Annotated in this window: 47 protein-coding genes and 1 riboswitch; of the genes, 23 read left to right on the top strand and 24 right to left on the bottom strand. The window is 58.2% G+C overall.

Translation table 11 applies throughout. From position 1 onward, the window contains the following. Positions 1 to 60 precede the first annotated feature (60 nt). Entirely contained in the window at positions 61 to 2,682 is a 2,622-nt protein-coding gene (gene alaS / locus AC1DWG_RS10645; RefSeq protein WP_477787765.1) for an alanine--tRNA ligase, read from the bottom strand. 146 nt (positions 2,683 to 2,828) lie between these two features. Next, complete coding sequence (gene ltaE, locus AC1DWG_RS10640) at positions 2,829 to 3,833, bottom strand: low-specificity L-threonine aldolase (RefSeq protein ID WP_477787764.1); 1,005 nt, start codon at positions 3,831 to 3,833, stop codon at positions 2,829 to 2,831. Positions 3,834 to 4,029: 196 nt separating this feature from the next. Next, a riboswitch (FMN riboswitch) is annotated at positions 4,030 to 4,200 on the top strand. Between the two features lie 103 nt (positions 4,201 to 4,303). Between ltaE and AC1DWG_RS10635 the strand changes: the two genes are divergently transcribed. Further along, positions 4,304 to 4,813: a 6,7-dimethyl-8-ribityllumazine synthase gene (locus AC1DWG_RS10635; RefSeq protein ID WP_477764837.1), complete on the top strand. Its 510-nt coding sequence runs from the start codon at positions 4,304 to 4,306 to the stop codon at positions 4,811 to 4,813. Between the two features lie 125 nt (positions 4,814 to 4,938). Here the strand turns inward: AC1DWG_RS10635 and astE are convergent, their stop codons facing one another. From astE to acs, 13 genes are all read right to left on the bottom strand, one after another. Then, a complete protein-coding gene (gene astE, locus AC1DWG_RS10630) occupies positions 4,939 to 5,949 on the bottom strand; it encodes a succinylglutamate desuccinylase (RefSeq protein ID WP_477787763.1) in 1,011 nt (336 codons plus the stop codon). 12 nt (positions 5,950 to 5,961) lie between these two features. Next, positions 5,962 to 6,249, bottom strand: a complete 288-nt coding sequence (locus AC1DWG_RS10625; protein ID WP_108215213.1) for a topoisomerase II — start codon at positions 6,247 to 6,249, stop codon at positions 5,962 to 5,964. 61 nt (positions 6,250 to 6,310) lie between these two features. Then, complete coding sequence (gene astB / locus AC1DWG_RS10620; RefSeq protein WP_477752853.1) at positions 6,311 to 7,657, bottom strand: N-succinylarginine dihydrolase; 1,347 nt, start codon at positions 7,655 to 7,657, stop codon at positions 6,311 to 6,313. Positions 7,658 to 7,821: 164 nt separating this feature from the next. Continuing rightward, the gene (gene astD / locus AC1DWG_RS10615; protein WP_477787805.1) at positions 7,822 to 9,291 is read right to left on the bottom strand and encodes a succinylglutamate-semialdehyde dehydrogenase; all 1,470 of its coding nucleotides are present in this window, start codon (positions 9,289 to 9,291) and stop codon (positions 7,822 to 7,824) included. After that, the gene (gene astA, locus AC1DWG_RS10610; protein ID WP_477752854.1) at positions 9,288 to 10,313 is read right to left on the bottom strand and encodes an arginine N-succinyltransferase; all 1,026 of its coding nucleotides are present in this window, start codon (positions 10,311 to 10,313) and stop codon (positions 9,288 to 9,290) included. Before astA ends, astD begins: the two co-directional genes overlap by 4 nt. 70 nt (positions 10,314 to 10,383) lie before the next feature. Beyond that, positions 10,384 to 11,403 carry an arginine/ornithine succinyltransferase subunit alpha gene (gene aruF, locus AC1DWG_RS10605; protein ID WP_110658821.1) on the bottom strand — a complete coding sequence of 340 codons (1,020 nt, stop codon included), beginning with the start codon at positions 11,401 to 11,403 and terminating at the stop codon, positions 10,384 to 10,386. Positions 11,404 to 11,612: 209 nt separating this feature from the next. Further along, the gene (locus tag AC1DWG_RS10600; RefSeq protein ID WP_477787762.1) at positions 11,613 to 12,833 is read right to left on the bottom strand and encodes an aspartate aminotransferase family protein; all 1,221 of its coding nucleotides are present in this window, start codon (positions 12,831 to 12,833) and stop codon (positions 11,613 to 11,615) included. A gap of 281 nt (positions 12,834 to 13,114) precedes the next feature. Next, positions 13,115 to 14,095 (bottom strand): transcriptional regulator ArgR, encoded by a 981-nt coding sequence (argR, locus tag AC1DWG_RS10595; protein ID WP_477787761.1) that lies wholly within the window; start codon positions 14,093 to 14,095, stop codon positions 13,115 to 13,117. 312 nt (positions 14,096 to 14,407) lie between these two features. Further along, a complete protein-coding gene (locus AC1DWG_RS10590) occupies positions 14,408 to 15,172 on the bottom strand; it encodes an ABC transporter ATP-binding protein (RefSeq protein ID WP_046042317.1) in 765 nt (254 codons plus the stop codon). Between the two features lie 37 nt (positions 15,173 to 15,209). Further along, positions 15,210 to 15,908: an ABC transporter permease gene (locus AC1DWG_RS10585; RefSeq protein ID WP_223446648.1), complete on the bottom strand. Its 699-nt coding sequence runs from the start codon at positions 15,906 to 15,908 to the stop codon at positions 15,210 to 15,212. Next, positions 15,905 to 16,594, bottom strand: coding sequence for an ABC transporter permease (locus AC1DWG_RS10580; RefSeq protein WP_015096506.1), 690 nt, complete (start codon positions 16,592 to 16,594; stop codon positions 15,905 to 15,907). The genes AC1DWG_RS10585 and AC1DWG_RS10580 overlap by 4 nt, the downstream gene beginning before the upstream one ends. 91 nt (positions 16,595 to 16,685) lie before the next feature. Then, entirely contained in the window at positions 16,686 to 17,462 is a 777-nt protein-coding gene (locus AC1DWG_RS10575; RefSeq protein ID WP_477755901.1) for an ABC transporter substrate-binding protein, read from the bottom strand. A 556-nt stretch (positions 17,463 to 18,018) separates the two neighbouring features. Continuing rightward, on the bottom strand, positions 18,019 to 19,974 hold the full coding sequence (acs, locus tag AC1DWG_RS10570; protein WP_477787760.1) for an acetate--CoA ligase: 1,956 nt from the start codon (positions 19,972 to 19,974) through the stop codon (positions 18,019 to 18,021). 405 nt (positions 19,975 to 20,379) lie between these two features. Here acs and AC1DWG_RS10565 point away from each other — a divergent pair, with 405 nt between their 5' ends. The 9 genes from AC1DWG_RS10565 to AC1DWG_RS10525 all read left to right on the top strand — a co-directional run bounded on the left by AC1DWG_RS10565 (position 20,380) and on the right by AC1DWG_RS10525 (position 32,210). Then, positions 20,380 to 20,643, top strand: a complete 264-nt coding sequence (locus AC1DWG_RS10565) for a DUF2790 domain-containing protein (protein WP_477765440.1) — start codon at positions 20,380 to 20,382, stop codon at positions 20,641 to 20,643. A 190-nt stretch (positions 20,644 to 20,833) separates the two neighbouring features. Then, on the top strand, positions 20,834 to 21,109 hold the full coding sequence (locus AC1DWG_RS10560; RefSeq protein ID WP_477787759.1) for a hypothetical protein: 276 nt from the start codon (positions 20,834 to 20,836) through the stop codon (positions 21,107 to 21,109). A 527-nt stretch (positions 21,110 to 21,636) separates the two neighbouring features. Beyond that, positions 21,637 to 22,884: a ribonucleotide-diphosphate reductase subunit beta gene (locus AC1DWG_RS10555; protein ID WP_108215199.1), complete on the top strand. Its 1,248-nt coding sequence runs from the start codon at positions 21,637 to 21,639 to the stop codon at positions 22,882 to 22,884. Between the two features lie 710 nt (positions 22,885 to 23,594). Continuing rightward, positions 23,595 to 24,560, top strand: a complete 966-nt coding sequence (locus tag AC1DWG_RS10550; RefSeq protein WP_477787758.1) for a hypothetical protein — start codon at positions 23,595 to 23,597, stop codon at positions 24,558 to 24,560. A 46-nt stretch (positions 24,561 to 24,606) separates the two neighbouring features. Further along, positions 24,607 to 27,567 carry a Z1 domain-containing protein gene (locus tag AC1DWG_RS10545; RefSeq protein WP_477787757.1) on the top strand — a complete coding sequence of 987 codons (2,961 nt, stop codon included), beginning with the start codon at positions 24,607 to 24,609 and terminating at the stop codon, positions 27,565 to 27,567. A gap of 21 nt (positions 27,568 to 27,588) precedes the next feature. Continuing rightward, positions 27,589 to 29,637, top strand: coding sequence for a hypothetical protein (locus AC1DWG_RS10540; RefSeq protein ID WP_477787756.1), 2,049 nt, complete (start codon positions 27,589 to 27,591; stop codon positions 29,635 to 29,637). Further along, positions 29,634 to 30,599, top strand: coding sequence for a hypothetical protein (locus AC1DWG_RS10535; RefSeq protein ID WP_477787755.1), 966 nt, complete (start codon positions 29,634 to 29,636; stop codon positions 30,597 to 30,599). Before AC1DWG_RS10540 ends, AC1DWG_RS10535 begins: the two co-directional genes overlap by 4 nt. Next, complete coding sequence (locus AC1DWG_RS10530; protein ID WP_477787754.1) at positions 30,596 to 31,312, top strand: DUF6339 family protein; 717 nt, start codon at positions 30,596 to 30,598, stop codon at positions 31,310 to 31,312. Before AC1DWG_RS10535 ends, AC1DWG_RS10530 begins: the two co-directional genes overlap by 4 nt. Then, on the top strand, positions 31,299 to 32,210 hold the full coding sequence (locus AC1DWG_RS10525) for a PD-(D/E)XK motif protein (protein ID WP_477787753.1): 912 nt from the start codon (positions 31,299 to 31,301) through the stop codon (positions 32,208 to 32,210). The genes AC1DWG_RS10530 and AC1DWG_RS10525 overlap by 14 nt, the downstream gene beginning before the upstream one ends. 282 nt (positions 32,211 to 32,492) lie before the next feature. Here the strand turns inward: AC1DWG_RS10525 and AC1DWG_RS10520 are convergent, their stop codons facing one another. The 3 genes from AC1DWG_RS10520 to dcm all read right to left on the bottom strand — a co-directional run bounded on the left by AC1DWG_RS10520 (position 32,493) and on the right by dcm (position 35,786). Further along, on the bottom strand, positions 32,493 to 33,743 hold the full coding sequence (locus AC1DWG_RS10520; protein ID WP_477787752.1) for a type II restriction endonuclease: 1,251 nt from the start codon (positions 33,741 to 33,743) through the stop codon (positions 32,493 to 32,495). Continuing rightward, positions 33,704 to 34,177 carry a very short patch repair endonuclease gene (locus AC1DWG_RS10515; protein ID WP_477787804.1) on the bottom strand — a complete coding sequence of 158 codons (474 nt, stop codon included), beginning with the start codon at positions 34,175 to 34,177 and terminating at the stop codon, positions 33,704 to 33,706. Before AC1DWG_RS10515 ends, AC1DWG_RS10520 begins: the two co-directional genes overlap by 40 nt. A 172-nt stretch (positions 34,178 to 34,349) precedes the next feature. After that, positions 34,350 to 35,786 carry a DNA (cytosine-5-)-methyltransferase gene (dcm, locus tag AC1DWG_RS10510; RefSeq protein WP_477787751.1) on the bottom strand — a complete coding sequence of 479 codons (1,437 nt, stop codon included), beginning with the start codon at positions 35,784 to 35,786 and terminating at the stop codon, positions 34,350 to 34,352. A 574-nt stretch (positions 35,787 to 36,360) separates the two neighbouring features. On the opposite strand from dcm, the gene AC1DWG_RS10505 reads away from it, so the two are divergent. Continuing rightward, entirely contained in the window at positions 36,361 to 36,870 is a 510-nt protein-coding gene (locus AC1DWG_RS10505) for a BRO-N domain-containing protein (protein ID WP_477787750.1), read from the top strand. 241 nt (positions 36,871 to 37,111) lie between these two features. On the opposite strand, the gene AC1DWG_RS10500 is transcribed toward AC1DWG_RS10505, so the two are convergent. Both AC1DWG_RS10500 and AC1DWG_RS10495 read right to left on the bottom strand, forming a co-directional pair. Then, positions 37,112 to 40,615 (bottom strand): alkaline phosphatase family protein, encoded by a 3,504-nt coding sequence (locus tag AC1DWG_RS10500; protein WP_477787749.1) that lies wholly within the window; start codon positions 40,613 to 40,615, stop codon positions 37,112 to 37,114. Positions 40,616 to 40,788: 173 nt separating this feature from the next. Then, positions 40,789 to 42,555, bottom strand: a complete 1,767-nt coding sequence (locus tag AC1DWG_RS10495; RefSeq protein ID WP_477787748.1) for a SulP family inorganic anion transporter — start codon at positions 42,553 to 42,555, stop codon at positions 40,789 to 40,791. A 119-nt stretch (positions 42,556 to 42,674) separates the two neighbouring features. On the opposite strand from AC1DWG_RS10495, the gene AC1DWG_RS10490 reads away from it, so the two are divergent. Together AC1DWG_RS10490 and AC1DWG_RS10485 are read left to right on the top strand one after the other, a co-directional pair. Next, positions 42,675 to 43,640, top strand: a complete 966-nt coding sequence (locus tag AC1DWG_RS10490) for a hypothetical protein (protein ID WP_477787747.1) — start codon at positions 42,675 to 42,677, stop codon at positions 43,638 to 43,640. A gap of 119 nt (positions 43,641 to 43,759) precedes the next feature. Then, positions 43,760 to 44,077: a helix-turn-helix domain-containing protein gene (locus AC1DWG_RS10485; RefSeq protein WP_477754433.1), complete on the top strand. Its 318-nt coding sequence runs from the start codon at positions 43,760 to 43,762 to the stop codon at positions 44,075 to 44,077. Between the two features lie 144 nt (positions 44,078 to 44,221). Here the strand turns inward: AC1DWG_RS10485 and AC1DWG_RS10480 are convergent, their stop codons facing one another. Continuing rightward, the gene (locus tag AC1DWG_RS10480) at positions 44,222 to 45,280 is read right to left on the bottom strand and encodes an MBL fold metallo-hydrolase (RefSeq protein WP_477787746.1); all 1,059 of its coding nucleotides are present in this window, start codon (positions 45,278 to 45,280) and stop codon (positions 44,222 to 44,224) included. Between the two features lie 215 nt (positions 45,281 to 45,495). Between AC1DWG_RS10480 and AC1DWG_RS10475 the strand changes: the two genes are divergently transcribed. Continuing rightward, a complete protein-coding gene (locus AC1DWG_RS10475; RefSeq protein ID WP_477787745.1) occupies positions 45,496 to 46,107 on the top strand; it encodes a TetR/AcrR family transcriptional regulator in 612 nt (203 codons plus the stop codon). Positions 46,108 to 46,232: 125 nt separating this feature from the next. Beyond that, positions 46,233 to 46,763 (top strand): DUF1003 domain-containing protein, encoded by a 531-nt coding sequence (locus AC1DWG_RS10470; RefSeq protein ID WP_477787744.1) that lies wholly within the window; start codon positions 46,233 to 46,235, stop codon positions 46,761 to 46,763. Positions 46,764 to 46,770: 7 nt separating this feature from the next. Here AC1DWG_RS10470 and AC1DWG_RS10465 read toward each other — a convergent pair whose 3' ends face one another. Beyond that, positions 46,771 to 47,712 (bottom strand): LysR family transcriptional regulator, encoded by a 942-nt coding sequence (locus tag AC1DWG_RS10465; protein WP_477787743.1) that lies wholly within the window; start codon positions 47,710 to 47,712, stop codon positions 46,771 to 46,773. 15 nt (positions 47,713 to 47,727) lie between these two features. Between AC1DWG_RS10465 and AC1DWG_RS10460 the strand changes: the two genes are divergently transcribed. Together AC1DWG_RS10460 and AC1DWG_RS10455 are read left to right on the top strand one after the other, a co-directional pair. Next, entirely contained in the window at positions 47,728 to 48,435 is a 708-nt protein-coding gene (locus AC1DWG_RS10460; RefSeq protein ID WP_477787742.1) for a CTP synthase C-terminal region-related (seleno)protein, read from the top strand. Further along, complete coding sequence (locus tag AC1DWG_RS10455) at positions 48,432 to 48,755, top strand: antibiotic biosynthesis monooxygenase family protein (protein WP_477787741.1); 324 nt, start codon at positions 48,432 to 48,434, stop codon at positions 48,753 to 48,755. The genes AC1DWG_RS10460 and AC1DWG_RS10455 overlap by 4 nt, the downstream gene beginning before the upstream one ends. Before the next feature lie 142 nt (positions 48,756 to 48,897). Here AC1DWG_RS10455 and AC1DWG_RS10450 read toward each other — a convergent pair whose 3' ends face one another. Beyond that, entirely contained in the window at positions 48,898 to 49,224 is a 327-nt protein-coding gene (locus AC1DWG_RS10450; protein ID WP_477765452.1) for a DUF2025 family protein, read from the bottom strand. A gap of 211 nt (positions 49,225 to 49,435) precedes the next feature. Between AC1DWG_RS10450 and AC1DWG_RS10445 the strand changes: the two genes are divergently transcribed. Together AC1DWG_RS10445 and AC1DWG_RS10440 are read left to right on the top strand one after the other, a co-directional pair. After that, the gene (locus AC1DWG_RS10445) at positions 49,436 to 50,560 is read left to right on the top strand and encodes a glycerophosphodiester phosphodiesterase (protein WP_477787740.1); all 1,125 of its coding nucleotides are present in this window, start codon (positions 49,436 to 49,438) and stop codon (positions 50,558 to 50,560) included. A 152-nt stretch (positions 50,561 to 50,712) separates the two neighbouring features. Beyond that, on the top strand, positions 50,713 to 51,018 hold the full coding sequence (locus tag AC1DWG_RS10440) for a PepSY domain-containing protein (protein WP_108215173.1): 306 nt from the start codon (positions 50,713 to 50,715) through the stop codon (positions 51,016 to 51,018). Positions 51,019 to 51,078: 60 nt separating this feature from the next. Here the strand turns inward: AC1DWG_RS10440 and AC1DWG_RS10435 are convergent, their stop codons facing one another. Beyond that, positions 51,079 to 52,704: a methyl-accepting chemotaxis protein gene (locus AC1DWG_RS10435; RefSeq protein WP_477787739.1), complete on the bottom strand. Its 1,626-nt coding sequence runs from the start codon at positions 52,702 to 52,704 to the stop codon at positions 51,079 to 51,081. Positions 52,705 to 52,977: 273 nt separating this feature from the next. Between AC1DWG_RS10435 and AC1DWG_RS10430 the strand changes: the two genes are divergently transcribed. The 4 genes from AC1DWG_RS10430 to AC1DWG_RS10415 all read left to right on the top strand — a co-directional run bounded on the left by AC1DWG_RS10430 (position 52,978) and on the right by AC1DWG_RS10415 (position 57,568). After that, a complete protein-coding gene (locus AC1DWG_RS10430; protein ID WP_477756221.1) occupies positions 52,978 to 54,000 on the top strand; it encodes a transporter in 1,023 nt (340 codons plus the stop codon). A 182-nt stretch (positions 54,001 to 54,182) separates the two neighbouring features. Further along, positions 54,183 to 55,796, top strand: a complete 1,614-nt coding sequence (locus AC1DWG_RS10425; RefSeq protein ID WP_477787738.1) for an inorganic phosphate transporter — start codon at positions 54,183 to 54,185, stop codon at positions 55,794 to 55,796. A gap of 186 nt (positions 55,797 to 55,982) precedes the next feature. After that, the gene (locus tag AC1DWG_RS10420; protein WP_477765457.1) at positions 55,983 to 56,849 is read left to right on the top strand and encodes a hypothetical protein; all 867 of its coding nucleotides are present in this window, start codon (positions 55,983 to 55,985) and stop codon (positions 56,847 to 56,849) included. Further along, complete coding sequence (locus AC1DWG_RS10415; RefSeq protein ID WP_056725897.1) at positions 56,846 to 57,568, top strand: TylF/MycF/NovP-related O-methyltransferase; 723 nt, start codon at positions 56,846 to 56,848, stop codon at positions 57,566 to 57,568. Before AC1DWG_RS10420 ends, AC1DWG_RS10415 begins: the two co-directional genes overlap by 4 nt. Positions 57,569 to 57,671 lie beyond the last annotated feature (103 nt).

The following is a 57,671-nucleotide window of genomic DNA, read 5'->3' as shown; positions in this document are numbered from 1 at the left end:
CAAATAATCACTCGAACAGTATTGCGGCCCACCACTAGACTGCGGGCCGCAAGTACTGCCTTATAGACCCTGCTCTACAAACGGAACGGTCAGGGCCAGTGCCGCATCCAGTGCGCCAGCGTCGGTACCGCCGCCTTGCGCCATGTCTGGACGACCACCACCCTTCCCGCCCACTGCCGCAGCGGCTTGCTTCATCAAATCACCGGCTTTGAGTTGGCCAGTCAGGTCTTTGGTTACGCCTGCAACCAGAACGACCTTTTCCTCATGGACACTGCCGAGCAGGATCACTGCGCGGCCGAGTTTGTTTTTCAGTTGATCGACCAGCGCCAGCAGCGCCTTGCCATCCTGACCGTCCAGACGCACGGCCAGCACTTTCACGTCCTTGACGTCCAGCGCCTGGGCCGATAGATCGTCGCCCGCGGCACTGGCAGCCTTGGCCTGCAACTGCTCGAGTTGCTTCTCCAGCAGACGGTTGCGCTCCAGCACAGCCGACAGCTTGTCGATCAGGTTGTCGCGGCTGCCCTTGACCAGGCTGGCCGCTTCCTTGAGTTGTTCTTCCGCCGCGTTCAAGTAAGCCAGCGCTTGCGCACCGGTAACGGCTTCGATACGACGCACACCCGATGCCACACCGCCTTCGCTGATGATTTTCAGCAGGCCGATGTCGCCGGTACGGTTGGCGTGGATACCGCCGCACAGCTCGACGGAGAAATCGCCCATGCTCAGTACACGCACGTTGTCGCCGTATTTCTCGCCGAACAGCGCCATGGCGCCTTTCTGCTTGGCGGTTTCGATATCGGTTTCTTCGGTTTCAACTTCGGAGTTCTTGCGAATCTCGGCGTTGACGATGTCTTCCAGCGCTTTCAGTTGTTCAGGCTTGATGGCTTCGAAGTGACTGAAGTCAAAACGCAGGCGCTGACTGTCGACCAACGAGCCTTTCTGTTGAACGTGATCGCCCAGCACCTGGCGCAATGCAGCGTGCAGCAAGTGAGTCGCGGAGTGGTTCAACGACGTGGCGTGACGCACCTCGGCATCAACGTGGGTCTCGACCGGCGTACCGACGATCAGGCTACCCGAATCCAGGATACCGTGGTGCAGGAATGCACCGCCGGTCTTGGTGGTGTCACGCACGTCAAAACGCGCGCTGCCCGCCTGCAGGTAACCGCAATCACCGACCTGGCCACCGGACTCGGCGTAGAACGGCGTCTTGTCGAGAACGATCACGCCCTCATCGCCTTCGCTCAATACGTCGACCGACTGGCCATCTTTATACAGCGCAACGATTTTGGCGGAACCGCTGTGAGCGATGTAACCGGTGAACTCGGTGGCCACGTCAACCTTGACCAGGCTGTTGTAGTCCATGCCGAAGGAGCTGGCGGAACGGGCACGAACGCGCTGGGCTTCCATTTCACGCTCGAAACCTTCTTCGTCGATGGTCAGGCTGCGCTCGCGAGCGATGTCGCCGGTCAGGTCCATCGGGAAACCGTAGGTGTCGTAGAGTTTGAACACCACGTCGCCCGGCACCACGTCGCCTTTGAGGTCAGCCAGATCCTGCTCGAGGATCTTCAGGCCCTGCTCCAGGGTCTTGGCGAATTGCTCTTCTTCAGCCTTCAGCACGCGTTCGATGTGCGCCTGCTGGGATTTCAGTTCCGGGAAAGCTTCGCCCATCTCGGCAACCAGGGCTGCGACGATCTGGTAGAAGAAGCTGCCCTTGGCGCCCAGTTTGTTACCGTGACGGCAGGCGCGACGGATGATCCGGCGCAGCACGTAACCGCGGCCTTCGTTGGACGGCAGCACGCCGTCGGCGATCAGGAAACCGCAGGAACGGATGTGGTCAGCCACCACTTTCAGCGAAGCCTGGGCGTCATTGGTGCAACCAATGGCCTTGGCCGAAGCGGTCAGCAAGCTCTGGAACAGGTCGATTTCATAGTTCGAGTGAACGTGCTGCAGCACGGCACTGATCCGCTCCAGGCCCATGCCGGTGTCGACCGACGGCGCTGGCAGCGGGTGCAACACGCCATCGGCGGTGCGGTTGAACTGCATGAACACGTTGTTCCAGATTTCGATGTAGCGGTCGCCGTCTTCTTCCGGCGAGCCCGGTGGGCCGCCCCAGATGTCGGCGCCGTGATCGTAGAAAATCTCGGTGCAAGGACCGCACGGGCCGGTATCGCCCATGGTCCAGAAGTTGTCGGAGGCGTACGGCGCGCCCTTGTTGTCGCCGATGCGCACCATACGCTCGGCCGGAACGCCGATGTCCTTGGTCCAGATGTCGTACGCCTCGTCATCGCTGGCGTAGACGGTGACCCAGAGCTTTTCCTTCGGCAGGTTCAGCCACTTGTCGGACGTCAGGAAGTTCCAGGCGTAGGTGATGGCATCACGCTTGAAGTAATCGCCGAAGCTGAAGTTACCCAGCATTTCGAAGAAGGTGTGGTGACGGGCGGTATAACCGACGTTTTCCAGGTCGTTGTGCTTACCGCCGGCGCGCACGCATTTCTGGCTGCTGACCGCGCGGGTGTACGCGCGTTTTTCCTGGCCCAGGAAGCAGTCCTTGAACTGGTTCATCCCCGCGTTAGTGAACAGCAGGGTTGGGTCGTTGCCCGGAATCAAAGAGCTGGAGGCTACACGGGTGTGGCCTTGCTCTTCGAAGAAGCGAAGGAAGGCTTCACGGATTTCTGCGCTTTTCATTAGGTTCTTCCACGGAGGCTGCGGCCAAAGGCCTGTTCGAAACGTCAACAGACGAAGCGACGGCAAAGGGCCGCATTATATCGGCCCAGCGCGCGGGGTACAGCGTGTTTATACGATAGAAACGCTCAATTGGAGCGCTAACGCTATCACTTGCGCGAAAAGCCGACGAATGTCGCGACGACTTGCTCGATTTGCGCACGGCTGACGTCCATGTGCGTGACCATGCGCAGACGCGCGGCGGCACTGAGCTTGATCCCGCGCTCGGCGGCAAAGGCCTTGATGGCCTCGGCCTGGTCGCCCATCTGCACGTAAACCATGTTGGTCTGCACCGGCTCGACCTCGTAGCCTGCCGCGCGCAGGCCTTCGGCCAGCAGCTGTGCGTTGGCGTGGTCGTCGGCCAGGCGCTGTACGTTGTGATCCAGTGCATACAGGCCTGCCGCCGCCAGAATGCCGGCCTGACGCATGCCGCCGCCAACCATCTTGCGCAGGCGCCGGGCCTTGCCGATCAGCTCGGCCGAGCCGCACAGCACCGAACCGACCGGGGCGCCCAGCCCTTTGGACAGGCACACCGAGACGGAATCGAAATGCTGGGTGATTTCCCGGGCATCGACACCCAGCTTGACCGCAGCGTTGTACAGGCGAGCCCCATCCAGATGCAGCTGCAAACCGTTTTCGCGGGTAAAACTGCGCGCCCGCGCCAGGTACTCCAGCGGCAGGACCTTGCCTTGCATGGTGTTTTCCAGCGCCAGCAAGCGGGTACGCGCAAAGTGGAAGTCGTCCGGCTTGATCGCCGCCGCGACCTGTGCCAGGTCCAGCGAGCCATCGGCCTGCACTTCCAGCGGTTGCGGCTGGATCGAACCGAGCACCGCCGCGCCGCCACCTTCGTACTTATAGGTGTGAGCCTGCTGGCCGACGATGTACTCGTCACCGCGTTCGCAGTGGGCCATCAAACCCAGCAGATTGCTCATGGTCCCGGTGGGCACAAACAGCGCCGCGGCAAAACCCAGCCGTTTTGCCAATTCAGCTTCCAGACGATTGACCGTCGGATCTTCGCCATACACGTCGTCACCGGTGGCCGCAGTGGTCATCGCGTCGAGCATGCCGGCGCAAGGTTGGGTGACGGTGTCGCTGCGAAGATCGATAACGCTCATGAATCCGGCCTCGGTAAGCAGGGGAAATCCCTTTCAGGAAAGAATTACTGCGGGCATGGCGACGATTAATCAACCCTTGCGCAGGAAAAGGCCGATTAATCCAACGGAAAAGTCGATGACAATCATCCAAAAGGGGCCATGCGCATACCGCAAATATGTGATAAAAACGCTGCGCCGCCAAACATTTGGGCGGCAAAAACGTTCTCAGGGCGGGGTGCAACTCCCCACCGGCGGTAATTGCGCACAATGCGCATAGCCCGCGAGCGCTTGGTGACAGCACGGCTTCGGCGGTGCCTGGCAGCAAGGTCAGCAGACCCGGTGTGATCCCGGGGCCGACGGTCATAGTCCGGATGAAGAGAGAACGGGATTGACAACAAAGGGCCGTCCGCCGGCATTCGTGCGAGCGTGCGTACCCTCAAATCCCCTTCGATTCATAACGCCCTGTTTTTCACACAAACAGGAGTCAGAACATGCAACCCACCGCAATTGACAGCAAAGCCAAAAACCATCACGGCGAGCGCGTTGCGTTCATCCAGGCCTGCTGGCACAAGGATATTGTCGATCAGAGCCGTAAAGGCTTCGTCGCCGAAATGATTGCCCAGGGTTATCAGGAATCCGACATCGACTTCTTCGAAGTCGGCGGCGCCTTTGAAATGCCCCTGCACGCCAAGTTGCTGGCCAAGACCGGTCGTTATGCCGGCATCGTCGCGGCAGCCCTGGTGGTGGACGGCGGGATCTACCGTCACGAGTTCGTCGCCCAGTCGGTGGTCAGCGGCCTGATGCAGGTGCAACTGGAAACCGAAGTGCCGGTGTTCTCGGTGTCCCTGACCCCGCACCACTTCCATGCCGGCGAAGAGCACCAGAAGTTCTTCTTCGAGCATTTCCTGCATAAAGGCCAGGAAGCGGCGAAGACCTGTGCGGATACGCTGATGAAGATCCGTTCGCTGCGTCGCACCGAGCCGCGCGCGGTAGCTGTTTAACGCAAGACCTGTAGGAGCTGGCTTGCCAGCGAAGACGGCGGCACATCCAACATTGATGTGACTATGACACCGCTTTCGCGGGCAAGCCCGCTCCTACAGGGGTTTATGTCGCGCCCGGGACCGGGTCAAGCCAGGTTTTCGTCGGTGGTCGGCACGACCAGGATGCCGGCACGCAAACCGTTCTTCACCTTGGGGTTCGGGAAGATGATCCGGGCGCCCTCCTCCTCGATGATCCAGCGGGTGTTGGCGATGTCTTCCGCCAGCAGATAACCCACTTCCAGCTCCGAAAAGTTCTCGATGTCCGCCGGCAGGTTCAGGCGGAAGCTGTCGCTGTGCTTGATGATTTCCCGTGCCACGCTGTACAGCTGCAAACCGTCCAGCGCTTCGTCAGTCAATTGCGGCTCGGTGCCTTCGATGATCTGCTTGAGGCGCGCCTCCAGCAGCGAGACATTGACCCCGGCGTTCTGCCCGAATGGCCGCGCCTTGCCGAGCTCCAGGGTGAAAGCCTCGGCACCGAGCTTGTCGTAGGTGTAGGCGCTGAACACGATGGACGGCTTGTTCTGCAGCAACACCGCTTCCATGCCGGCGGCGCGCAGGCGTGCCAGTTCCTGACGCGAATGCTGACGGTCTTCTTTCCATGGGTACAAGGCGAACTGCTCGATTTTCGAGCCACGAATGGCCGTGTGCAGGTCGTAATGCAGGCGCTGACGATCAGGCAGACTGAAGAAACTCGCCGCCAACCGCTCCAGCTCACAAGCACGCAAGGCTTCAGAGCCACTGCTTTGTTCATGACGGCCATTGAACAGCCGATTGACGTCCTGCTCGACGAAACGCTCGCCCTTGCGAATCGCCTCTGGGTTGCCGAACAGGAACAGAATACGTGCGCGCGGCTTCAAGTCGCCGCGGGCAATGTCGTGCAACAGGCGATCGAGCAACTCGATCGGCGCTGTTTCATTGCCGTGGATCCCCGCCGACAGCAGCAGGTCCAGGCCATTGTCACGCGCTTCAGGTGGCCGGACTTCCAGCGCACCTTCGCTCAACCAGCGCATGCGCACGCCTTCGACAGTCAGTTGAGTCTTCTCCGCCGGTTCACGGCCGGCGAGGGTCAGTTCAAGCAGTTTGCCGAGGGCGAGCATAGAGCGGTTTCCTTAGTGATCGTGGTTGCAATCCGGGCCGTGTACATGTTCCTCGTCGGTGAGGTCGGCAGGTTCCATCTCCAGTTGCAGACTTACCAGATTAGTCGCCAAAGGGCGCAGCAGCAGGTTGGCGTACTCGGCATCGCCTTCTTCGACGTCCACACCGATCAGCAACTGGCCGCGGCCGTCCTGCTGGATCCACAGCTCTTTGCCTTGCCACATGACCGCGACGCGGGTGCAGGAAGTCTCCAGTTGCGTGCCGTCGGTGTCTTCAAGGATCAGCTGCAGGGTATCGCTCATATCTTTACGCTCTCGTTTGAGATGAAGCAGCGCGCTGCCGTAGAAGGCGGCGCGCCGTCGATCAATTGATCTGGAATGGATAAACCGCGCCCAGTTTAAGGATTTGCGTCAGTTCATCCAGTGCCGTCCGGCACTCGAGCAACAATTGCGGGTCCGCCAGATCGTTTTCGGTCATGCGGTCGCGGTAGTGCTTCTCGACCCATTCGGTCAGTGTGCCGTACAGCGGCGCCGTCATGATAACCCCTTGATTGACGGCCGCCAGCTCGGTTTCGTTGAGTGCGACGCGCAACCGCAGGCAAGCCGGGCCACCGCCGTTCTGCATGCTCTGCTTGAGATCGAAGACTTTCACTTCGCGGATCAGGCCGCCGGAGCTGGTCAAACCCTGCAAGTATTGCCAGACACGCTCGTTGCCACGGCATTCTTCCGGCACGATCAATAGCATGGAGCCGTCAGGACGCGACAGCAGTTGGCTATTGAACAGGTAGGAACGAACCGCGTCTTCCACGCTGACCGCGGAACGCGGAACACAGACAGACTGAAATTTCCCACCGACTTTGGCGAGTTTGCTCTGCAACTCCGCAAGCATCTGCTCGGTCTCGAGGAACGCGTCCTCATGGTAGAACAGCACTTCGCCGTTACCGACCGCAATCACGTCGTTGTGGAACACACCCTGATCGATCACCGACGGGTTCTGCTGGGCATAGACCACGCCGTCATCGCTCAAGCCGTGCAAACGGGCAACGGCCTGGGATGCTTCGAGGGTCTGGCGCGCCGGGTACTTCTGCGGTGCCGGGTAGCGGGTGTCGAACGCGCTGCGGCCGAACACGAAGAACTCGACACCGGCTTCGCCGTATTCACGGCAGAAACGCGTGTGGTTGGCCGCGCCTTCGTCACCGAACTGCGCCACGGCCGGCAAGGCAGCGTGGTGGGCAAAGTGTTTCTGGTCAGCGAACATCGCCCCCAGCACGCGGCTGGTGGTCGGGTGTTCGATGCTGCGGTGATATTTGCAGTTGAGGTTGGCGGCGGTGAAATGCACGCGGCCATCAGCAGTGTCGGCGCTCGGACTGACCGTGGCGGCGTTGGCCACCCACATGCTCGAGGCCGAGCAACTGGCCACCAGCAGCGGCATCGCGTCTTTGGCAGCGCGCTCGATCACTTCAGCATCGGTGCCGCCAAAACCCAGGCGACGCAGTGCGGCCACATCCGGGCGCTCTTGCGGTGCCAGTACGCCCTGCTGGAAACCCATTTCCATCAGCGCTTTCATTTTTGCCAGGCCTTGCAGCGCCGCTTCCTTGGGGTTGGAAGACTGCTGGCTGTTGCTCTGGGACGCGACGTTGCCGTAGGACAGGCCGCCGTAGTTATGGGTCGGCCCCACTAGACCGTCAAAATTGACTTCATAGGATTTCATCAGCGAGGCTCCACGAGAATCTGTTGTTATAGGCTTCTAGTAACAATTGAGTAAGACCGAGTCGCAGCCTTCGCGGGCAAGCCCGCTCCTACAGGGTTTGTGTCGTACACCAAATGTGTATCCACCACCGAACCTGTAGGAGCGGGCTTGCCTGCGAATGGGCATCACGCCATTTTCACGCCAGGCGTGAGAGCGGCAGGCATCACCAGGCTCGGCGTTTCCAGCGAGGCCACCGGGTACGCGCAGTAATCCGCCGCGTAATAGGCACTGGCGCGATGGTTGCCCGAGGCGCCGACGCCGCCGAACGGTGCACTGCTCGCGGCACCGGTCAGTTGTTTGTTCCAGTTGACGATACCGGCACGGCTTTCCAGCCAGAATTGCTGGTAACGCGCTTCGGAGTCCGACAGCAGACCAGCGGCCAGACCGTAGGCGGTGTCGTTGGCTTCAACGATCGCCGCTTCAAAATCAGCGTAGCGGATCACTTGCAGCAACGGGCCGAACAGCTCTTCGTCAGGTCGATCGGCGACAGCGGTCACATCCAGAATGCCCGGGGTCAGCAAGGCCGACCGGGCCTGAGGCTGCGTCATTTCCAGCAGCGCCACGGCGCCGTTGGCCAGCAGATGTTCTTGCGCATCCATCAACACTTTCGCAGCGCCGAGGGAAACCACCGAGCCCATGAACGGCGCCGGTTGCTGATCGAAGGCACCGACTGCGAGGGTCGCGCTGACCGCCACCAGGCGCGCCAGCAGCGAGTCGCCCCAGGCACCTTGTGGCACCAGCAAGCGCCGGGCGCAGGTGCAGCGCTGGCCGGCGGAGATGAACGCCGACTGAATAATGGTGTACACCGCGGCATCAAGGTCCGCGACCTGATCGACCACCAGCGGGTTGTTACCGCCCATTTCCAGCGCCAGGATCTTGTCCGGACGACCGGCGAATTGCTGGTGCAGGTGATTGCCGGTGCGGCTGGAGCCGGTGAAGAACAGGCCGTCGATGCCCGGGTTCGCCGCCAGGGCGATACCGGTTTCGCGAGCGCCTTGCAGCAAATTCAATACGCCGGCCGGCAGACCGGCCTCGATCCAGCACTTGACCGTCAACTCGGCGACTTTCGGTGTCAGTTCGCTTGGCTTGAACAGCACGCTGTTACCGGCCAGCAGTGCCGGCACGATGTGGCCGTTCGGCAGGTGACCCGGGAAGTTGTAAGGACCGAACACTGCCACCACACCGTGTGGTTTGTGACGCAGCACAGCGGTGGCGTCGCCCAGCGGGCCGCTCTTCTCGCCGGTACGTTCGCGGTAGCTCTGCACCGAGATGGCGATCTTGTTGACCATGCTGGTGACTTCAGTCGCCGCTTCCCACAGGGGTTTGCCGGTTTCTTCACCGATGGTATGAGCCAGTTCGTCCGCGTGAGTCTTCAGGGCAGCAGCAAAGGCTTCCAGTACCGAAATACGTTCTTCCAGGGTACGCCGCGCCCAGCCCGGGAACGCCTGACGCGCCGCTTGCACAGCCGACTCGACCTGAGCGGCGGTGGCACCGGTGCCGGACCACAGCACCTGCTGGGTCACCGGGTTCAGCGACTCGAAGGCTTCGCCCCCACCTGCCAGCCATTCACCTGCGATGTAAAGCGAATTCATTATTTCGACTCCCGAGCTGCGGACAACGCCACGGCGCGCACTTGATCGCCAGCGTTGAGTTGAAGACGTTTGGCGGTCTGCGGATCGACCACCAGGGTGCCGGCGGCCAGACGTGCTGGCGCAGCAGTGATCCGGCAGTCCTCGCGCTTGCGGTTGTGAATGATGAATGGCGTGGCGTCGTCACCCGGCGTGCCAACGGCCAGCACCAGCGCCTGGCTGTCACGCACGGCGCGGATCTTGGCGGTTTCGCACTCGATGGCCGGGCCGGCGTCGAAAATGTCGACGTAGCCCTGGTAGCTGAAACCTTCGCTCTTGAGCATGGCCAGCGCCGGCTCGGTGTCCGGGTGCACCTGACCGATGACGTTGCGCGCATCCGGCGACAGGAAGCAGGTGTACAGCGGGAATTTCGGCATCAGTTCGGCGATGAACGCCTTGTTGCCCACGCCGGTCAGGTAGTCAGCCTGGCTGAACTCCATCTTGAAGAAGTGCCGGCCCAGGCTTTCCCAGAACGGCGAACGCCCGGCTTCGTCGGAAACACCGCGCATTTCGGCGATGATCTTGTTGCCGAACAGTTGCGGGAACTCGGCGATGAACAGCATCCGCGCCTTGGACAGCATGCGACCGTTGAGGCCACTGCGGTAATCGGCGTGCAGGAACAGCGAGCACAGCTCGGAGTTGCCGGTCAGGTCGTTGGCCAGGAACAGCGTCGGGATTTCACGATAGATGTTCAGCTCTTGCGAAGCGCTGACCGTCAGACCGACCCGGAAGTTGTACCAAGGCTCACGCAAGCCAACGGCGCCGGCAATGGCGGAAATGCCCACCACGCGAGCGTCGTCGTCTTCGAGCACGAACAGGTAGTCCGCGTCGCCCCGCCCGGCTTCGCCGCGAAAGGTCTTCTCGGCCCAGCCGACCCGATGGGCCAGCCGCTCTTCGTTGGCCGGCAAGGTGGTCAGGCCGGTGCCGGTGCTGCGGGCCAGGTCGATCAGAGCGGGTAAATCGCTGCTGCGTACGGGACGAACGATCATGCTATCTCCTCAAACGGGCCGCTTGCGCCACCCGTGAAACTTCGCTGCTTTCTAGGCATCAATTGCGACGTTAAACCGCCACCAGGCGCACGCTGGCACCCTCGCCGACGCCCAGGGCTTCGGCTGCTTCCAGGTCCAGGGTCACCGGTTTACCCGGTGCGTAGTCAAGCTCGAGCATGACCGCGCGGTAGTCCTGCAACTGGGCATTGGCAACCAGATACTGGCGACCGACGCCTTTGACCGGCTCGCCGATCTTCACTGGCACCACACGGCTCTGGGCGATCGAACGGATCCCCGAGACACGGGCATGCAGCGTCGGGCCGCCGTCGAAGATATCGATGTAGTGATCGGTTTCGAAGCCTTCGCGCATCAGGATGTCGAAGGTGATCTGCGCCCGCGGGTGTACCTGGCCCATGGCTTCTTGAGCGGAGTCCGGCAGCAGGGGCACGTAGATCGGGTAATGCGGCATCAGTTCGGCGAGGAACGTCCGGCTCTTCAGGCCGCACAGACGCTCGGCTTCAGCGTAGTTGAGGTCGAAAAAGTTGCGCCCGATGGCATCCCAGAATGGCGAGTCGCCGTTTTCATCGCTGTAACCGACGATCTCGGTCACCACGGAATCGGCAAAACGCTCCGGATGGCTGGCCACGAACAGCAAACGGCCACGGGAGTTGAGCTCCGACCACGGCGAACCCACCAGATCGCGCTGCACGTAGAAGCTGGTCAGCAAACTGTTGCCGGTCAGGTCGTGGCACTGCGAGAGCACGTGGATCTTGTTGTGAATCTTCAGCTCGCGCGAAGCGTGCACGAAGGTTTCGTTGCGGAAGCTGTAGAACGGCTCGGAATAACCGGCGGAAGCAACGATTGCCGAACAGCCGACCAGCTTGCCGGTAGTGGAGTCCTCAAGGACGAAGAAATAGCTTTCCTCACCATTGAAGCTCACTTCGGCGGCGAACGAGGCTTCGCTTGCCGCGATCTTGTCGCTCAGGCGTTCAACGTCATCCGGCAAGGAAGTGACACCAATCGGGCTGTCCGCAGCCAGACGCTGTACCTCGCCCAGATCAGCCATTTGCGCGGGGCGCATCACCAGCATGGTGTCACTCCTTTTTCTAAAACTCTTTGAGGAAAATAAGCCAGCCCGGCCTTTGAGGACCTTGTAGGAGCGAGCTTGCTCGCGATGGTGTGTCAGTCGACATCAATGTTGCTGATCCACCATCGCGAGCAAGCTCGCTCCTACAGTAAAGCGGGCCCGGCATATAAAATTGGGTTCGACGCCTGAAAGGTCAGGCGTCGAAGGGTCTATCAGGCTTGCGTCAGTTTTGCTGCGGCACGCTCGAAGCGGTCCAGACCGGCATCGATATCGGCGTCTTCCACCACCAGGCTTGGGGCGAAACGCACCACGTCCGGGCCGGCTTGCAGAACCATCAGGCCTTCTTGCTCAGCGGCGTTGAAGATGTCCTTGGCCTTGCCTTTCCRGGCATCGCTCAGCACGCAACCGATCAACAGGCCCATGCCGCGGACCTTGGTGAACAGCCCGTATTTCTCGCCGATCTGCTCAAGGCGCGCCTTGAACTTGTCGTGTTTGGCGTTGACGCCGGCCAGTACTTCAGGGGTGTTGATCACGTCGATCACGGCTTCAGCGACCGCACACGCCAGCGGGTTGCCGCCGTAAGTGGTGCCGTGGGTGCCGACGACCAGGTGCTTGGCCAGGTCGTCGGTGGTCAGCATCGCCGCGATCGGGAAACCACCGCCCAGGCTCTTGGCGCTGGTCAGGATGTCCGGGATCACGCCGTAATGCTGGTAGGCGAACAGATGGCCGGTACGGCCCATGCCGGTTTGCACTTCGTCGAAAATCAGCAGCGCGTTGTGCGCGGTGCAGAGTTCGCGGGCACCTTGCAGGTATTCCAGTTCAGCCGGGATCACACCGCTTTCGCCCTGAATCGGCTCCAGCACCACGGCGCAAGTCTTGTCGGAAATGGCAGCTTTCAACGCAGCCAGATCGTTGTACGGCACGTGGGTGATACCGGTGATTTTCGGACCAAAACCGTCGGAGTACTTCGACTGGCCACCGACGTTCACGGTGAACAGGGTGCGGCCGTGGAAACTGTTGAGCGCGGCGATGATTTCGTACTTCTCGCTGCCAAAGCGGTCGAAGCCGACGCGACGGGCCAGCTTGAAAGCGGCCTCGTTGGCTTCGGCGCCGGAGTTGCAGAAGAAGGCGCGGTCGGCAAAGGTGGCATCGACCAGCTTATGGGCCAGGCGCAGGGCCGGCTCATTGGTGAACACGTTGGACACGTGCCACAGCTTGTTCGCCTGCTCGGTCAAGGCACCGACCAGCGCCGGATGCGCGTGGCCCAATACGTTAACGGCAATCCCGCCGGCGAAGTCGATCAGCTCGCGACCGGACTGGTCCCAAACGCGGGAACCGGCGCCACGCACAGGAATGAATGCGGCAGGCGCGTAGTTGGGAACCATAACCTGATCGAAATCGGCGCGTTGTACCGCAGCGTGCTCAACGGACATCGGAGTCTCCTGAAGAGAAAACACTCGCCTGAAACTGGCGAGCGATGGGGGGATTGTAAGGACAGTTTTCAGCCCGGCCTTGCCGCCAAGCGACAACTTCTTATAGCGCAAACCCCGGATTTTCCCGGGTTTACGGCAATGCGACATATAGGGTCGCAAAGGCGCAGTTTAAACTGTCGCGAGCGCTTATAGGCAGTTCTGCGGGAAACCGGCTGCTCCCACAGGGGATTGCGCCTGATCAGTTGGCACTGGTTTGAAAAGGCTGCTCCTGCTGGAGCCAACTAGCTACGTTCGGCCGGCACTGACGACAATTCGAACGGGCTGCTGCTGCGCCGCTGGTTGCGATCTTCCCGCGGCGTGGCGCCGAAGAAGTTGCGATAGGCGCTGGAGAAATGCGGCCCCGAGGAGAAGCCACAGGACAGGCCGATCTGGATGATCGACTTGCTGGTTTGCATCAACATCTGCCGGGCCTTGTTCAGGCGCAGTTCCAGGTAGTACTGGCTCGGCACACGGTTGAGGTATTGCTTGAAGATGCGCTCCAGTTGCCTGCGGGACACGCACACGTRCTGGGCGATTTCGTCGGTGGTCAGCGGCTCTTCGATGTTGGCTTCCATGAGCAACACGGCTTGTGTGAGCTTCGGATGGCTGGAACCGAGGCGGTTTTGCAGCGGAATGCGCTGGCGTTCACCACCTTCGCGAATACGCTCGACTACCAGTTCCTCGGAGACCGCACCGGCCAGTTCCGCACCATGGTCGCGGGCCAACACGGCCAGCAACAAGTCGAGCACCGACAGGCCGCCGCACGCCGTCAGGCGATCCCGATCCCAGTCGAACAGGTGACTGGTGGCGATGACCTTCGGAAAGCGCTCGGCAAAATCGTCCTGCCAGCGCCAATGCACGGCCGCGCGATAACCGTCGAGCAAGCCTAATTGCGCCAGCGGATAAACACCGGCCGACAGACCGCCGATCACGCAGCCGGCACGCACCAGTTGTTTAAGCGCACTGCTGAGCGCCGGCGCCAGTGCGGTCGGTGGCTCGTCGGCGAGCAGGAACAGCTTCTGGAAATTTTCGAGCTTGCCGGTCCACGCTTCACCCGGCAACTGCCATTCGCCTTCGGTCCGCGGTTCGGCCTGCAGGAATGACAGTTCGTAAACCACGTCCGGATGCACACGCTGGGCAACACGCAAGGCCTCCTCAGCCAGCGCAAGCGTCAGTGCTTTAGTGCTGGGCCAAATCAGGAAACCAATTCGATGGGCAGTCATGGGCGAGCGATCCGAAGCGAAGAACAGTGATGAAGGCATGGGCCAATGCTAGCCCGTAAACGAACGCAAATCTCAGAACCAGCACAGATCTAAATGTGGGATCTGGCTTGTCGCCCCCCCCTGTAGGAGCTGCCGAAGGCTCGGGCCGCGATCGGACGATCTTTTGATCTTGATTTTTCAAATCAAAAGATCGCAGCCTCGTTTCACTCGACAGCTCCTACAGGGGGGCGACAAGCCAGCCCCCACAAGGGAGCGGGGCCAGCCACCAAATTGCGAAGCATGCACTATCCCTGTGCACAACGGCAGTCCTGATTATTTCAAGCTGCCGGACAGGAATTGCTGCAAACGCTCGGACTGCGGGTTCACCAGCACTTCGCGCGGGTTGCCGCTTTCTTCGACCACACCTTTGTGCAGGAACACCAACTGGTTCGACACTTCACGGGCGAAGCCCATTTCGTGGGTCACCACGACCATGGTCCGGCCTTCCTGGGCCAGGGCCTGCATGACTTTCAACACGTCGCCAACCAGCTCCGGGTCGAGGGCCGAGGTCGGTTCGTCGAACAGCATCACTTCCGGCTCCATCGCCAGCGCACGGGCAATCGCCACGCGCTGCTGCTCGCCGCCGGACATGTGGCCAGGATAAGCATCCTTGCGATGAGCAACGCCTACCTTGTTCAGGTAGTGCTCGGCTTTCTCGCGTGCCTCAGCCTTGGACATGCCCAGCACATGCACCGGCGCTTCCATGATGTTTTCCAGCGCGGTCATGTGCGACCACAGGTTGAAATGCTGGAACACCATCGACAGGCGCGAACGCATGCGTTGCAGCTGTTTCGGATCGGCCGCCTTCAGCGCGCCGTCCTTGTTCGCCACCAGCTTCAGCTCTTCGTTGTTGAGCAGGATCTTGCCCGCGTGCGGCTGCTCCAGCAGGTTGATGCAGCGCAGGAAAGTACTTTTGCCGGAGCCACTGGAGCCGATGATGCTGATCACATCGCCGGCTGCCGCCTTCAGGGACACGCCCTTGAGCACTTCGTGACTGCCATAGCGTTTATGCAGGTCTTGGACTTCAAGTTTGTACATGCTGTCGGTTCTCACAAAAACAGTCAGTCAGTGGTATTCAGTGCTTGCGCGGGGCCAGGTAGCCCAGCCAGCGGCGCTCGGCCATCTTGAACAGCTTCACCAGGATGAAGGTCAGGCACAGGTAGAACACGCCGGCGGTGATGTACGCCTCGAACGGCAGGTAGAACTGGGCGTTGACCGTGCGCGCGGCACCAGTGATGTCGATCAGAGTCACGATCGACGCCAGACTGGTGGTCTGCAGCATCATGATCACTTCGTTGCTGTACTGCGGCAGCGCGCGGCGCAGGGCCGACGGCAGCAGGATGCGCTTGTACATCTTGACCCGCGACATGCCCATGGCCTTGGCCGCTTCGATCTCGCCGTTCGGCGTGGCGCGCAGGCTGCCGGCGATGATTTCGGCGGTGTAGGCGCTGGTGTTGATCGCGAAGGCCAGGCACGCACAGAACGTTGCGCTGGACAGCCACGGCCAGAGGAAGCTTTCACGTACGGCTTCGAACTGCGCCAGACCGTAGTAGATCAAGAACAGCTGCACCAGCATCGGCGTGCCGCGGATCACGTAGGTGAAGAGCCAGGCCGACATGTTGACGACCGCGTTTTTCGAGACGCGCATCAGGCCCAGCGGCAAGGCGCACAGCAGGCCGAAGAACAGCGACAGCGCGAGCAATTTGAGGGTGGTCACCAGGCCGCCGAGGTACAGCGGCAAGGCCTCCCAAATGACGTTGTAGTCGAAGATCATAGATCAGCCGCCCTTACGCCTACCGAGTAGCGCTTCTCAAGGTGACGCAATGCCAGCAACGACACACTGGTGATCACCAGGTACATCGCCGCCACTGCGAGGAAGAAGGTGAAAGGCTCGCGGGTGGCATCGGCCGCCTGCTTGGCCTTGAACATCATGTCTTGCAGACCCACCACCGAAATCAGCGCGGTTGCCTTGGTCAATACCAGCCAGTTGTTGGTGAAACCGGGAATCGCCAGGCGAATCATCTGCGGCACCAACACCCGGAAGAACACCTGGAAACTGCTCATGCCGTAGGCCATGCCGGCTTCGGCCTGACCTTTGGGGATCGCCATGAAGGCCCCACGGAAGGTTTCCGACAGGTACGCACCGAAAATGAAGCCCAAGGTGCCGATACCGGCGGCTAACGGGTTCAGGTCGATGTACTCGTCAAAGCCGAGTAGCGGTGCGACACGGTTGAGCAGGTCCTGGCCGCCGTAAAAAATCAGCAGGATCAGCACCAGGTCGGGAATACCGCGGATCACCGTGGAATACAGGTCGCCCAGCCAGGCCAGCCAGCGCACCGGCGACAGACGCAGTGCCACGCCGATCAGGCCCAGAACGATGGCCATGGCCATGGACGACAAGGCGAGCTGAAGCGTCAGCCAAGCGCCATCGAGGATGACAGCCCCGTAGCCTTTCAACATGATTCAGGTCCTCGAAAGTTGGGATGAAAAAATGGCGCAAACCTCAGAGATCCTGTTGCTTGCGCCATTTCGGACTTGTCGCAGAGACGTGTTACTTGCCGTAGATATCGAAGGCGAAGTATTTGTCCTGGATTTGCTTGTACTTGCCGTTCTCGCGAATGGCCGCGATGGCTGCGTTGAGCTTGTCCAGCTCAGCCTTGTCGCCCTTGCGCACAGCGATACCTACACCGTCGCCGAAGTATTTGACGTCGGTGAACGCAGGGCCGACGAAGGCGAAACCTTTACCGGCGTCGGTTTTCAGGAAACCGTCATCCAGCAGCGTAGCGTCTGCCACGGTGCCGTCGAGGCGGCCGGCGGCCACGTCGAGGTAAATTTCGTTCTGCGAACCGTAAGGCTTGATCTCGGCACCCAGCGGGGCCAGGACTTCGCGGGCGAAACGCTCGTGGATCGAACCACGCTGCACGCCGATGTTCTTGCCCTTGAGCTCGGTCAGGCCTTCGCTGACCTGAGTGCCGGCCTTCATGACCAGGCGAGCCGGGGTGTTGTAGTACTTGTTGGTGAAGTCCACAGACTTCTTGCGATCTTCAGTGATCGACATGGACGACAGGATGGCGTCGATCTTGCGCACCTTGAGCGCAGGGATCAGACCGTCGAACTCTTGCTCGACCCAAACGCACTTGGTCTTCATCTCTTCGCACAAAGCGTTGCCGATGTCGTAGTCGAAACCAACGATGCTGCCGTCCGGCGCTTTCGACGCGAACGGAGGGTAAGCCGCCTCGATACCGATTTTCAGAGGTTTTTCATCGGCGAAGGTTGGCAGAGACAGCACGGACAGTGCCAGGGCGCCAAGCAGCACGAGTTTCTTCATCTTGGGACTCCATCGGTAAAGGGCTAAAACGGCAGAGTGAGCAACAGCCCAATATGCGAGTGAGTGGAACCAGAAAGCAGTGCTGCGTCCTGGGAAGCCAGTGTTTAAATTCAACACGGGCAACGACGAGCGAGTGATCGGCATTCTAACGACAGGCCCGAGGCCGATATTTCTTCAATGCGACAACTAATTACAGAAGCACCGAGAAAGCCGTTTTAGCGCGTTGACAGCCCTGCAAAATCATGCAGGAGCAAAAGACATTGAACCGATCTGTATTGCAAATTGCGGGCCTATTATTGGCAAACCCTTCTAATCCGGCAAGCGCAGTGTAATGGCTTATTTTTTGAGGGGCATTTCAGGCCCGGATTTGAGCCCCGGCGTTTCCCAATGCCCCGTATTGAAGCGATGCGGTTACACATTGAGTAACCTGAAAGAATGCAGGTAACAGTAGGAAAATGCCGACAGAGGAAGCCGATAATTATTGGTTGAAGATCAAAAACAAAAACCCCGCCAGGCTCAACACCTGACGGGGCTTTTGATGACTCAGATCCGCCGCTTACGCGACATTCATGGTCTTGTGCGTATCAATCAAATGCTGCACCACACTCGGATCAGCCAGGGTGGAGATATCACCCAACCCATCATATTCAGCCGTCGCAATCTTGCGCAGAATCCGCCGCATGATCTTGCCCGAGCGAGTCTTCGGCAGCCCCGGCGCCCACTGGATGACATCCGGCGAAGCAATCGGGCCGATCTCCTTGCGCACCCAGTTTTTCAGCTCCAGGCGCAGCTGCTCGTTCGGCTCTTCACCGTTTTTAAGGGTGACATACACATAAATGCCCTGCCCCTTGATGTCGTGCGGCACACCGACCACCGCGGCTTCGGCGACTTTCGGGTGAGCGACCATTGCGCTTTCGATCTCGGCGGTACCCATGCGGTGGCCGGACACGTTGAGCACGTCGTCCACGCGACCGGTGATCCAGTAGTAGCCATCGGCATCGCGACGGGCGCCGTCACCGGTGAAGTACATGCCACGGAAGGTCTTGAAGTAAGTGTCGACGAAGCGGTCATGGTCGCCAAACAGCGTACGCGCCTGGCCTGGCCACGAATCGAGAATCACCAGGTTGCCCTCGGCCTCGCCTTCGAYGATGTTGCCCAGGTTGTCCACCAGTGCCGGCACCACGCCGAAGAACGGACGCGCCGCAGAGCCTGGCTTGAGCGCRTGAGCSCCCGGYAGCGGGCTCATCATGTTGCCGCCGGTYTCGGTCTGCCACCAGGTGTCGACGATCGGGCARCGGGACTTGCCGACATTCTTGTAGTACCAGTCCCAGGCTTCCGGGTTGATCGGCTCGCCCACCGACCCCAACAGACGCAGGCTGCTGCCATCGGCGCCTTCAACGGCGGCCGTGCCCGAGGCCATCATGGCGCGGATCGCCGTCGGYGCGGTGTAGAGGATGTTGACCTTGTGCTTGTCGACGATCTTCGMCACCCGGGTGATGTCCGGGTAGTTCGGCACGCCTTCGAACAGCAGCGTGGTCGCACCGTTGGCCAGCGGGCCGTAGACGATATAACTGTGGCCGGTGACCCAGCCGACGTCGGCGGTGCACCAGTAGATTTCACCCGGGCGGTAGTCGAACACGCGCTCGTGGGTCATGGCCGCGTACAACAGGTAACCGCCGGTGGTGTGCTGCACACCCTTCGGCTTGCCGGTGGAGCCGGAGGTGTAAAGGATGAACAGCGCYTCTTCGGCRCCCATCTCTTTCGGCGCGCACACGGTGCCGGCCACTTTCATCAGGTCYTCGWACCAGATGTCGCGATGCGGGTTCCACTTGATRTCGCCACCGGTGCGCTGGCACACGATGACTTTCTGGATGCTGCTGGTTTCCGGGTTGGTCAGCGCGTCGTCGACGTTGGCCTTGAGCGGGATCTTCTTGCCGGCACGAATGCCTTCGTCGGCGGTGATCACCACTTTGGATTTGCAGTCGATGATGCGACCGGCCAGGGCTTCCGGCGAGAAACCGCCGAACACCACCGAGTGAATCGCGCCGATCCGGGTACAGGCCAGCATGGCGACCACGGCTTCGGGGATCATCGGCATATAGATRGTCACCACGTCGCCGCGGTGCACGTCCTGGCCACGCAGGGCGTTAGCGAACTTGCAGACTTGCTCGTGCAGTTCGCGGTAAGTGATGTGGCGGCTTTCGGCAGGGTCATCGCCTTCCCAGATGATCGCGACCTGATCGCCGCGCTCGGCCAGATGCCGGTCGAGGCAGTTGTAGGACACGTTCAGGGTGCCGTCGGCRAACCAYTTGATGTCGACATGGTGATCGTCGAAGGAAGTCTGCTTCACCGTGGTGAAAGGCTTGATCCAGTCGAGGCGCTTGGCTTGCTCGCGCCAGAAGCCGTCCGGGTTGACGACCGACTGCTGGTACATGGCCTTGTAGGTCGCCTCGTCGGTCAGCGTGTTAGCCAGAACCTCGGGACGAACGGGATACAGGGAAGCCGCACTCATCTTTCTTACCTCGGTGGAATAGTTGTTTTTGTATGACCACGTTTTAGCCGGGCCGGGCCTATAGAACCATTCGACGATGGTAGTAACAAGCCCCTACAAAATGCGCTGAAATAGCCATCTACCCTGTCACACCGGGGATAAACCGTCGTACTCCAAACGAGGTAGGAGCTGCACATCACCTGAATTTCGGGGATTGTTACGAAATCTGTCAAAGGTGTTTATCAAAACCACGGCTATATGGACGAAGCGCCCACGCCTAAAATCCGCCACGCCAACAAGGCAACCTGATTAACCCAGTTACAGCCCCCACGAAGGCAGTTAATCAAACACCCTGGTACTGAAGTTCCACACGCAATCCCAAAAAGATTGCGTGCCCCCTTTCGATCTCTAAAAGGTAAAAATTAAATGAAAGCTTTATTGGTTCTGGCCCTCAGCAGCGTGTGCCTGACCGCCATGGCCGGCGAGGTCCCGACTGATGTCGCCCAGCAACAACCGCCCGTTGAGGAATACACTTACTCGATGAATCTGGACATCGCCAAAGTGATCTCGATGAGCGAAGCACCGAACGTGTGTGAAGTTGTCCCCATGAAAATGGAATACGAAGATTCCCACGGTCAACGGCATATCCTGCGCTACAGCGCGATGGGCAATGGCTGCTCTAACGGCTGATCCCCTGCTTCACCCCTCCCCCAATAAGGTTCGACCCACCCGCCTCGATCAGGCAGATGAAGCGCCGAACCTTAATGATCAATTAAATCGATTGTTTTTAGCACTTATTTGCGCTTTTTAATCGAAATAGTCGGCGTAGTATCAACTGCAACCCAAGACAAACAACGCCTGCGAAACTGGAGCAACGACCATGAAAACCCAACTGATCCTCGCCCTGACCCTCTCCGTCCTGGCTGCCAACACCTTCGCCGCCGATGGTTACGACCGCACCGGCTCGGCTGCTTACACCAGCGAAGCGGCTGTCGCTTCCGACGGTTACGACCACACCGGTTCCGCGTCCTTCGCCGCCGATGGCGCAGATCACATTGGCGCTGGCAAACTGGCATCCGACGGCGCTGACCACACTGGCGCCGCCCGCCTCGCCGCCGATGGTGCCGACCACATCGGTGCCGCTCGCCTGAGCTGATCCGCCAGCGTGACTTCACAGCCCGACTTCGGTCGGGCTTAGTTGTGTCTGGAGCCTGAGAAAACCCCACCGAAACACAAGATGTAGTGAAAAATACCTTTTTTGGTTATTTCTTGAACAAAAATAATCCAGGGCAAAAAATCAGGAAAAAAAATCTTCCCCCGCCAACATCGTTCAAAGCCCTGTAAACCCTCGCTCCGAACGAAAAACCGCCCCCGTCGACCGATCCGTGAGCCATTTCGCCGCCCCACAGCATGCAAAACTTCCCTATAATGCGGCCTTAAACGGGCCTGCAATATTCCCTTACAGGGATGAAAAGCCAGTCTGAAGCCCCGCACAAGCGATCAAAGCTTGCTGCGCCCATCAGTGGCTCTCGGAACCCCGTACAAATTTCTGTTTGATGCCTGCGTATAGCTGCTGCAAAAAACAATTCCTTTAGATCCAACGCGGCCAGTAAGGCCGTGTGAAAAACCGACCTATCCAATTTCACACGGGCACACTGGCCCTCACGCAGGAGACGACACGTCATGCTGAGCTGGGACGAATTCGACAAAGAAGACACGGAAGTAGCAGTCAAGAGCGCCAACGCTGGCCACGCCACCGAAGCCAACATGGACCGTCTCGACAGCGCCGGCGGTGCCGCCGCCCTGGAAGCCCGTGCCGTGACCGCTTCTGACTCCGCCGCCGTTGCCCGCGCCAAAGCTGCCCTGGACTCCCTCGACGTCGCCGAAGGCCTCGCCGAACTCGAAGGCGCCTCCGCCCGTGTCGCCGTTGACGAAAAGCGCATGATCAACTGCCGCGCCGACCTCAACCAACTCGTACCCTTCAAGTACGACTGGGCCTGGCAGAAGTACCTGGACGGCTGCGCAAACCACTGGATGCCGCAAGAAGTCAACATGACCGCCGACATCGCCCTCTGGAAAGACCCGGAAGGCCTGACCGACGACGAGCGCCGCATCGTGATGCGCAACCTCGGCTTCTTCTCCACCGCCGACTCCCTGGTTGCCAACAACCTGGTCCTGGCCGTGTACCGCCTGATCACCAACCCGGAATGCCGCCAGTACATCCTGCGCCAGGCCTTCGAAGAGGCGATCCACACCCACGCCTACCAGTACTGCATCGAATCGCTGGCCATGGATGAAGGCGAAATCTTCAACATGTACCACGAGATCCCATCGGTCGCGAAAAAAGCCACCTGGGGCCTGAAATACACCCGCTCGATCTCCGATCCGAAGTTCGAAACCGGCACCGTCGAAACCGACAAAGAACTGCTGCGCAACCTGATCGCCTACTACTGCGTCCTGGAAGGCATCTTCTTCTACTGCGGCTTCACCCAGATCCTCTCCATGGGCCGCCGCAACAAAATGACCGGCGTCGCCGAGCAGTTCCAGTACATCCTGCGCGACGAATCCATGCACCTGAACTTCGGCATCGACGTGATCAACCAGATCAAAATCGAAAACCCGCATTTGTGGGATGCCGAGATGAAGGAAGAGGCTTCGCAGATGATTCTGCAGGGCACTCAGCTGGAGATCGAATACGCGCGTGACACCATGCCTCGTGGGGTATTGGGCATGAATGCGGCGATGATGGAGGACTACCTGAAGTTCATCGCTAACCGTCGCTTGTCGCAGATTGGGTTGAAGGAAGAGTATCCGGGGACTACGAATCCGTTCCCTTGGATGAGCGAGATTATGGACTTGAAGAAAGAGAAGAATTTCTTTGAGACTCGGGTTATTGAGTATCAGACTGGTGGGGCGCTTAGCTGGGATTGACTCTATTAATATAAAAGCACTGAAAGGGGCTGCCGCAAGGCGGCCCTTTTTTTATATATAAACATCCAATATTTTATTTTACACCATTAACACCCAACAACCGCCTAAGCCCGCACAAAAACCACGAACAATTATTCATACACATATCAAAAACCTAAATACATAAACCACATTAAACTTAACACCATCGCAACGGTGCACTTTGAATTTCTTTAACTAAAAACAAACTATGACCCATACAAAAACCTTGCCCCCCCCCCCCCCCCAACTTTGACGAACTACTGCCAAAAAAATCCAGAAGGAGCCTTCCATTTAAAATGAATAGAACTTCCAACATATTTGAATCACTCTAACTTTCTTCCACTTCAGTCACTTAGCGAGTCCATGCACACCTCTGTTGTAGAAAATGCTTTGAGCGCTCACCTTTGGCCGTTGACGACCTGTCGCAGTCGTCCGGTTGCAGTTGAAGGCAGCCACTGATGCACCTTTTAGTGACTTGTTCTCTGACACCATGTTGGAGCTGCCCCACTAACGGCTGCCACCTCTGCCTTAAGGCCTCCAGCCGTACCTATTTAACCTGTACCATTTTTGCACCAGTAAATTTACAGACGGGTGCCTTCTTACTCTCTTGCCTAGCACGCGCCCCTAAGCTTCGAGGTTAAAATCTCACACAATAACGCGGGCGAACAGCTACAATCGTAAAATTCTCAATGAAAGGCTTGATACGTATGTCAAAAAGGGCAAAGGATATTGATACCATTTCCGCACATATCAAGCATCGCATAGAGAGGGGGCTTACTGAACTTATTGATCCATCCGAAATATATGCACTATTCCCTAAAGATTCTGAGAAAACCACAAAAGGGAAAATAAAAGATGCAATGGATCAAAATTTTCATCTTGTAGGATTAGTTGCCAGCATTTTTCCGCATACAGAAACTATTTTAAACGCCACAGAGAAAGAGCTTGGCAGCCCTGTCGTAGGAGAAACGCTCGTCCAAGCAAACAAAATCGCAAAAAAACTGGTCGACACGCTGACAAACTCCTTCATAAAGAAATTTTGCGAGAGTTCACTAGGCAACGATTTCGACAAGGCGACCGACCAGATCTCCACATCCTTCCAAAAGCTCAACAGCCAATTATTAATCCCATACAAAGAATATTTAACTCAATTAGATAACGCCATTGTATCTATTGCTGGCACGCTTAATCAGTCCTTATTTGTCCGTGCCCTAAGAAACTCAGGATTCTCTGACGAACAGAAAAATAGAACTTTTAGTGAAACCGGAAAAAATTCTGAAGGTGATATTAAAATCTATCATGAAGGAACTGGCAAAGACGGCAACAAGATCCTCAATATAGAAGCAAAAAGCTATGCAGCACGCGAGCGCTTGTTGAGGGGCCTCACAGATATACAGAACCCTAAAGTTGGAGTGGGCTTTTTCAATGATCCCACAGAATTCAGTCGTACACGTGTTGAGCTGCTCGTTACTTCAGCGCAAGCTCAAGCGATTTACATGCCCCAGCAAACATACACTGCGCTTACAGCGGAAGCCAAAAAAGTCGCTCACACAAGCACTGGACGTGTATGCCGGATTCTTGAGAGCGAGTTCACTCAGGACATGACTGTTTTTAAAGTAAAAGGTGAAATCCCATACATAAACCCACATGAGTGAACGGTGTCTGGTCTCACAAGCATAAAAAGACTCCATGTGGAGTCTGATGCGAACCCTGTCGCTGCTATGCTTAGGCTTCTCGAATGGGATCGCCCCCAAATCAGGCGATTACCCCCGCGACGAGTCAGCCATCATGCCTTGTTTTGCTGATCGTTATTTTCAAGCTCATCTGCGAGTAGGGAAGCCAATGTCAAATATCATGACGGATCCGCGGTACGACTTGTGCAGGGACTATATCGACTTGTGCCGGCAGCAGAATCTGACATGGGAAGAGCTGCTGTCCCGCGGCAAGACCGAAGAGGAACTGGATCGATGGCTGGCTACGCAGATGGAGCTCAATTTCTGGCCTTCGCTTGGGCAAACGTCGACCGATCGGCGGCAGTGCTGGCGGGATCTCGTGGCCGGTAAACAGGCAGCGGACGAGAGGGCCGTCGAGACGAGTCGCCCGCTGGTTGTAGTGGGAATTGAGGAAACCGAGCCAGATATCAAGGTGCCCGCTTCGGCGAAAACGGCTTGGCAACTGTACCGGAAACATCTGCTCGACCAAGGCTGGAAAAAAATAGCCGTCACTAACATTGAAACTTCTGCACTGAAAACGCTACGGCATATGCGCCTGAAAAGCCCAGAGCCAGTGAAAGGGCTTATTGTCGGACATGTGCAGTCCGGCAAAACGGCGAGCATGGCCGGACTTATTGCCATGGCCGCCGACCATCGGTGGAACCTGTTCATCGTGTTGACCGGTACGCTGGAAAATCTCCGGGTGCAGACACGCGACCGGCTCCTTAACGACCTTGTCCGTCCTGGCAATCTGGGTTGGCGACCAATCAACCACCCAGGCCCCGACAGCCCTCCGGAATACCAAGCACGGAACATGGACTTCACCGAAGACAGCCGTGACCGCCATCTGATTGTGTGCCTGAAAAACCCCGCACGACTCGAGAGACTGATTGGCTGGATCAAGGAGCTCAAAACTGGCATGGACAACATGCGTATTGTGGTAATCGATGATGAAGCCGATCAGGCTGGCATTAATACTGCAAACGTGTCCACAGAGGAGCGCACAAGAATCAACAGGCTGATCGTCAAGCTTGTGAATCTGCCCGTGCAGAGCGTGAATTACATCGCCTATACCGCAACACCTGCAGCGAATTTCCTCAATGAGGGGCCGGGGGAAGGGCTGTATCCGGAAAATTTCATCATTGCCCTGAAACAGTCCGACGAACATTTTGGCCCAGTCCAGATTTTTGGAAACTCAGACACGGGGCAACAGGCACTAGGTATCGTACACACCGTCAGTAAGGATGATCTTGATCGGGTTACTGCTGTACACGATGGCAATATCAGTGAACTCCCGAAAAGCCTCGAAGACAGCGTGTTGTGGTTCCTTTGCTGCGCCGCCGCCATGCGGTTCAGAGGCTTTTCCCGACCGGTAAGCATGTTGGTTCATACCAGTTCAAGACAGGCGCACCACGCAGGTGTGGATGAGGCAATCCAAGCGCTGTTGGAGCGTTTTGCTACACAGCACAGAGTTGACCCCGAAGGTTTCATGCTCCAGTGCCGGCAATTCTGGGAACGGGTTACAGCAGATTTAGATGCCACTGATTTCGCCACTCGCTTTCCCCTTTATGGCCGGCTGGAAGCTATCGAAGCCTGTCCTGGTTTTGATGAGATCTACCCAGAGTTTGACGCCCTGCTGGCCGAGGTAACCGCCATCCAGTTAGATGAAGAGGGAGCCCCAAGTTACCACCGAGGGGTGCATATTTGTGTGGACAACTGCGCCAATAATGGAATCAACGATGAAAACGAAATGCGGCGACTGTTTTATCCGCCGCCACCAGGGAAGGGCGGGCCTGCCTTTGCTACCGCGTTCATTGTCATCGGCGGGGGGACGTTATCCCGCGGACTGACCATTGAAAACCTTGTTAGCACCTTTTTCTTGCGCGGCTCAGCCCAAGCAGACTCGCTGATGCAAATGGGCCGCTGGTTCGGCTACCGAAAAGGCTACGAACTGCTCCCGCGTATCTGGATGCCGGACGAGACGCTCGAAAAGTTCGAATTTATGGCACAGGCGGAAGAAGACCTGCGCGATGAGTTGGAGCGTTGTGAGCGCCAAGGTACCAGGCCGTCAGAATTTGGCCCCCGGGTGCGGATCAATCCTCGGATCAGTTGGTTACGCCCTACCGCCAAAAACAGGATGCAACGTGCCATCGGCGCCATGTATGACTTTTCCGGTGTTAACCGGCAAACAACCCTATTTCACGATGGTGCCGGATCCGGAGATATTCACCGCGAGAACTTCAAGTTTACTGGGAATTTCCTGCGCGCCCGGGGCAAGGGCACCACTGGTGGATTTGGCAGTCAAGTGTGGAGAGGTGTGGAGGTGAATGATGTGTCGGAATTCTTGCGCGGCTTCACATTCCACCCTGCCAGTCAGTTCTTCTCCGATATTTCTCCTTTTTTGGGGTGGCTTAAAGAGCACGCAAAGGCTGCCGGCTTTGATACCTGGAACATTGTAGTTGCGGGCACCGAGGCTAAAGCTTGTGACGGTTGGAAGTTGCCGGGTGTGAGTGTAGGGCGCGTGACCCGAACCCGCTTGGGCCAAGAACGTAGTGACGGCGCCGTATCAATTGGTGCGCTCAGGGATCCGCGGGACTTGCTGGCCGATCTCGACAGTGAAGTATCAGATATTCCTTCTGGCAAAGTATTTACCAATACCTACATTGAGAGTTTCAGGAAAAAGCACGGGGTGGGCCACATTCCTCAACTGCTGCTTTATCTCATTGATAAGGACAGCAAGCCAAAGCCACGGCCTACTAGCGAAGCAACTGAAGACTCTGATGTACCAGTGCCCGACCGTGCCCGCCAACCACTGGCGGCGCAGGCAGATATTGTCGGGGTCAGCATCTGGTTACCTGGCGCCAACAGTGGCAAACAAAAAAACTTCGTCACCCACGTCACCGTTAACATTCCCGCCGCGTTCACAGATAGCGATGCCAACTGGGCATAAGAAAATTCAGAGGGAAACTGAGTGAAGTACCACGGATTGTCGTTGCGACCCATGCAGGAATCCGGCGCGTTTTTGTTGCGGGCCATGCAGAATGAAGACATGCCACGCCTCGACCTGCTGGTTAGAGAGTCTGTTCAAAATTCGCTGGATGCGGCCATCGATAAACTACCGGGTGGCCGTGTTTGTGTAGATTTTACTTTCCGTAAGCATTCCACCGCGGCGGTGACGGACTGGTTCCATGATGGTATTGACTTACCGGCGCTTCATAAGCGCTTCCCCGGGGGCGGACGCTTGCTGGAGATTCGCGACTCCCGTACAGAAGGCCTGGGCGGTCCTCTCAGGTTTTCACAGGTTAATGGCGCCAGTCCGCATGGCAACTTGCTCAAACTGGTATTCGAGATCGGCCGCACTAGGGATGACGAAAGCGCCGGCGGCTCTTGGGGATTGGGCAAAACCTGTTACTTCCGCATGGGGCTGGGTTTTGTTCTGTATTACTCGCGTGTTCACACCGAACCGGGCTATCAGGAACGCTTGGTGGCTAGCATCGTAGAAGACGAAGCCAGCCAAGCGAAAATCCAGCGCAATACGCAAACCGGGATTGCTTGGTGGGGTCAAGACAACAGCCAGGAACCGGTCCCGGTAACAGACTCTTCACAGATCGCCCCCGTATTGGCCGCGCTGGGCGTACGCCCCTTTGAGCGGGAAGAAACCGGGACGGTGATCGTTATTCCGTTTCTTAAAGACGACTTGATTGCCGAAGAGGAGCCTAGAGAGGATGGGCAAGCGCCATGCCAACCTTGGTGGTGTGAAAGTTACGACACTTACACCGAAGTTGCGTTGCAGCGCTGGTTCGCTGCCCGACTGAACAACCCCTTGTTCCCCAATGGGCCATGGTTGGATGCGCGGGTAAACGGCCAACCGGTGCTCCGCGCCGAGATGCTTCCCGTCTTTCAGGTGATGCAGTCACTTTACAACCGAGCTGCAGCAGATCAAGTTCTCGACGACGATTACCTAAAAAGGCAAGCTGTGGATGAGTCTGACCTAATGTGCAGGCACGTGACCGTTCGTAGCGAGTTCGAAGGTACCAGTCGTGCAGGTACACTGGCAGCGGTGATTCTGAGCAGTGACCAATTGGGCATGGGGGCACCGGACAACCAGCCAAGCCCCGGAACCTGCGTATTCGGGCGCTTGGATATCACCCCGCCCTATCGCCCGATTGTCACTTACGTGCGAATGCCGGGCATGAACATATGCTGGGACGACAGCACGGAAAGTCGGGGCTGGTCTGGTGGCCTGCCTAGTGCTGCAGCTGGCGGGCACTTGTTTGCTGTGTTCGTGCCCATTCATGACCAGGTGCTGGTAAAAAGGAAGCTTCTTCCAGTTGCAGCAGGCCGTACACTAACCCTTGAGGCATACTTGCGCAGTTGTGAGCGCTCGGACCATACCGAGTGGGTCGATAAAAGCGGGGTTCGAATCGTCGAGAGAATCCGCACCAACACAGGGCGAGCGCTTAAAGACTTCGGTGGTAAGGCCGTTCCAACTTTCGATGTAAAACCGGCTGTACGGCTCGCGCGCAATCTGGCTGATCTTGTAATGCCCAAACGCGGCTTCGGCCTAGATGGGCGCTCTGGCCGCCCAGCACAGCAGAACAGGCAGCGAATCGGGGGACACCCGAAGACTTCGAACCCGACTCTCTATATCGAGCACATTGAACACTCCGGCGGCAGTATTGTTGTCTACTGGTCGCTGGCGTGGGGGGCTGCCAACCCATCTAGCGCCCGTGTGATTGAACTGCGCGTCGATTCCGAGGCAGGCACAATTACAGATCGCCACTGGACCGACGACGCCTTGGGTGAATTTCCATTTCGGATCAGAGACTGCAGGATCGAATCAAAGGCCGCCGTAACCCAGGTAATTGCGCACGCTCATGTTCGGATTCAGGCAACGGCTGCACAACCTCCCGCTTCAGTAACAGGCCATCTTCGTATAGAGATCGCGGCCCCCTTAGGAGGCACGCTACGCCCGGCACTACACGTGAGCCTTGCTGAAAAGGCGGAGGTGGTGCTGTGAGCAGACTAATTATGCCGTACCGGATACTACCGGCTAATCTGCCTGACGATTTCCAGTTGGGGACGCAATTTACCTTCACCTCGCACGGGCCCGACCCTAAAGCAAAGATGATCAGTGACCGCCAATATTCACTTGGTACAGACAGCGACTGGAGTGCAGATGACCATGATCTGGTTATTCACTGCCAGTTGGAGAATGTCTGTCGTTTGGCGGTACTGTTCGGCGAAGAAGGCGTTGCTGCGCCCGACGCCGAACTGGTAATCGCACTGGAGTGGACTTCAGCGGATTCAGGGTGGCGGCAATTCAGCGCCCCTCTCCGCCTTACCCGCGAACAGTGTATACAAAAAGAACTGGTACGGTGCATCAGGCTCCAGATTGATCGCGCGACGATGCGTGGCTGCGGACATTTGACGCTGATGCTGATGCTGGGGCAGCCCGGCAGTGCAGCGGCCAACTCTGCCTGGGCCCAAGTAACCGGCGCTCACTTGGGCGCGCTGGCTGAGCGTGTGGAAGTGGTAATTGATGGTGACGGCTCACTGTTTCCGGTTCTGGAAGAGGCTCGGACGGCCGAAGGCGCGCTGTGGGAGTTACGCGCCAATTGGACCGACGCATTCGAAGAGCCGTTCTCCAGTGAATACATTGCCCTGCTGCTGAATCGGGACCATGAGCTGTACAACGCTCTTTATGAGCGCAAGCCTGAGTCTGGCCGCCAGACGCCTTTGATGAGGCAGGTGCTGTCATCATGGATCGCGCTATTTGTATACAAAGTAAAGGGTGAGATTGGTGACGATCTCGAAGCACTAGTCGGGCGCCCAAGTATCACAGATGAGCTAGGCAGCGTCGCAGATGCCGCGGCTGCTTTTGTCCGGCTTGGGGCTTTGGATACGACATCGCCAGAAAAACTGTTTATGTCAGCACAGTGCTGGCTCGACCGGTGTGTAGAACCGGAGGATGAACTATGAAATGGCCCACGCTGAGTGTGACCATGGCACAGCGGCGCTTTAGCGAGATGGCGGAGCACGATGTTTTTGAGGCAGCGGGACTTACCGCAGAGCTAGAGGCGTTCCGTGATGAGTTCCTTCGTGAGTCGGCGCCCTTTGAAGGCTTATTGAAACAGAATGCGGGGGCATTCGATGTGGCATGCGGTCTTGTGCTGTACCGAGTCTTGGGTCAAGCCGGGTTTGATGTGCGAGCAGCCGCCGACAACGGAGTATGGCGCTTTCTTTCGGTCAAACTGTTGCCTGATCTGGTAGCAAAACGCTGGGAACAGACACCGGAAAGCCGGTTCTTTAGCGGTCGTAGCCGTATCTGGTTGCGGGCAATCTGGTGGACGGTGCACCTGACATGGCAAGGTTCAGAATCGCGGACGCGGGAGATTCTCGCGACCGTGACGACCGATACCATAGTACAGCTAGTAGAACGGCCTGGCAGGGCTGGGTTCAGGGTTGAACTTACCCGTCAACTGTTCACGGAACGCAGCCAACGCACCCCCTCGCAGGAGCAGTTCCGAGCAATCATGAGGCTGAACACCGCCCGGATCCTGATACTTGAACCTTCGTTTCATGAAGGCGGAACAATAGGTTATGTCCGTCGCCTGTTCAATGATGCAGGCTGTCCAGAGCTATTGAGCGTCCGAGCACATCTAAAAGGTGAATCACCCCATGAACCTGCTTGAAGAAATCCGTTTTGGTTTTGCCAATCTCGGCAAAAACGGCTTGATGTTACCAATCAACCACCTGCCCTGTAGCGCACCCGCTTGGGTATTCACTGAGGGGACAGTGTTTGGCGTGGCTGTCGAGCTCAATGATGACCGGCTGGTGGCAGAGGCTTTTACCGGCTCCCAATTAGTATCGGTCGATCGAATCGTTGGCGGGGTGCCACGCCGCTTGCTGCGCCTTGAGTCCAGCCTTCAGTCGTTGCGAAACGAATTCGCGGTCATTTGTGCCCATATGATTACACCGGGGAACGATGACTGCTTACGTAAGGAGTTGCTTGCCGAGCCTTCGGCGTGGTGGACAAAGTGGCGCCACCTGTTGGGTAATTCGTTGGCCACCAAGAGCAGCTACGGGGCGCTTGCCGAGATGCTCACCATTGAGAAATTGATGCACCAAGGGATAGAAGTGCAATGGCACGGCCCCTCCGGCGGTGTGGTTGATGTGTGGACGCCATTTGCTGGGTACGAAGTAAAAGCTACGGTTAGCCGTTACGATTCCTGCATTCACGTGGCCGGACAATTCCAGTTGGCGCTGGCTTCTGCAGGTATGCTGAATCTGATCCACTACCGTTTCGAACCGTCCGCGTCCGGCGAATCTATTGATTCTGTTGCGCAGCGTCTGATCAACGCTGGATTCGACGCCGAAGTACTGACCCAGTCACTGGCACGAGTGGGCTTCCATCCAGGCAGTTCAGCACGGCGTGAAACCTTCATAGTGCTGGAATCGCGGTTATTTCCGGTGGACGCCGGTTTCCCAAGAATCGTCCCGGAGAGCTTTATAGGTGCTAGCTTGCCCACAGGGGTAGTGCGTATTGAGTACCAAGTAGACCTGGCTGGGCTTGTTCACCAACCGTTTTGATGCATGTAAGAGGCCGGACATTTTTTAACAGAGCAACTAGTAGAGAACGGCCAGCGCTGCACATCCGATATTTAATTGCTGCCGGCAAACTTTATGCTCTGAGGCCTTCACCGGTTAAAGTTACTCAGACTACTTGGATCTATAGCGGTTTCCCACCATCGCACCAGACCTATTACTACCACCCTGAATCAATTAAATAAGCAGACTTACAAACCCCACTCTACGCACTCAAACAAATAACAAATTATACACACACAAAACAACCAAAAAACTTAGTAAATCTCATACGGAAGCCTGCTTCACCAACCCTACAAACTCACCAAGCCCTATCAACCACTCTCTTTGTGTGTCTGTATATGTAGTTTTAATTTTTTCCGGAACTACCAATTTCAAACGATGAGATTGCATTTCCATAGTCTGATATTCACTAATAGCCGCTTCCATAGTAATCAGGTGCTTTTCGGGAATCCTGTGAGCCTCGGTCAAGACTTGGCGCCAACGATCTTTACATGTTGTCTTCGCGCCCAGCATAATCAGCTTCCCCGCAGGAAATTCAGGGTCACGATACTCAGAAAACCCCGGAAACATGAAATCAGGTCTAGAGTTATTTTCAGTTGTTAAACCTTTACCTCGCCCCTGTTGGAAGCGCAAACCGTGCAACCGGAAAATTTCATCCAGATGACCTTCAAATGCATGGCCCACCCTGGATTTCCGACGATTTTGCACGCTCAAAGAGAAACTGATGAACTCATCTACATCATCACCCGCCTCGCCAAAACCACTGCGAAGTCGCTGCTGAACCAAATGTCGTTCGTAAATACGAAAAAGCTTTTCTTCATGCTCCATCCAATCAAGGATGGTCTGATCGGGGCAACCTAAAGGATCGACCATTTCTTCAATGGATTTTCTTGCATAAACCGAGAATGCGGATGTCGTTGGAAAAGCCTTACCACCAAACAAATGAACGAGCTGCTCAAGCCAAACATCATCTCCCGTTTCAATTCGGCTTACTTCAATTCCTAAATCTTCCAGCATTAGCCGTAATGGTAAAAGCAACTGCACAGAGTCCAGCGTTCCCGAGGTGAAGCTTTCGTCTACGTGATCCAGACCGAACAGAAGCCGCAATTGGCTTTCAACTGTGCTACCTGCTGGCGTGAAAATCATCAGCAATGACCCATCACGCATCTTCGCTACCAGAAGAAAATCTCCCTCTTCAAGCAACTCGGTTACTGCATTCGTATTGTAATAGAGACGAAATTCAGCGCTTCGATGAGGTTGCTTTCGCCGACAGTCGTACCAAGTGACCATCCCCTCGCTGATATCGGGCGCAACAGATTCATCCGTAAAATAAATTTGCTTGGTTTTAAATCGATACTCCTCGTTCTTCCCAGGAGCACCTAGGTATTGCTTAAATCCTGCGGCAGGAAGGCCACCAATTTCGTGCTGATGAGAGCGGCCTGGATCTGCATCCACAGCACTCAGGTACTTGGCGGCTACACCTTCGAAGTAGTCACTAATGCGGTCAGTGAACATGCGTTTTCGTCTATCTGTAAATATTCATTACCGTTTATCAGCCACTCAGCCATGAGGTCAATCAATAAAAGGGATTTCTCTCTCTTCATTGACCTTACGGCGCACTCCCAAACGACAAGAACCCTCCACCCTTGACCCAACAGGGACGTTTCATGGGATCGGTCTCTGATCTGATTTTTACCGATTTTTTCCAACCAAAAATCAGGTCGCGTCTGGGGGACCTTGAAATATCGACAGGTGTGTCCATGCCAAAAGCAGCCGTGCACAAACACCACTGCGTTGTATTTTGGTAAGACCAGATCAGGTTTACCGGGGAGATGTTTAACGTGCAAGCGGAAGCGAAAGCCACGTGCATGCAAGGCTTTACGGATTAGAACTTCTGGTTTGGTATTTTTACCCTGAATGCCAGCCATCATTCGAGAGCGTGTTGCCACATCCACGATATCGACCAAAAACCCACCCCCATGCAATCGATAGCTCCACCCCTTTGTATACCTTGGGAACGGGTACTCTCAAGGTGGATGTGAGCAATCCGATGCATTCGAGAATGTCGATCGACGCGCCGGAGCACAATCGCTCCGGACTTACTGCTGGAGGGCTATCTCCTCACTCGGGAAGGGCAAACTCCAACTGTGGTCGCTCCGTGTCAGCAGTCTTTTCCTTTGCAGCCAAAATACGATCTTTCATAAGCCGAGCCACAGCTTCAAAAACCGGGACGGCAACCGAGTTACCAAATTGACGGTAAGCTTGGGTATCAGATACAGGGATCACAAAATTGCTTTCGCCCGGCTTGTCGAAGCCCATCAAGCGTGAGCACTCATGTGGAGTAAGCCTACGTGGCCGATTGATCTGATTCAGTTCGCTGTTGAAATCCAGGCTTTCCAGAAAACCGCGGTCTACCAAAATCTCCGACCCATCCTTGTGATATCTAGCGGAGAGCGTGCGCGCCACATCATTCGGACGAGTCAAACCAAAGCCAAAACCATTGCCTTTCTCGCGGTGTTTTTCAGCATACCGATAAAGATAGTCCCAAAGCTTTGGTGTCAAGATGTACTTACTGTCCACTTCCTTATCAAGCAAATCGCCGAAGCTAGGTCGCTGCTTGGGTATCAGTTTGCTGATATCGCGTAGCGTGAAGCCTTGGTGAACATTCAGGTCCCGACGGAAACCTACCAACACGATTCGCTCACGGTGCTGTGGCAGAAAGTGCCGTGCATCGATGACTTTGGGATCTGTACCCTTCGGCGCATTGACGTCTGCAACTTCGTAACCCAGTTCATCGAGAGCTTCGCAGATGATCCGGAAGGTATTGCCTTTATCGTGGCTTTTTAGGTTTTTCACGTTCTCAAGCAAGAACGCAGCTGGTCGTTTTGCAGCGATAATCCGGGCCACATCAAAAAACAGAGTTCCTTGTGTTTCGCATTCGAAGCCGTGCTTCCTACCCAGGGAGTTTTTCTTGGAAACACCCGCCAAGGAAAACGGCTGACATGGAAAACCTGCCAACAGGACATCATGATCAGGGATCTCACGATCAATATTCCTGTAAGCCTCCTCATCACTCACCTCAGGCTTGTCCGAAAGGGTGACCGAACGAATATCCAGGTTGAAACGATGCCGAGCCGGGTCGCAAAAGTGGTTCGCTTTATAGGTTTTGACCGCGTACTTGTTCCACTCGGAGGTGAAAAGGCACTCTCCACCGATGGCTTCAAAACCCTTTCTGATACCGCCTATGCCAGCAAAAAGGTCAATGAAGGTAAACGAAGGTTTGTGGTTCAGGCGTTTGGGCAAAAGAGCGTCCAAACGAGTGAATTCAATATGGGAAAGCTTCGGTGAAGCCTTGCCTTTGACCCAACGATTTATGGTTTCACGACACCAGTGAGTCGGACTGACATCGTTGAGAATCTCAGCGAGCTGACCTTGGTCATAGATTTCCAGCAGCTTATGAAGCAGTGCGAGATCAGTGGCTGGATGGGTATCTGTGTCATGGGAGCGCGAACTCATTTCACTCAAAGATTCAAAAGATGGTGTTTCAAAAAGATTCATGAGCCCGAATTCCTCTGGGTCAAAGCTGTGACGAATGGTCACCATTCTAGCCCTTGATACTTCAAAGTAAATGAAATTTCTTGGGGTCCCAAACATTTGGGTTGATGGCGCACGACGGGGCTAAGGATAAGAATTTGCAAACGAAAATACTGTATATGCAGCCAGTCTAATTCACTCTTCGTCGTTGTCCAGCGATCCTTGTGTACAGAAATTTATGAATCGAACTGCGGGTTGACGGAACCATCTGATCCTCCTACCCTCGGCCCCGAGCCTAAGAAACTCTACAAACCAGAGCGGCCCTCCGCACCCGACAGTCATGCGGCTTTTTTTCGTCTGCGGTTTCTCTACGTCTGCGAAAAATTCCCGTTATGTCGGGAGTGGGCGAATACAAGACCCGAAAGGGGAATATGTCCGGCCCGTCTCTGGTGGGTTTCTTAGCTCCCGACACCCTTAACGAATGCCCTAAGAAAGCAGCCAGAGGTAAAGGAAATGCCTGACAATCCGACCTTCACGAAGAAGGTGCATCGCCGTACCCACAGATCCAACCACGTGCTTCCGCTCCAGGAGGCTCGCCATGCCTGAATCACTCAACCCTACCCTTTTCACTCGTCATAACGTCCACCTGCATGCCTTTCTTTTGGAGAACCAGGCTTGGTTCTGCGCGCATGATCTAGGGCGGCTGATGGGCAAACATCTTGATGAGCGCATGACGCGCAAGCTCGATGCGGACCAGAGACAAATGATGCTCGTTGACCTCTATGGCTCCGCTAAAGAGCGTTTGATGGTGAGCGAGTCAGGTGTGTATGCGTTGTTGATTTATCACTACTGCCCTGAGAATCGATTACTGCGAGAGTGGCTGACTCATCAGGTGGTGCCTGCGCTGCGTGATGCGCGGCCATTGCGGATGGTGGAGCGGCCAACGCTGAGTGTGCTGGACTGGCCTCAAATGTCGCTCGGCATGCTGCACTGGCAGAATGAACCCTGGATTCGGTTGCGGGATATGCCGTGTGTTCTGGCGGATGATCCATTCAATCGGCGTGAATCGTGGTGGCGGAAGGCTTCACGAGTGATGCGTGGGTACTGATTGTTCGCTCACATAAAAAATTGGCTGCCTGAGTTTGAACTCACTCGAAAAAGATTTACGCATAGCCAAACACCTCAGATTTGGGCGCCATCATAGCGCCCGATTGAAGTGTCCAAAATCATTAGGCCAGTTCAAGCTCGCTCCCACAGGGGTTCAGCAGTTGGCTTGGGAACGTCGGTGTTATCAGGGCCGCAGGATTATCCCGCGGCCCTTTTCTTTGGCTGTGACTGCAGTTACGTGATCATTTCCCCAACCCACTAATCCGCCACGGACACACCGCCGCCCTCACCCCGCTCGGCCCGACAACCTCCGGCGTCTGCCCAAACGACCTTGCACTCAACACACTCCCCACCCGTTCAATCAACCGATCAAACCCCAACGTCGCATCCTCCTGATGCAATTTGCGTAGTTGTTCGACCAGGGCGTAGGTGAAGGCGCCGTAGTGGTTGGAGCCCGCCACATATTCGCCGGCTTTTTCGTTCTCCCGCGCGGCGTAGAGCATCAGGGGCATATAGGGCCCATGGTGGCCGTAGAGTTTGCCCTGGCGCAGCAGTTGGGCTTTTTTCTCGGGGCGCAGGCCCGTGGCGGCGCCTTGGGTGGTGCGGGTGCGGGTGAGGCCGCGGGTTTTGTTGTCTTGTTCGCTGAAGTCGCGGCGGTCGGTGTCGACGGCGTAGACGCGGCGGTCCCAGTCGCCGGCGTAGGGGTCCCAGCGCAGCATGCGGTGGCGGATGTCGCTGGGTGGGGTGATGCCGCGCACGCGGCCGTTGCCGCGGGTCATGCCGCCGGCGTAGCAGCAGTCGAATATGACGGTGAGTTTGGCACCGTGGCCGTCCGGGTCGAATGGCAGGTGGCTGTAGAACTGGCGGAACAGTTTGTCGGTGAAGTGGGTGCTTTCGTCGTCCCAGTCGAAGTCGTGGAGTACCAGGGTTTCGTCCATGCAGTCGGCTTCGCCGCTGCTGCTGTAGACCGGCAGTTGGGTGCCGTGGCCGGAGTAGAACAACACGCGCTCGTCGCCGGCGCGGGCGCCTTCCACCAGCCATTCGAGGCGCTCGACGAAGTTGGCTCGGGTCGCTCGGGCGTCGTGCAGCAATCGGATGTCGCCGGCGTCGTAGCCGCTTTCCTGGAGCATGCGGCTGATCAGGTAGGTGTCGTTGATGCAGCCGTCGAGGCGTGCGCTCGGGTCGCGGTAATCGTTGATGCCGACCACCAGGGCGCGGCGTTTGCGTTGGCCACTGCGGGACAGGAACGCCGGCACTTCCAGTGCCCGTGCGGCCACCACATCGCGGGCCAGTTGCGGCCAGAGGCCGGTCTGGCTGGTGGGTGACGACAAGTAGGCCTGGGCGGCGTGATTGAGGTCGAGCAGATCATCGCGCAATGGCAAGGTGAATTCGGTTTGCAGGTCGACTCGCGCGGAATCCGGCGAAGTGATCGGCCGGGTCAGCAAGCCGTCGTTGGGGTTATGGAGGTGGAACCAGCGGCGGATGCCTCGGCCGTTTTCGCTCAGGCGCAAGACCCGCCCGCCCCACACTTCGCGCATCACCAGCGGCAGTGCGATCGGTGAGCCAAAACTGACGAATACTCGGCCATCGATGCGCTTGAGCGCCGAACCTTTTTTCGCCACCGAACGGCGCAGGGCGTCGTAGCCGATCAGGCTGCCCAGGCCTTGGGCGAAGATGATCTGCGGATTGAATGCCTCGATCTTTGCGAGCAGATGTTGAGTCAACTCCGTGCGCAAATCGGCGTCTTCGATCCATTGCACGAGGGCGCCCACCGTGGTGCGCAACATCTGGTTGACCGGCAAGCCCCAACTGCCGAAGTTCTCGTCGGCCTTGCCCCTGGCGTCGGCCCTCAGCATCGCCAGGCCTCGGGTGATCTGGGCGAAGTCCGGTCCTTCCTTGAGCTGGTCATCGAAAGTCAGAAAGTCGATGTCCTGGTCATCGATGGGGCGACCGTTCTGTGCCAGTTGAGTGCGGATCAATGTGCGCCATTGCTCCTGCCAGTTCGCGTCGATGCCGCCCTGCCCGCCCGTTGCCCGGCTGAACCCGACACCGGGCAGGCACAGGACGCGCAGCCGTGTTGGCGCGACCTCCGATCCCGGCTCGACCAAGGCTTTGCTGGCCGGCGCCGCAACCGGAGGCACCGTTTGCCCTTGGGCAGTGACCATCAAATCCTGCAGGCGCCGCAGTTTTGCCTCCAGGCTATCTGCACTGGGCGCGGCAGGCGTGAGTGCCGCTTGCCCCGGATCAGCCAAGGCGCGGCTGCGATTGCCGAGAAAACCGCTGACCCATTGGGCGCTGCTCTTCCAGATCTGCTCCGGATCGAGGCCGTCGAGGTAACCGGTAGCGCTGTCCACCACCTGTCGACTCTGGGTCGCCAGTTCGGACTCGATCAATGGCAACCCGGTGCGACTCGGCACCACGGTGGCCGTCAACTTTGGCGCAGCCGATACACCCGGTGCAGTGCGCCAGATGGGCGCATTGCCGAAGTGCTGCGCGGCGACCACCCGTGGGCCGAGGGCGCTGCGTGGCAATTTGAAGTGATCGCAAAGAAACGCCAGCAGGCTGGTGTGATCGTAATGCTGCGCCTGGACATCGCCCGTCCAGGGGATCAAGCCCGGCTTGAGCCACGGCGAAGCCAGGATCGCCGGAACACGAACGCCGAGACGGGTGAAGGGATTTTTCCAGGGGACATCGACCGTTGAACCGGTCGCCACGCAAGTCGGCGGCACCACGTGGTCATGGAAACCGCCATGCTCGTCGTACAGCAGCACGAACAGGGTTTTATTCCAGACAGCGGTGTTGGCCGACAAGGCGTTGAATATCTCACCGACAAACTGATCGCCGAAACGCAGGTCTTCAGGCGGATGATGTGACACGTTTGGCCCGAGTTTACCGTTGAGCAGGCCATAGCTCGGCTCGATCCAGGACAGTTCGGGGAGTTTGTTACCGGCGACGTCCGACTTGAAGTCGTCGATGCTCAGGTGCTGCAAACCACCCTTGACCAGCGCCGCCAGCGGCACGGCGCCGTCGGAATAAATTCGCGCGTCGTGGCCGTTGTTGCGCAGCAGCGAAAAGATACTCTCGCCGCCAAACTGTGCGATCAGGCTTTTGATGCCGGCCAGTACCGTGCCGGTGGAGGGCATCAGCAAGTGGCCATTGCAACTGCCGAGCATGGCAAAAAAACGGTTCGGCCAGGTTGGGCCTGGCACTGAGGAAAACCAGCGATCACACACGGTGAAATTGCGTGCCAGTCCATGAATTGCCGGTAACGTATCGTCGGCCGGGGTGGCGCCGAACGGGATGTAGTTCATCGCCCGTTGGGCCATGGATTGCGACCAGGTTTTGTACACCTTCAGGTCGGTGCGGGCCTTGTCGTAGGCGTCCTGGGCAAAACCGGCGAGCGTGGGGTTGGCCGGGCTGGTCTTGAAGGAGACGCCCAGTTGTTTCTCTACGTTGACGAACTCGTGGCCAAGGTCGAAACCCTCGCTGTTGCTCGGCGGCAGCGCCGGAGGCAGAGGGGGTGGCGGCGCCCACAGGCTGTAGTTCTCCGGGAACTCCGATGCCTGAGTGATCACCGTCGAATTACCATTGGCCAGCTTCAGCGCATTGGTGCTGGGCGCGTTACGGTCGATACCGTCACACGCGGGGTTGATGCGGGTGTAATCCCCCAGCAGATGATCGAATGATCGGTTTTCCATCATCAGCACGACAACGTGCTCAATCCCGGCGGGCCAGTTGTTCGGCATGGTGCGCTCCTTGCTGTGAAGTCTCTATTTCGATCTCTCGGGTTTCACGGCAATCAAGGCTTGGATGGCTGGACAATTCGCCTGATCCGGCGCTTGAGCCAGCGGCATGCGGCGATTCGATCTGCCAGACAACGCTAGTCAGACGATGGGGGCTTGTCCAATGACGGGAGCACCTATCCTTTCACCCAATCCACCGAATACATCGCGACATAGCTATTCACAGCCGCCCCGACCGTTGGAAAAAACGCCGTCTCCCCCAAACGCGCAAACAATCCAAACCGCTTGAGCTTGTCCTTGACCGGGTCCTTCATCTCGGCAAAGCACAACTCGATGCCCGCCGCGTGCAAGGTGTCGTCCAGTTCGGCGAGCATGTCGGCGGAGGTCACGTCGACGCTGGTCACAGGTTCTGCGGCGACCACCAGCCAGCGCACGGGCGTGGGCGATGCGGCCACGGCGTCCAGCACTCGGTCGCTGAACAGCTCGGCATTGGCGAAGAACAAGGGCGCATCCCAGCGAAACAGGACCAGGCCGGGTATCAGACGCGCGTCGGGGTAGCGTTTGATGTCGTGGTAGCCCTTGACTCCATCGGCGCGGCCCAACACCGCGGAGTACGGGCGCCAGCCATCCCAGAGGAATTCAATGATCGCAATCACGATGGCCAGGCCGATGCCCTCGATCGCGCCGAACACGGCCACGCCGACCGTACAGACAATCGATAGCCAGCATTCCCAACGCTGGATGCGATAGATCCGGCGCAGGTCGGTGATCTCGATCAAGCCAATGGCCGAGGCGATCACCACCGCCGCCAGTGCGCTGGACGGTAAATGCTGCAACAGGTCAGGCGCCACCAGCAGCAACAGGGCAACCGCCAGTGCGCCGACGACGCCGGTCAGTTGGGTTTTGGCACCGGCAGCCTCGGCCACGGGCGTACGTGACGAACTGCTGCTGATCGGGAAGCCTTGGAAAAAACCGGCAGCCAGGTTAGCGATGCCCAGGCCCACCATTTCCTGGTTCGGGTTGACGTAGGTTCGGGTCCGCGCCGCATAGACACGGGAGAGCACGCTGGTGTCGGCGAACGAGACGAGTGCGACGGCGCAACCACCGATCAAAACCGGGACGATGTCGGCGCTGGTGATCCAGGGGATGGCGAATCCGGGCAAGCCTTGCGGGAGCGAACCGAGGACCTTCACGCCGGCGCGTGTCGCAAGGTCGAGTACTCCCACCGCGACCGTCGCGCCAACCACCGCGATCAGGATGCCCGGCAACCGCGGCCACCTTTTGAGCAGCAGGATCACCGCCAGGGTGAGCCCGCCCACCATGAAGGTGGTCCAGTTGACTTTACCCTCCATCACCGCTGAGGCGATGGACCATAAGTCTCTCAATGGACCGTTGGACTCAATCGAAAAACCGAACAGTTTGGGCAATTGGCTGATCAATACGGTCAGTGCGATGCCGTTCATGTAGCCGTAGCGGATCGGTTTGGACAGCAGCTCGGTGATAAAACCCAGGCGCGCCATACCGGCCAGGATACACACCGCTCCCGAGACGATCGCCATCATCCCCGCCAGGGCGACGGCACGCTGCGGATCGCCGCCGGAGAGTGGAAGGATGACGGCAAGGATGACGGCCACCAGGGAGGAATCCGGCCCCATCACCAGAATTCGGCTGGGGCCGAACAAGGCATAAAACAGCAGCGGAACAATGGTCGCGTAGAGGCCATAAATGCCCGGCACGCCCGAAGCCACCGCATAGGCGATACCGACGGGCACCAGCATCGTGGTCAGCACCAGGCCGGCCACGATGTCGTAACGCAGCCATGCCAATTGGTATTCGCGCAGCATGCCCAGTCCCGGTAGCCAGCGGCGCCAACCGGTCTGTTCATCCCGGCGTGCTATCCGGCCCGGCTCCGGGAGGGAGGGCGAAGCATCTGAATGGCTCATGAAACCGCCCTCTTTGATGGACTCTGCAGACTCGGCGATATCGAAGTGATCACAGTGTAGCTATTGCTTCGAATGCGCCATCACTGGAAGCTGGCCAACTAAAGGACCTGGAACCCGACATGAAATTCGACCTCGCCTACTGCCTCAGCCTCAACGACAAGTTGTCGATCTACGACGTTCGGGATCTGAATTTCGACGAGACGATGGATTTCGATTCCGCCAGGGAACATTTCCAATGCCCGAGCGATGCCTGTCGCCTGGCGTTCGACACGGCCAATGAGCTGGGTACGTTCAACGCGAAGAACGTGAATTACGTGCGCACGCCGCACTTCAAGAACTTGCCAAGTACGCGACATGTCGAGGGTTGCCCTTATGTCAGTTTGAAGTCGCCGGCGTCGGGTGCGGATGAGGCGGAAACGGATGACAGCCGCGAGGAAAATTTCCCCTCGGAATTATTACTGACCCGGCGTGAGTACGTGCGTAAGCCGTCCAGTCCGAAGGTCGCGGCGGATGGGGTGCGGGATGAGTCGCTAACGCCTTCGGTAGCCAGCAACGTCGAGCAACCAGGCAGGGAATCAGCACCGGACAAGACCAGCGTCTTCGCCCATCCGGTGGAATGTTTCGTATCGAACTTCGATGACAAGGATTTGCTCAAGCGCGTGCCACTGAAGATTGGCGAGCACACCGCGCCTTACGGGTCGTTTTTCAAGAAGATCGAATACCTGCAGGACAACAAGGGACTGATTTACTGGGGCAAGGTCAAGGAGATCAAGGACTACACCCAGAGTTTTCGCATCGACTTCGAGAAGAAGGTCTGGTTCGAGAAAAAGCCTTACTCGGTCAATGTCTACCTGAGCAAAAAACTCATCGACAGCTACCGCAAGCGCAAGGCGTTCCTGGAGGAGATCAAGCACGCCATCGAGAGTGGGCGGGAGTTGTATTGCTTCTTTTATGGCGTAACGCCCGAGCTGAAGCAGGTGCCGAGCAAGAAAAACCCCGAGCAGACGTTCGGGGTGTTCAGCGCCAACATTGAAAACCTGGATCACTTTATTGTGCGGGAAGCGCCGGGGTTGGCGGGCAAATAAGCGCAGTGCCGTTCGTCTGGCTGAAAAGACAAATCAAAAAATGCGTTTGATCCGGGCCCAAAACAACTGTACAAAAACACAGTATATTTTGACCGACACTCTCGAGCCCGGAGAACACCATGGCCTCTCAAGCGATGAAAATCACCCTGGAACGTATCGCCCTCTTCCAATTCACCCCGGCCCACTGCGCCCAGGCCCGAGCGATGCTGGGCTGGAGTGTGCAAGAGCTGTCGCGGGAATCCCGAGTCTCGGTGGAGGCCATTCAACGCTTCGAGGCACGCCAGGAGGTGCTGGATGTCACGCGCCTGGCGTTGGCCTATCGGTTCGAATCGGAGGGGTTGGTGTTCTTCCCGGGGTTTGCGCCGGGTCGAGGGATGAATGTGAAAGGGTCGACGCCGAATCCGGTTGGTCGGGCGGATTTTGCGATGGTTGAGTGAGCCAACTCACTGACTGACGATAAATGGCCCCCTGTAGGAGCGAGCTTGCTCGCGATGGACTAAAGGGCGACATGTTTGGCCAGGAAATGCGCGTTATCGTTAACGTCCATCGCGAGCAAGCTCGCTCCTACAGGGCCCATCACTCTACGCGTTCTGCACCACCACCCGCTCACTCTCCCCTTCCACCGTCAGCCACCACGCACCACCGCGCTGCGGATGCATCAAGTTGAACGCCTCCCCCATCTGCGGTGTGGTGATCGATACGTTGCGCTCCCAGGCCAGGGCCAGGATACGGTCGAAGGGTTCGTACCAGGCGTGCATCGACAGGTCGAAGGTGCCGTTGTGGATCGGCAGTAGCCAGCGGCCCTTGAGGTCGAGGTGGGCTTGCAGGGTTTGTTCGGGTTGCATGTGCACGTGCGGCCAGTCGACGTTGTAGGCACCGGTTTCCATCAGGGTCAGGTCGAATGGGCCGTACTGTTCGCCGATGCGTTTGAAGCCGTCGAAGTAGCCGCTGTCGCCGCTGAAGAAGATGCGTGTGTCGCCGTCGATCATCACCCACGAGGCCCAGAGGGTGCTGTTGCTGTCGAACAGGCCACGGCCGGAAAAGTGCTGCGACGGGGTGGCGATGAACTGGATGCCTTCGACTTCCGTGCCTTGCCACCAATCCAGTTGGCGGACTTTGCTGGCGTCGATACCCCACTTGATCAGGGTGTCGCCTACGCCCAGCGGGGTAAGGAAGTATTTGGTCTTGTCCGCGAGCTTCAGCACGGCCTGGTAATCCAGGTGGTCGTAGTGATCGTGGGACAGGATCACCGCTTCAATCGGTGGCAATTCTTCCAGGCTGATCGGTGGCTGGTGGAAACGCTTGGGGCCGGCCCATTGCACCGGTGAGGCACGCTCGGCGAATACCGGGTCGGTGATCCAGAATTTGTTGCGCAGTTTGAGCAACACCGTGGAGTGGCCCAGGCGATAGACGCTGTGGTTGGGCGCTGCGATCAGCGCGGCTTGAGTCAGGGCTTGCACTGGGACGGGCGCGCTCGGGCGGGTGTTTTGCGGTTTGTGGAACAGCGCGTTCCACAGGATGCCCATGGTTTTGCCAAAGCTTAAACGTTGAACCGGCGTGAAGTTTTGATACTGCCCTTGAGCCTGTCGGGACGCTTCGGGTGTGGAGGCGTTGTCCGCCGGGGAGTTTGAATTGGCCATGACTGAATGACTCCAGAAAAACCGCGCATGACGCGATTTTCCGCTTTGGGACGATAAATGGCCAAGGCACGCACGCATTAGCCGGACTTTCTATTTTTACTGGGCAGGATTAACAAAACATTACACTGCACAGTGTAGTTTCTAGGTTGCATCAAAGTCGATGACAAGTAAACTACCGAGTGTAATTCTCACTTTCTTCCTGCCGAAGCGTACTTATGACAGCTCCACAGCGCCTCACCGACCGAAAACGCCAAGCGATCATTCAAGCCGCGATCAACGAGTTCCGTGACAACGGTTTCGAGATCACCAGCATGGACAAGATTGCGGCCACTGCCGGCGTGTCGAAGCGCACGGTGTACAACCACTTCCCCAGCAAGGAAGAGTTGTTCGCCGAAATTCTCAATCAACTATGGATCCGGGTGACGGCAGAACAGGAAACGGCCTACCGTCCCGACCTGCCGCTACGCGATCAACTGCGCGAGTTGCTGATGGCCAAGCTGCACATGTTGGGCGATGACAATTTTCTCGACCTGGCACGGGTGGCGATAGCGGCGACGATTCATTCCCCGGAACGGGCGCAGAATATGGTGGCCCGAATGGGCGAACGCGAAGAAGGGCTGACGGTGTGGATTCGTGCCGCTCAGGCCGATGGCCGGTTGAAAGCCATTGCCCCTGAGTTTGCTGCACAACAGGTACAGGGGCTGCTCAAGTCGTTTGCATTCTGGCCGCAGATTTCCATGGGCCAGCCTTGCTTGTCACCCGAAGAACAACACCAGGTGGCCGAGTCCGCGCTGGACATGTTTCTGGCCTGCTATCAGTTGCAATAAATGACAAGGTCAACGGCGGTGTCGAAGGATTGATGGCTCTGATTTGAACGGCTCAATGTGTTTCAGAATGAAACCGGCGCTGAGGCTATAGTGAGCTTCAGTCCCAGCGCCAGACAGAGAGCATCATGACCACCAACCACGAAACCGCCCCCCACGTCGATCACCTGCGTTTCCATCGCCCTCATGCCCACCTTGCGCCGACCTTTGGCAATGACAAGTTTGCCCTGCGCGCCGAAGCCTTTGCGCGGTTCTTCGGCACACCGACTTTTCTCGGCGCACAAACGCTGATCGTGGTGATCTGGGTGTGCCTCAACCTGTCCGGTTTCACCCACTTCGATGCGTACCCGTTCATCCTGCTCAACCTGGCTTTCAGCCTGCAATCGGCCTATGCCGCGCCATTGATTCTGTTGGCCCAGACTCGTCAGGCCGCGCGGGACAAAGCCCAATCCGATGCCGATGCGCAGCACCGCGAAGCGCTGGCGACCGCCAACAGCGAGCGACAGGCGCAAGCCGCGAAAAACACCGCACAACTGCTGGAGTTGCTTGAGCAGAACACCCGCCTCACGGAAATGACCAAGGCCCTCACCGAACGCATCGAAAACCTGACCACGGAAATGCATCAGCACTTCGTGCGCAAGGATGGACCGAAGACCTGAAAGGGTTTCACGGCAGTTTCAGCGCCCGCCCCAACTCATCGAACAAGGTGACCACCGAGCGCAAGGCGCGGCAGTCGGGACGGGTCAGCAGCCACAGCGCAGTGTCGTATCCGTGCAATGGTTCGCTCAGCGGCTGTAATCCGTCGCCGATCAAAAAGTCCGGTAACGCCGCTATACCCAGGCCGGCCCTGACCAGCTCAGTCACCGACAGCATGCTGTTGCAGCGATAGCCCGGCGTTATGCCCGGCAAGGCCTGGCGACGCCAGGTAACGGTCGGGTGGTCCGGCAGGAAGTCATCCGGGGCGATCCAGGTCAATGAGGCCAGGTCTGTGGTGTTGACCGATTGCAGGTATCGCTCGCTGGCGCACACGCGGTAGGCAATGTCCGCCAGCCGCCGTCCTACAAGATGCTCCGGTGGCATGCGGGTCAGGCGCAGGGCGATATCGGCATCCCGACGGCTGAGGTTGGCAAAATCATTGGACGTACTGAGTTCGAGGGTCAGTGCCGGATAGTTCGGCATGAACTGCGCCAGCGCCGGCAACAGCAAACCTTGCAGGACCGAATCGGTACAGGTCAGGCGCACGATGCCGCTGATCACTTCACCGCCCTGCTCCACACCGATGCGCGCCGCCTCCAGCGCTTGCTCGGCGCGCTCGGCCTGTTCAGCCAGGGACTGCGCCAGGGTGGTGGGCAGGTAACCGGCGCGGCTTTTTTCGAACAATTGCTGGCCCAGTGCTGCCTCCAGCCGGCGCACCGCTCGAAACACCGTCGAGACATCCACCTTCAACAGCTGCGCGGCCCGGGCCAGAGAGCCGCCGCGCATCAGTGCGAGAATCAGGGCCAGGTCCGGATAGTCCAGTCGATAGTGCGCCACTGCATTGATCACTTGGGAGAACGCCAATATTGAGTGCGTGAACGCCAATCTATAGTGGGCACCAGGAATCAACAAGTGCAGAGGCCCCTCATGGAAACCAACCCGATTCGCATCGCCCTGATCGGCGACTACGACCCACACGTCACCGCCCACCAGGCCATTCCCGTCGCCCTCGAAAAGGCCGCTGAACACAGCGGTCTGAATGTGCAATGGCAATGGCTGCCCACCGATGAAATCCACGCCGAGTCACCGCTGCACACCTTCGATGGCTTCTGGTGTGTACCGGCCAGCCCTTACCGCAGTACGGACGGCGCATTGACAGCGATCCGTTTTGCCCGCGAACGACGGCGACCTTTCCTCGGCACCTGCGGTGGTTTTCAACACGCGGTGCTGGAATACGCGCGCAATGTGCTGGGCTGGTCGGATGCCGAACACGGCGAGACTTCACCCGATGCAACGCGGGCGCTGCTGACGCCACTGTCGTGCGCGCTGGTGGAGGCAGTCGATACGATTCATTTGCTTGAGGGTTCGTTGATCGCCGATGCGTACGAAAGCACCGAAACTCGTGAAGGCTATCGCTGTCGCTATGGAGTGAATCCGCAGTTCGAAAGGGAGCTGCTCAAGCGCGAACTTCACAGCGTCGGCCACGATTCTGAACAAGGACTGCGCGTGGTCGAACTCAGCGGTCATCCGTTCTTTGTCGCGACCTTGTTCCAGCCCGAGCGAGCGGCGCTCAAGGGCGTCTTGCCGCCGTTGGTTGGCGCCTTTGTCGAAGCCTGTGCGGGGCGGTCGTCATGATCGCCGATACGTCAGCCGCGCCTTATTACGCGGTGATCTTTACCTCACTGCGCGCCGAGGGTGACCTGGGTTACGCCGAAGCGGCCGCACGGATGCTGGAACTGGCCCGTGAACAGCCGGGGTTTCTCGGGGTGGAATCGGCGCGGGGCGAGGATGGGCTTGGGATTACGGTGTCGTACTGGGCCAGTGAAGCGGCAATTTTGGCGTGGAAGCATCATCCGGAGCATGCGGCAATTCGCGAGCGTGGGCGCTCGACCTGGTATTCGCGGTGTCATACGCGGGTGTGCCGGGTTGAGCGGGCCTACGGGTTCAGCCGGTAAATAATGTGGTGTGCTTGAGGCCGTCTTCGCGGGCAAGCCCGCTCCTACAGTGTTTTGTGTCGGGTACATTTCTTGTGTACACCCAAGATCTCTGTGGGAGCGGGCTTGCCCGCGAAGAGGCCAGAACAGTCACCGCAAAAACTCAGCCCTGAACCAAACTGCGAACCGCCGAAATCTCCGGCACTTCCCGCCGGTTCATGTACACCCGCAACGGCTCGGTGATGTTGATCCGGTCATCGATGTTCTGGTCCAGCAACAACTGAATCAACTCACGCTTGAGCGTCATGGTCTGCCCGGGACCAGTGGCCCAGACGAATTCGCTGGTCGGGATGATGCCGTCGTCCGCCACGTCCATGCCGAACGAGTCTTCGCTGAAGCGCACGATGTAGTGCCCGGTCTTGCGGTTGAGGCCGACGAAGCCTTTGAGTTGGTCGGCAGCCTGGCAGATGATCTGGGAAGTGATGCGCATGGTAAACCCCGCAATGGTGATCGTTGGTTTGCACGCAGGGCCTGCGTTTCCCTCTGCCGGGGAAATTGCAGGGCCCCAGCGTACTGCAATCGGGCGCACAAAAGCGCTGACGAAAATCAGCTTTAGACAGGTTTGTGTCGGTCTCGCGATAGCGCCTGCAAAGATCAGTTGTTAAAAGGGACCGCTCACTCATTGCGAAAGGATCTCGACCATGTCTGCAACCTTTACTAAAAGCACCGTGTTACTGAGCCTGCTGCTCGGCCTCGGCCAGGTACAGGCCGCCAGCGAACCCGGTCCCGCGGCGCTGGCGACTCGCCTGGGTATTCCGCATCCCGCGGTGATCGCCCACCGTGGCGCGTCGTTCGATGCGCCGGAATCCACCGCCGCCGCCTACAAGACTGCCCGCGACCTGGGCACCGACTATCTGGAAATGGACCTGCAGCGCAGCAAGGATGGCGTGCTGTTTGCCCTGCACGACAACAATCTGCAACGCACCACCGACGTCGCCAGCAAATTCCCCGAGCGCAAGGACAGCCCGGCCAACGCGTTCACCATGGCCGAACTGAAAACCCTGGATGCGGGTAGCTGGTTCAATACCGCGTACCCGGATCGCGCGCGTCCTGGCTTTGCCGGCCTGAAGATTCTGACCCTTGATGAAATCATCGACATCGCCGAGGGCAATGCCCTGCACAAGCCCGGCCTGTACATCGAGACCAAGGAGCCGAAGCAGTTTCCCGGCATCGAACACGACCTCAAGGCAAAACTTCAGGACCGTGGCTGGCTGAGCCCGACCGGTTCGAAACTGGCGAAAAGCGAACTGGGGGTCGGCCAGGGCAACGGTAAGGTAGTCCTGCAGACCTTCGAGAAGAGCAGCCTCGAACTGCTGCAAAAGGAAATGCCGACGGTGCCGAAGATCCTGCTGTTGTGGGTCGGTGAAGGCAGTATCGAGCCCAAGTCCAAGGTGACATTTGCCGAGTCCGGCGCCAAGGACAAGGCCGCGTACTACGCAGCTCAGCAACCGAAGGACAAAGCCGAATTCCAGCGTTGGGTTGATTACGCCAAGGCCCAGGGTGCAATTGGCACCGGGCCGTCCGCCGCACTGACCCAGGGGGGCGACCAGAGTTACTCCGATCTGGTGCAACCGTGGATGAACCGGTACACCCACGACCAGGGCCTGCTGGTGCACGTGTACACCATCGACGATGCGGTGGACTACCAGAAAGTCATGGACGCCGGTGTCGACGGCATCTTCACCAATCGCGCCAGTGAATTGCTGAAGTTCTATAAACGCCCGGCGGCGAGTGTCGATCAAGTGTTGAAGAACAACGGCTATTGAGCCGTGCCTGGCATGACACCGAGGTGCCTGCATCGCGAGCAGGCTCGCTCCTACAGGGATTGATGCAGGACATGTCGGGGGTTTTAAGGGTGGATTAATTTACACAAGGTAACCTGATCTCACTTGAACGGATCACCCAAGGAAAGAAGCCCATGAAGACCCTGACTGCTTTGTTGACCGCTGCAACCCTGACCTTCGCCGCGGGCCTGGCCCAGGCCGATGTGCGAGTCGATGAGATCCCGCAACTGGTCAAGGACGGCAAGATCAAGTCGCTGGAAGATCTGAACAGGATCGCGCTGGATCTGCACCCGGGTGCAACGATCACCAAAACCGAACTGGACAACTACTTCAACGGTTACGAGTACGAAGTCGAACTGCGTGATGCCAAAAACGTCGAGTGGGATGTGGACATCGATGCCTCCAACGGCAAGGTCCTGAAGAACAAACAGGACACCTGATCCCGAAGCGCACAAAAGCCGCACGATTGAGAAGTCGTGCGGCTTTTGTGCATTCTGGACTCAAGCGCTCAAACGCGCCGTCACCTCGTTCAACTGCCCCGACAAACCATGCAGGTTGCTGCTGGCCGCTTCAGTGCGCTGCACGTTGTCCAGGTTGGTACTGGCAATGCTGGTGATCTCGGTGAGGTTGCGCGAGATGTCTTCGGCCACCGAGGTCTGCTCTTCGGCGGCAGTGGCGATCTGGCGGTTCATGTCACGGATGGCTTCCACGGCCAGGGTGATGCGTTCGAGCATGGCGCCGGCCTCGGTCACTTGCTGCACGCTCTGCTCGCTGCGCGACTGACCGCTTTCAATCGCCTGGGCCGCTTCGATTGCACCGGTCTGCACGGTCTGGATGATCTGGTTGATCTCGATGATCGACGCCGCCGTGCGCTGTGCCAGGCTGCGCACTTCATCGGCCACCACTGCGAATCCGCGTCCGGCCTCGCCGGCGCGCGCCGCTTCGATGGCCGCGTTGAGCGCCAGCAGGTTGGTCTGTTCGGCGATGCCGCGAATCACTTCCAGCACTTTGCCGATACGCCCGCTGTCGGTTTCCAGCTGGCGGATGACCGTGGCGGTGTTGGCGATTTCGCCGCGCATTTGGGTGATGGTGTGGATGGTGCCCTGCATGACTTTTTCGCCCTGCTGGGCGGACTGGTCGGCATCATCGGCGGCCCGTGCCGCTTCGGCGGCATGACGGGCCACTTCCTGTGCGGTAGCGGACATTTCGTTCATCGCCGTGGCCACCTGATCGGTGCGGTTGAACTGCTCGTTGGTACCGCCGGCCATCACCGTGGCGATCGAGTTCAACTCACCGCTGGCGCTGTCCAGGTCAGACGCGCTGCGCTGCAAACGGCTGAAGGTTTCGGCAAGGAAATCGCGCAGGGTGTTGGCGGCCATCGCCAGTTTGCCCAACTCGTCCTGACGGGTGCTGGCCACGCGCTCGGCAATACGCCCTTGGCTGAGCTGCGCCACGTATTCGATCAGTTTGCGGATCGGCTCGACCAGGTTGCGGTTGACCAGCCACAGGCTCAGCAGGCCGATCAGCAAACCCGAAACCAGCATCACCATGATCCCCAGCATCACCGTGCGATCGGCAGCGGCGCTGATCAGCGTCGATTGTTCGGCGCCCTGCTTGCGCAACTCGCTGACCAGTTCACTCATCTGATCGCTGGCCGCGCGGTCCACGCCCTTGACCGCCGCGTCGCCTGCCGTCGGGTCACCACCGGCGGCCACGAACGCGTCCCGGCCCTTCTGATAGGCCGCGCCCAACTGGCGATGTTCGTCACGCAAGCGCTCGATGCGGCTCTTGAGTTGCGGCTCGATGCCCTTCTGCCCGGCCAGCTCGCCGAGGATGTTTTGCACATCGCGCTGACGGTCTTCGAATTGCCCCCAGTACTTGCTCAGGTCCGCCGGTTGCTTGCCGCGCAACAGGACGTTTTTCCACTCCTGCACCTGCACCTTGAATTGCAGGTTGGCTTCATCGATCAATTGCGAGGTATGCAGCGGGCCTTCGATCAGATTGGCGTAGCTCTGCACGCCGCTGGACAGGAAGTGAAAGCACGCCAGCGCGATCAACAGCATCGCCAGCAGGCTGCCGCTCAGCAGGGCGAGAATTTGTGCTCTCAGGGACTTTTGCAAAAGCATCGGATGGTACTCATGACGGGAATGAGGCACGCCCCGGTAAGGCGTGAAAAGTGTCCGGACTTCCCTGTCTGCGATCACGGCCGATGGCCGGGGGCGCGCAATCCAACCCAAGCGTGATCGGCAAGCCAGAGCGGTTCTTGAGAAAATTCCGACCGCCGGTAGTGCAATCGTTTGCGTTATTTTCCCGTCACAAAACCGTCATCCCCGCTTGCGATGATGCCGTTCAAGTGAACCTGCGAAACCTGCGACAGGCGTCTCCCCTTGCGAGCCCTCATGAACCACAGCATCGATCACAGTCATCGCGACACGGATCTGTTCGGCCTGCTTTACGGTTTCAGTTTTCGCCCCGGTGAGGCCGGCCGGGAAATCAATTCGGCGGAGGCCTTGCAGTACCTGCAACAACCGCAGAGCGACGAGCAATTTCTCTGGCTGCATCTGAACCTCGCCCATGCCGCGTGCGAACGCTGGATGAAAAGTCATCTGGAATTGCCCGAAGAATTTTTCGAAGCGCTGCACGAAGGCTCGCGCTCGACGCGCATCGAACATGTCGACTCCGCGTTGCTGGCGGTGGTCAACGATGTGGTGTTCAACCTCAGCAACATGGTCTCGTCGGATGTCTCGACCCTGTGGGTGTGCGCCCGCAGCCAATTGATCATCAGCGCCCGCCTGCAACCGCTGCACTCGGTGGACAAACTGCGCTCATCGGTGAAGGCCCGGGAATGCTTTCGCTCCCCGCTGGAGTTGCTGGTGCATTTGCTGCGCGACCAAGGTGAAGTGCTGACCCAGATCGTGCGCAAGACCAGCCAGAGCGTGGATCAGATCGAAGACGAATTGCTCTCCTCGCGCCTGTCGACCAACCGCGCTGAGCTGGGCGCCAATCGCCGGGTGCTGGTGCGCTTGCAACGGCTGCTGGCGCTGGAGCCAGGCTCCTTGCTGCGCCTGCTCAACCGGCCGCCGCAATGGCTGCAAAAGGAAGACGTGAAGGAGCTGCGAAAATCCACCGAGGAGTTTGCGCTGATCATCAACGACCTCACGGCGCTGGGTGAGCGGATCAAGCTGTTGCAGGAAGAGATCGCCGCCAACATCAACGAACAGACCAACCGCACGCTGTTCACCCTGACGGTGGTAACGGTGCTGGCGCTGCCGATCAACATCATCGCCGGCTTCTTCGGCATGAACGTCGGCGGCATTCCGCTGGCCGGTGATCCGGAAGGTTTCTGGATCCTCGTGGCGCTGGTCGCGACCTTTACCGTGATTGCCGGGCGCTGGGCGTTTCGCAAGCAGCAGGATTATTGAGTTCCCTTCATCACCCGACACACTGAACAACTGTGGCGAGGGGGCTTGCATGGCATCAGGCAATGTGTGGAAACTCAGATCAGCGGCCCTGCAAAAAACCCAAACACTGACCCAGAACAGCCTCCCTGTAACAATTGGCAACGATTATCACTGGTACACCTCCCCCCTCAGGAATGTCCGTGATGGCTACGCCCTCCTACACCGCCGCCCCGGCACCCGCCAGTAGCACCAAACCACTATTCGACAAAAAACCCGGCCTGCTCACCATCGTGGTGTTTTTTGCCGTGCTGGCCATCGGCTTATTGTTTACCGCCTACAGCCTGATGCACGACATGAGCGAACTCGGCACGGTGGTCACCACCTGGACGCCGTTTCTGCTGCTCGGCGTGGCGCTGCTGATTGCCCTGGGCTTTGAGTTCGTCAACGGCTTCCACGACACCGCCAACGCAGTGGCCACGGTGATTTACACCCACTCGTTGCCGCCAAACGTTGCGGTGGTCTGGTCCGGTTTCTTCAACTTCCTCGGGGTGCTGCTGTCCAGCGGCGCGGTGGCGTTCGGCATCATTGCCCTGCTGCCGGTGGAGCTGATCCTGCAAGTCGGTTCGTCCGCCGGTTTCGCCATGATCTTCGCCCTGCTGATCGCCGCGATCCTGTGGAACCTCGGCACCTGGTGGCTGGGCCTGCCGGCGTCGTCATCGCACACCCTGATCGGTTCGATCATCGGGGTCGGCGTGGCCAACGCCCTGATGCACGGCCGCGACGGCACCAGCGGTGTGGACTGGGCGCAAGCCACCAAGATCGGTTACGCGCTGCTGCTCTCGCCCCTGGTCGGCTTCGGCTGCGCCGCACTGCTGTTGCTGGCCCTGCGCGCGTTCGTCAAGAATCGTGCGCTGTACAAGGAGCCAAAGGGCGAGACGCCACCACCATGGTGGATTCGCGGCCTGCTGATCGTGACCTGCACCGGTGTGTCGTTTGCCCACGGTTCCAACGACGGTCAGAAAGGCATGGGCCTGATCATGCTGATTCTGGTGGGCACGCTACCAATGGCTTACGCCTTGAACCGCACCATGCCGGCCGATCAAGCGTTGCAGTTCGCCGCGGTCGCCGAAGTGACCCAGCAGGCGCTGGTCAAGGCGGCACCGCAATCGCCCCCCGCCGACCCACGCGCGGTGCTGTCCGAATACATGCGCAGCAAGGAAGCGACCCCGCAACTGGTGCCGGCACTGGCGGCGCTGACCGGCAGCATTGGTGCCCAGGTCAAGGGTTATGGCTCGCTGTCGAAAGTCCCGGCCGAGGCCGTGGGCAACGTGCGTAACGACATGTATTTGAGCAGCGAAACCATTCGCCTGATGGACAAGAACAAGGTCGGCAATTTCGACGCCGACACCAACGGCAAGCTGCAACTGTTCAAGCAACAGATCGACAACTCCACACGGTTCATTCCGCTGTGGGTGAAAATCGCCGTGGCCATCGCCCTGGGTCTGGGCACCATGGTCGGCTGGAAGCGCATCGTGGTGACCGTCGGCGAGAAAATCGGCAAGACCCACCTGACCTACGCCCAGGGCGCCTCGGCAGAAACCGTGGCGATGCTGACCATCGGCGCCGCCGACATGTTCGGCCTGCCGGTGTCGACCACTCACGTGCTGTCCTCGGGCGTGGCCGGGACCATGGTCGCCAACGGCGGCGGCTTGCAGATGAGGACCATCCGCAACCTGCTGATGGCCTGGGTGTTGACCTTGCCGGCGGCGATCCTGCTGTCGGGTAGCCTGTACTGGTTGTTCACCCAACTGTTCTGATCACTCCCGCCTGTACTCACATCCCGCAGCGAGCAATCGCTGCGGGATGTTTGCTTTCAGCCCGGCGCAAAGCCGCGCATTTCATCGCCAACTCAAGGTATTGATCGTTTCATTCGAGGATGGCGCTTCAGTTTGTCAGCCTGTTGCCGACTCTTATGAGAGCCAAAGTATTCCTGGGTGAGAACCGTGAACTTATTCATCAATCAGTTGCACAAGCACGCTGATTTCAGAAGTGCGATCTACGCTGGCGACATCTTCCTCAACACCGAACTGAAAGCGGCAAAGGAACTCTGTGCCTTTGCCCAGGAAAGCATCACGGCCGCCTTCGATGGCGAGACCAACCACCAGGCGCTGCACACGCTGATGCCGGTGGAAGAGTTCGTGGTGCTGGTGACTCGCCTCAAGGGCCAGTTCACCAACAGCCTGCGTGCCAAGGAACTGATCCGCAGCTTCACCGACGAAATCGGTGCCGCTCCCGAAGAGTTCATTTTCGACGTACCGCGCATCCGTGTCGTGCCCAACTACGACTACCTGCACGCCGGCGTCAGCTACGCCTACAAGCCCCATCGCGATACCTGGTACGGCGGTGTCGACTGCCAGATCAATACCTGGATGCCGGTCTACACGATCCAGCCTGAGCAGACCATGATGATCAACCCGGCCTACTTCGACGTCGCGGTGAAAAACACCTCGGCGCAGTGGAGCCTGTCCGACTGGATCGACGTGCAACGTCAGCGCGCCAAGGACAACGTCAAGGAAGAGGCGCGCCAGCACCCGGTGCCCACCGAAGCGATCAACACCACCTCTGAACTGCGCATCGCCGGCAACACCGCCGAGATGCTGGTGTTCTCGGGTTCGCACCTGCACGGCACCGTGCCCAATTACACGCAACAAACCCGCTTCAGCGTGGACTTTCGCCTGATGCACCTCGACGACCTCAAGCAGCAGCGCGGCGCGATCAACGTCGACAGCGCCTGCCCGGATGTCGGCGCCGGTTTCAAAGACTACTTCCACGTCCACGACTTTTCGAATTTCCGAGGAATCCAGCAATGACCAAGCGTCGCATCACGCCCGCCGAGGCCCAGTACAACGAAACCCGTACCAATGTCCTGAAACGGGTCGATGCCGAATATGTGGCCGACGCGCCGTTCGTCTTCGCCAACCGTATCGGCGTGACCGCCGCGTTGTCGCGCATGGAACTGTTCAAGAAAGTCGCAGAAGTGCCGGGCGCGATCATTGAGTGCGGCGTGTACAAGGGCAACTCGTTGATGCTGTACATGCACTTGTCGATGATTCTCGAGCCGTATGCGATCAACCGCTCGATCGTGGGTTTCGACACCTTCGAAGGCTTCCAGAGCATCGACAAGAAAGAAGACCCGGCCGACGTCAACGAGACCATGTTCGCCGACACCGACCAGTCGCTGATCCAGGACATGATCGACGCCAACGACCTGTTGCGCCCGGTCAACCGGATTCCGCGTTGCGAACTGGTCAAGGGTGACATCGTCAAGACCGTGCCGGAGTGGGTCAAGACCCGTCCGGACCTGGTCGTGGCCATGCTGATCCTCGACACCGACCTGTACGAATCGACCAAAGTCGCGCTGGAAACCTTCCTGCCGTACATGCCCAAAGGCGCGATCGTGGTGCTCGACGAAGTCGCCTACCGCAACTTCCCGGGCGAAACCAAAGCCCTGCGTGAAGTGCTCGACCTGAACAAGATCGAACTCAAGCGTTTGCCGTTCGATTCGTGCGTGGGTTACTTCCACGTCTAATGGCACGCCAATACCTGTAGGAGCGAGCTTGCTCGCGAAAGCGGTCTGACATTCAGCATCGATGTTGTCTGACACGCCGTCATCGCGAGCAAGCTCGCTCCTA

Source organism: Pseudomonas sp. P4_B3 (assembly GCF_056402295.1).
Note: the sequence above shows the minus strand (reverse complement) of the source record. Positions and strands in the feature narration are given on the sequence as shown.

What these genes read in the sequence shown, in the direction of transcription:
- alaS (WP_477787765.1), bottom strand. Translation starts at nt 2,682, where the DNA reads ATGAAAAGCGCAGAAATCCGTGAAGCCTTCCTTCGCTTCTTCGAAGAG.
- ltaE (WP_477787764.1), bottom strand. Translation starts at nt 3,833, where the DNA reads ATGAGCGTTATCGATCTTCGCAGCGACACCGTCACCCAACCTTGCGCC.
- AC1DWG_RS10635 (WP_477764837.1), top strand. Translation starts at nt 4,304, where the DNA reads ATGCAACCCACCGCAATTGACAGCAAAGCCAAAAACCATCACGGCGAG.
- astE (WP_477787763.1), bottom strand. Translation starts at nt 5,949, where the DNA reads ATGCTCGCCCTCGGCAAACTGCTTGAACTGACCCTCGCCGGCCGTGAA.
- AC1DWG_RS10625 (WP_108215213.1), bottom strand. Translation starts at nt 6,249, where the DNA reads ATGAGCGATACCCTGCAGCTGATCCTTGAAGACACCGACGGCACGCAA.
- astB (WP_477752853.1), bottom strand. Translation starts at nt 7,657, where the DNA reads ATGAAATCCTATGAAGTCAATTTTGACGGTCTAGTGGGGCCGACCCAT.
- astA (WP_477752854.1), bottom strand. Translation starts at nt 10,313, where the DNA reads ATGATCGTTCGTCCCGTACGCAGCAGCGATTTACCCGCTCTGATCGAC.
- aruF (WP_110658821.1), bottom strand. Translation starts at nt 11,403, where the DNA reads ATGCTGGTGATGCGCCCCGCGCAAATGGCTGATCTGGGCGAGGTACAG.
- AC1DWG_RS10590 (WP_046042317.1), bottom strand. Translation starts at nt 15,172, where the DNA reads ATGTACAAACTTGAAGTCCAAGACCTGCATAAACGCTATGGCAGTCAC.
- AC1DWG_RS10585 (WP_223446648.1), bottom strand. Translation starts at nt 15,908, where the DNA reads ATGATCTTCGACTACAACGTCATTTGGGAGGCCTTGCCGCTGTACCTC.
- AC1DWG_RS10580 (WP_015096506.1), bottom strand. Translation starts at nt 16,594, where the DNA reads ATGTTGAAAGGCTACGGGGCTGTCATCCTCGATGGCGCTTGGCTGACG.
- AC1DWG_RS10575 (WP_477755901.1), bottom strand. Translation starts at nt 17,462, where the DNA reads ATGAAGAAACTCGTGCTGCTTGGCGCCCTGGCACTGTCCGTGCTGTCT.
- AC1DWG_RS10565 (WP_477765440.1), top strand. Translation starts at nt 20,380, where the DNA reads ATGAAAGCTTTATTGGTTCTGGCCCTCAGCAGCGTGTGCCTGACCGCC.
- AC1DWG_RS10560 (WP_477787759.1), top strand. Translation starts at nt 20,834, where the DNA reads ATGAAAACCCAACTGATCCTCGCCCTGACCCTCTCCGTCCTGGCTGCC.
- AC1DWG_RS10555 (WP_108215199.1), top strand. Translation starts at nt 21,637, where the DNA reads ATGCTGAGCTGGGACGAATTCGACAAAGAAGACACGGAAGTAGCAGTC.
- AC1DWG_RS10550 (WP_477787758.1), top strand. Translation starts at nt 23,595, where the DNA reads ATGAAAGGCTTGATACGTATGTCAAAAAGGGCAAAGGATATTGATACC.
- AC1DWG_RS10545 (WP_477787757.1), top strand. Translation starts at nt 24,607, where the DNA reads ATGCGAACCCTGTCGCTGCTATGCTTAGGCTTCTCGAATGGGATCGCC.
- AC1DWG_RS10530 (WP_477787754.1), top strand. Translation starts at nt 30,596, where the DNA reads ATGAAATGGCCCACGCTGAGTGTGACCATGGCACAGCGGCGCTTTAGC.
- AC1DWG_RS10525 (WP_477787753.1), top strand. Translation starts at nt 31,299, where the DNA reads ATGAACCTGCTTGAAGAAATCCGTTTTGGTTTTGCCAATCTCGGCAAA.
- AC1DWG_RS10520 (WP_477787752.1), bottom strand. Translation starts at nt 33,743, where the DNA reads ATGTTCACTGACCGCATTAGTGACTACTTCGAAGGTGTAGCCGCCAAG.
- dcm (WP_477787751.1), bottom strand. Translation starts at nt 35,786, where the DNA reads ATGAATCTTTTTGAAACACCATCTTTTGAATCTTTGAGTGAAATGAGT.
- AC1DWG_RS10505 (WP_477787750.1), top strand. Translation starts at nt 36,361, where the DNA reads ATGCCTGAATCACTCAACCCTACCCTTTTCACTCGTCATAACGTCCAC.
- AC1DWG_RS10500 (WP_477787749.1), bottom strand. Translation starts at nt 40,615, where the DNA reads ATGCCGAACAACTGGCCCGCCGGGATTGAGCACGTTGTCGTGCTGATG.
- AC1DWG_RS10495 (WP_477787748.1), bottom strand. Translation starts at nt 42,555, where the DNA reads ATGAGCCATTCAGATGCTTCGCCCTCCCTCCCGGAGCCGGGCCGGATA.
- AC1DWG_RS10490 (WP_477787747.1), top strand. Translation starts at nt 42,675, where the DNA reads ATGAAATTCGACCTCGCCTACTGCCTCAGCCTCAACGACAAGTTGTCG.
- AC1DWG_RS10485 (WP_477754433.1), top strand. Translation starts at nt 43,760, where the DNA reads ATGGCCTCTCAAGCGATGAAAATCACCCTGGAACGTATCGCCCTCTTC.
- AC1DWG_RS10480 (WP_477787746.1), bottom strand. Translation starts at nt 45,280, where the DNA reads ATGGCCAATTCAAACTCCCCGGCGGACAACGCCTCCACACCCGAAGCG.
- AC1DWG_RS10475 (WP_477787745.1), top strand. Translation starts at nt 45,496, where the DNA reads ATGACAGCTCCACAGCGCCTCACCGACCGAAAACGCCAAGCGATCATT.
- AC1DWG_RS10470 (WP_477787744.1), top strand. Translation starts at nt 46,233, where the DNA reads ATGACCACCAACCACGAAACCGCCCCCCACGTCGATCACCTGCGTTTC.
- AC1DWG_RS10460 (WP_477787742.1), top strand. Translation starts at nt 47,728, where the DNA reads ATGGAAACCAACCCGATTCGCATCGCCCTGATCGGCGACTACGACCCA.
- AC1DWG_RS10455 (WP_477787741.1), top strand. Translation starts at nt 48,432, where the DNA reads ATGATCGCCGATACGTCAGCCGCGCCTTATTACGCGGTGATCTTTACC.
- AC1DWG_RS10450 (WP_477765452.1), bottom strand. Translation starts at nt 49,224, where the DNA reads ATGCGCATCACTTCCCAGATCATCTGCCAGGCTGCCGACCAACTCAAA.
- AC1DWG_RS10445 (WP_477787740.1), top strand. Translation starts at nt 49,436, where the DNA reads ATGTCTGCAACCTTTACTAAAAGCACCGTGTTACTGAGCCTGCTGCTC.
- AC1DWG_RS10440 (WP_108215173.1), top strand. Translation starts at nt 50,713, where the DNA reads ATGAAGACCCTGACTGCTTTGTTGACCGCTGCAACCCTGACCTTCGCC.
- AC1DWG_RS10435 (WP_477787739.1), bottom strand. Translation starts at nt 52,704, where the DNA reads ATGCTTTTGCAAAAGTCCCTGAGAGCACAAATTCTCGCCCTGCTGAGC.
- AC1DWG_RS10430 (WP_477756221.1), top strand. Translation starts at nt 52,978, where the DNA reads ATGAACCACAGCATCGATCACAGTCATCGCGACACGGATCTGTTCGGC.
- AC1DWG_RS10425 (WP_477787738.1), top strand. Translation starts at nt 54,183, where the DNA reads ATGGCTACGCCCTCCTACACCGCCGCCCCGGCACCCGCCAGTAGCACC.
- AC1DWG_RS10415 (WP_056725897.1), top strand. Translation starts at nt 56,846, where the DNA reads ATGACCAAGCGTCGCATCACGCCCGCCGAGGCCCAGTACAACGAAACC.